The following is a 43,514-nucleotide window of genomic DNA, read 5'->3' on the forward strand; positions in this document are numbered from 1 at the left end:
CTCGTGGACCAAGAGGATGCGGTCGCGGGCGATGCGCACGGGTCCGCGCTTCGTGCCGATGACCACGGATGACTCGTCGGCGCTCTCGACGACGCCGAGGGCGTCGGAGGTCGAATGGTCGTCGCCGGGGGCCAGCGCGTAGCGCACGACCACCCGTCTGCCTGGTGCGAGCTCGTCCACTGTGCCCCTTCCGCGGCTCGGCCATCTCTTCCCAGACCACCCTAGGCCAGGTGCCGCCTCCCAGGCGTGAGGCGTGACGGAGGCCACGACAATGCAATGAGGATCACGTCACCCCGGGCGAGACTGGGGACACGTTCAAGGCGTATGGTTGAGGTCAGAGATCAGCGCAGCCTCCCGAGGAGCACAACCCGTGACGTACATCATCGCCCAGCCCTGCGTCGACGTGAAGGACAAGGCCTGCATCGACGAATGTCCGGTCGACTGCATCTACGAAGGCGAACGCAGCCTCTACATCCACCCCGACGAGTGCGTCGACTGCGGTGCCTGCGAACCGGTCTGCCCGGTCGAGGCGATCTACTACGAGGACGACGTTCCCGAGGAATGGTCGGAGTACTACAAGGCCAACGTCGAGTTCTTCGACGACATCGGCTCGCCCGGCGGTGCTGCGAAGCTCGGCAACACCGGCAAGGACCACCCGATCATCTCCGTCCTGCCGCCGCAGAACGGCTGAGCCGGTGGCGGCCGACCTCGGACTCCACCTGCCCGACTACCCGTGGGACAAGCTCGCCGAGTTCCGCGCCCGTGCCGCCGAGCACCCGGGCGGGGTCTGCGACCTCTCGATCGGCACTCCCGTCGATCCCACCCCGCAGGTCATCCAGGACGCCCTGGCCGCCGCCGGTGACGCCCACGGCTATCCGACGACGGCGGGCACCGATGAGCTCCGTGCCGCGATCGCCGGCTGGTACCGGACCTGGCATGCGGTGAGCGTCGACCCGTCCGCCGAGGTGCTGCCCACCATCGGGTCGAAGGAGTTCGTGGCCTGGCTGCCGACCCTGCTCGGTCTTCGGCAGGCCGGTCTGTCCGTCGCCTGCCCCCATGCGGCCTACCCGACGTATGAGATGGGCGCGACGATCGCCGGGGTCGAGTGCGTGCGCCTCGACGCCGAGGAGATCGTCGCCGGCGCCTCGCTCGAGGGCATCGGTCTGCTCTGGCTCAACACCCCCGGCAATCCGACCGGTGCGGTCCTCGATGCCGACACCCTCGCCGAGGTGGTCCGCCTCGCCCGGGCAGCCGGAGTCGTCGTCGCCTCCGACGAATGCTACGGACTGCTCAACTGGGTCTCCGACGACGCGGCACCGAGCATCCTCTCCGTCACCGAGGGCGATCATTCGGGTGTGCTCAGCGTCTACTCGATGTCGAAGCAGTCGAACCTCGCCGGCTATCGGGCCGCGTTCGTCGCCGGCGATGCCGCGCTCATCGACGACCTCACCCGCACGCGCAAGCACGCCGGCATGATCGTGCCCGCCCCGATCCAGGCGGCGATGATCGCGGGGCTCAACGACACCGCGCACGTGCTCGAGCAGAAGGAGCGCTACCGGCTGCGCCGGAACCGTCTGCGCCCGGCGCTCGAGAGCTGCGGATTCCGCATCGACCATTCGGATGCGGGACTCTACCTCTGGGCGACCGCGGGCGTCGACTGCTGGGAATCGATCGGCGCTCTCGCCGATCTCGGCATCATCGCCGGACCCGGAGCCTTCTACGGGGAGGCGGCCGCGCGGCATGTCCGCGTCGCGCTCACGGCGACCGATGAGCGGATCGCAACGGCAGCCGACCGACTGCTCGCCTGAGTCGCGGATTCCGTCGTCACGGCGGGCCGCCTCGGCGCGCAAACCTTGTTACTGACCGGTACGATCAGGGCGCAGTGATTTTTCGATTCCCCCACCAGTGGGTAGTCTTTGAGGGAACTGTGCAAGACGCCTCAAGAAGTTCTTGAGGTGGGTCGACGGTGAGGAGAACACATGCCGAACGAAGCGAATCTCAGGATCGCCGATACGGAGCTGGCACTGCCGGAAGTGCCGGCGACTGAGGGCAACGACGGATATCGCATCGGCTCCCTGCTCAAGGAGACCGGAGCCGTGACCTACGATCCGGGATTCGCCAACACCGCGTCCACCTCGTCGGCCATCACCTACATCGACGGTGACGCCGGGGTGCTGCAGTATCGGGGATACCCGATCGAGCAGCTGGCAGAGAAGTCGAACTTCGTCGAAGTCTGCTACCTCCTCATCCACGGTGAGCTGCCCACTCAGGAGCAGTACGATGCCTTCGATGCGCGTCTGCGCAAGCACACGATCGTCCACGAGGATCTGCGTCGGTTCTTCCGTGCGTTCCCCTACGATGCGCACCCGATGCCCATGGTGGCAGCTGCGGTCGCGGCTTTGTCGACTTTCTACCAAGATGACCTCGATGTCTTTGACGAGAATCAGATCGAGACCTCGTCGTTCCGACTGCTTGCGAAGATGCCGACGATCGCGGCGCTTGCGCACCGGAAGAACATGGGACTGCCCGTCATCCACCCGGACAACTCGCTCAGCCTCGTGGAGAACTTCCTCCGCGTGAACTTCGGCGTGCCGTCCGAGCCCTACGAGCCGGACCCGCTGGCGGTCAAGGCCATGGATCAGCTCTTCATCCTCCACGCCGACCATGAGCAGAACTGCTCGACGGCGACCGTGCGCCTCGTCGGATCCTCGCAGGCGAACCTCTTCCAGTCGATCTCCGCCGGCGTCAACGCCCTCGCCGGACCGCTGCACGGCGGAGCGAACTCGGCCGTCCTCGAGATGCTCCAGACGATCTCGGCGTCCGACGACGGGCCGAAGAAGTTCATGGAGCGGGTGAAGAACAAGGAAGAGGGCGTGCGCCTCATGGGCTTCGGCCACCGGGTGTACAAGAACTACGATCCGCGCGCGAAGATCATCAAGAAGACCGCCGATGAGGTCCTCGCCCGCTCCGGCGGCGACCCGCTGCTCGAACTCGCCGTCCAGCTCGAGGAGATCGCGCTGGCCGACGACTACTTCGTCGAGCGCAAGCTCTACCCGAACGTCGACTTCTACACGGGTCTCATCTACAAGGCCCTCGGATTCCCGACGAACATGTTCACGGTCCTCTTCTCCGTCGGCCGCCTCCCGGGCTGGATCGCCCAGTGGCGCGAGATGATCAAGGACCCCGAGACGAAGATCGGCCGCCCGCGCCAGGTCTACACCGGCGCTGTCACCCGCAACTACGAGGACATCAGCGAGCGCTGAGTCGCGCGTCGTCCTCTCTCAGCAACCCTCCGGTCGCTCAGCCACCCCGCGCCAGGTTGCCCAGCGTCCGGAAGGTAGCTCGAATCCGGTGCGCACGCTGCTCATCGACAACGCTGACTCGTTCANCCGTGCAAGGGTAGGACGAGCCGCTGCGAGTGTGATGACGGGGATGGCCTCGCCGAGGCGGTCGCCCGCGGAGCGCGCTCGGCACCCTCGCTGAGGCGGTCGCCCGCAGCCCGGTCGGCACCCTCACCGACGCGGTCGCCTGCAGCCCGGTCGGCACTCTCACCACCCTTGGCAGCACACACCACCCTTAGCCGCACAACCTCGGCGACGCTCGCCTCAACGCACCCTCAGCCGCATCTCCTACCCGTGGAAGGGTAGGAAGAGCCGCTACGGGTGTGATGACGGAGATGGCCTCGCCGAGGCGGTCGCTCGGAGCGCGCTCGTCCTCGTCTCGAGCGGGCCCGAGATGACGCAGATGTCGTGCGAACAGCCGATCCCAGTCGCAGAGGATGTTTCTCTTGGGCTCACGGCGCGAGGAGCTAACTATCATTTCAGTGGCGTGTATGTCCAACAAGTATTAACCGGCCTCATGGGAAGAAAGTTGTGAGGGGACTGCTGAAGGTTGAGTTGACTCCGGAGTTCATTCCGCCGGCGTGACGACGCTCTGGGGTCACGCGCCACCCTTAGCGGCACAACCTCGGTGACGCTCGCCTCAACGCACCCTCAGCCGCATCTCCTACCCGTGGAAGGGTAGGAAGAGCCGCGGGAGGTGTGATGACGGGGATGGCCTCGCCGAGGCGGTCGCCCGCAGCGAGCTCGGCACCCTCGCCGAGGTGGTCGCCCGTCGCGCGGTCGACACTCTCACCACCCTTAACCGCACACACCACCCGTAGCCGCACAACCTCGGTGACGCTCGCCTCAACGCCCCTTCAGCCGCATCTCCTACCCGTGGAAGGGTAGGAAGAGCCACTGCGGGTGTGATGACGGGGATGGTCTCGCCGAGGCGGTCGCCCGGGGTGCGCTCGAAACCTTCGGTGGGCGGTCGGCGTGTACCCGCACAGCGCGGTCGGAGCCGTTGCGGGCATGTGCACATCGTTCCGGCAACGCGAAGGGCGCATTCGCCGGTGGCGCCACCGGCGAATGCGCCCTTCGGGTTGCAGAGGGTGCTCGAGCCGCTTCGGCCGACCCGGCTCAACCGCAGCCGCAGCCGCGACCCCTCAGCCGAGTCGACTCGGCCGCGACCCCCTTAACGCGACCCTCAGTGCAGGTCGGGATTGAGCTCGATGCCCTTGGCCGAGCGGGCGAGGGCCTCGACGGCTCCCGTGACCGAATTGCGGCGGAAGAGGATGTTGTTCGCGCCGCTGAGCTCGGAGGCCTTGACGACCCGCTCGTCCTCGCCGAGCACGGTGACCCGGGTGCCCGCGGTGAGGTAGAGACCCGCCTCGACGATGCAGTCATCGCCGATCGAGATGCCCACACCTGAGTTCGCGCCGAGCAGGCTGCCCGAGCCGATCGAGATCCGGTGCGTGCCGCCGCCGGAGAGGGTGCCCATGATCGAGGCCCCGCCGCCGACGTCCGAGCCGTCGCCGACGACGACGCCCTGCGAGATCCGTCCCTCGACCATCGCCGAACCGAGGGTGCCGGCGTTGAAGTTGACGAAGCCCTCGTGCATGACCGTGGTGCCGGCGGCCAGGTGCGCGCCGAGGCGGACCCGGTCGGCATCGCCGATGCGCACGCCCGACGGGATGACGAAGTCGGTCATCCGCGGGAACTTGTCGAGGCCGAAGACCGCGACGGGTCCGCGGGCGAGCAGCTTCGCGCGGGTGGACTCGAAGTTCTCGGGCGAGCACGCGCCCGCCGAGGTCCACACGACGTTGGCGATGTGGCCGAAGATGCCGTCGAGGTTGACGTCGTTGGGGACGACGAGCCGGTGGGAGAGCGCATGGAGGCGGAGGTAGACATCGGCCGCCGAGGCGGGGGCCTCGTCGAGGTCGATCGTCGTCGTCACCACGGTCGTCGTCGTCCCGCGGGCGGGGTCGGAGCCGGTGAGCGCATCGAGTCCGTCGTCGGCGGCCAGAGCGGTCGCGGTCGCCTCGGCGTCAGCGGGGTCGTCTCCCATGCTCAGGGTCGGGTACCAGACGGAGAGGACGGTCTTCTCATGCAGCGTGGCGAGTCCACGCGCGGAAACGATGCGTTGTGTCATGCCTGCAAGCCTAGTCGGTGACCGCGGTACTAGGCTAAGCCGTATGACTGCCCATCCACCTGCTGAGACCGCTGCGGTCTTCACCCCCGACGACGACCTCGGCGCGTACCTGCTCGCCGCGATCGACGATCCCGCCGAGCTCACCGGTCGCCTCTGCGCGATCGAATCCGTCTCCGGCAACGAGGGGTCGATCGCTGACGCCGTCGTCACCGTCCTCGAGGCGATCAGCGCCGGTGAGGGACCCGAGCTCGAGATCCTCCGCGACGGGGACACGATCGTCGCGCGCACCCAGCTCGGTCGCGAGGAGCGCATCGTCATCGCCGGCCACCTCGACACCGTCCCCGTCGAAGGCAACCTGCCGCCGCGCCGGATGGTGCTCGACACCGGTGAGGCCGCCGGCGACGAGGTCGTCTGGGGTCGGGGCGCGTGCGATATGAAGGCGGGCGTGGCGATGGCGCTCACGGCCGCCTCGGCGCTGCGCGATCCCGTCCGCGATGTCAGCTGGGTCTTCTACGACCATGAGGAGGTCGACGCCGCACTCAACGGGCTCGGCCGGGTCTCCCGCAACCACCCCGACTGGCTTGCCGGTGACTTCGCGATCCTCGGGGAGCCCTCGAACGCCAGCGTCGAAGGCGGCTGCAACGGCACGATCCGCGTCGACGTGACGACCACGGGAACCCGCGCGCATTCGGCGCGCGCGTTCATGGGTGTCAATGCGATCCATGCCGCCGCCGAGGTGCTCACCCGCCTCTCGGACCATGTCGCCGAGACCGTCACCGTCGACGGCCTCGACTACCGGGAGTCGCTCTCGGCCGTGGGCATCAGTGGGGGAGTCGCCGGCAACGTCGTCCCCGACGAATGCCGCATCTCCGTCAACTACCGCTTCGCCCCGTCGAAGTCGGCCGCCGAGGCCGAAGGCTTCCTCCGCGAGCTCTTCACCGGCTACGACGTCGTCGTCACCGACTCCGCCGAAGGGGCCCGGCCGGGCCTCGACCGTCCCATCGCGCAGGACTTCCTCACCGCTCTCGGCGCCGAACCCGCGGCGAAGCTCGGGTGGACCGACGTCTCCCGATTCAGCGCCCTCGGCGTGCCGGCGGTGAATTTCGGCCCGGGCAACCCGCTGTACGCCCACAAGTCAGACGAACATGTCAGGGTCCGGGAAGTGGAATCGGCGACCCGGGCGCTGCTGAGCTACCTCGAGAAGGGGTGAGGGCGATGCCAGGCGAACGCACCGAGGCGACTGAACGCACGGAAGCGACTGAGCGAATCGAGGCGACCGTGAGCACCGAGGAGAGTGAGATCGACGTGGCCGCAGACCAGAGCACCCCGGACCGGAGCTCGACAGCCCCGCGTCCGGCCGCGCAGGCCGCTGCGGACCAGAGTGAGGACGCGCAGTTCTACAGCAAGGGCCCGCTGCGTCTGCGCGGCTCCCAGGTGCCGGCGACGACGACGGACCAGAACCTGCTCGAGTCCCGGGGTTCGTCGAACTGGGTGCACGAGGACCCGTGGCGGGTCATGCGCATCCAAGCGGAGTTCGTCGAGGGCTTCGGGTCCCTGGCCGAAGTGGGACCGGCGGTGTCGATCTTCGGCTCGGCCCGCCTCGGCGCCGGCACTCAGGCATTTGCGGATGCCAGGGAGATCGCCCGGAGGCTTGCGGAGAACGGCAACGCGATCATCACCGGCGGGGGACCGGGCATCATGGAAGCCGGCAACCTCGGCGCCACCGAGGCCGGAGGCGTCTCGATCGGACTCGGCATCGAACTGCCCTTCGAATCGGGGCTCAACGACCATGTCGAACTCGGCGTGAACTTCCGCTACTTCTTCGTCCGCAAGACGATGTTCCTCAAGTACTCGCGCGGCTTCGTCGTCATGCCCGGCGGCTTCGGCACCCTCGATGAGCTCTTCGAAGCCTTCACGATGGTCCAGACCGGCAAGGTCACCTCGTTCCCCATCGTCCTCTTCGGCACCGACTACTGGCAGGGCCTCGTCGACTGGATGGCGACCACCCTCATCGGGGCCGGCACGATCAGCCCCGGCGACCTCGACCTCTTCACCCTCACCGACGACATCGACGAGGTCGTCGCCACGATCGGGCCCGCAGGCTCCGTCGCCCAGGCTCCCGCAGGCGGCCAGGGACCCGAACAGTGACAGGGACCGCGCAGTGACCGACGGCGTCACTCCGTTCTCGCTCACCGAGGCGCGGGCGGGCTCGCCGGCGATCATGGCCGTGGTCAACCGCTCGACCGATTCGTTCTACGAATCCGCGGCGACCTGCGATGCGGCCCTGCGCGCCGTCGATGCCGCCGCCGAGGCGGGCGCCCGGATCGTCGACATCGGCGGAGTCCGTGCGGGGCGGGGCCGGGAGATCCCGGTGGCCGAGGAGATCGACCGCGTCGTGCCCGTCGTCGAAGCCGTCGCCCGCAGCCGACCCGAGCTTCTCATCAGCGTCGACACGTGGCGACACGAGGTCGCCGAGGCGGTGTGCGCGGCCGGTGCGGGCCTGCTCAACGACACGTGGGCAGGGGCGGATCCGCTCGTCGCGGAGGTCGCCGCGCGCTTCGACGTCGGCCTCGTCTGCTCGCACACCGGGGGACTGTCCCCGCGCACCGACGCCCACCGCAGCCGCTACGGACTCGTCAGCTCCGACGTCGTCGACGAGACGCTTGCCGGGGTCCTTGAGCTCGCCGAGGCGGCCCGGACGGCCGGTGTCGACCCCGGCCGCATCGTCATCGACCCCACCCCGGACTTCGGCAAGAACACGTACCACTCCCTGCGGCTGCTGCGCGACCTCGAACGCTTCCGCGACACGGGCTTCCCCGTCCTCCTCGCGATCTCCCGGAAGGACTTCGTCGGCGAGGCGATCGGCGAGGTGGGTCCCGCCGAACGGCTGCACGGGACGATCGCGGCGACCGCCCTGGCGGTGGCCAAGGGAGCGGCGATCATCCGCGCCCACGACGTCCGTGCGACCGCCGATGCTCTCGCGGTCACCCTCGCGATCACCGGGGAGGGGCCCGCCCGGCACACGGTCCGCGGCCTCCGCTGAGTCCCCAGACTCGTGTGACAGGATGGTCCCATGCCACTGTGGATAGTCCTCGGAGTCGCTGCGGCGATCTTCGTTCTCATCGTCGTCCTCGCTGCGTCCTTCGAACTCTTCTCCTCCGATGCCGCCGAGGAGACCGACACCGTCGCAGCGCCCCTGCCCGAGGGCTTCACGCTCGCCGACGTCGACTCGCTGAGCTTCCGTCCTGCCCTGCGCGGGTACCGCATGGATGAGGTCGACCACGCGATCGAGCGCCTGCGGGAGCGGATCAGCGAACTCGAAGCCGCCCAGCCGTAAGCGATGAGCAGAGTCCCAGACCTCCCCGGCATCACCGTCCTCCCCGAACTCTTCAACACCTCCCGCCTCCACCGCTTGGGCGTGCTCTTCCTCACCCTGCCGATGTGGGTGCAGGCACTCGCCGTCTACCTCGCCTCCCGGATCGTGAGCATCGCGATCTTCGCCGCAGTGCTGCGCCGGCAGGAGGTCGCCGTGTGGTCGTCGTCGCCCGTGGAGACGACGCTCGGGGACTTCCTCAACTTCTGGGACTCCGCGTGGTACGCCCGGGTCGCGAAGGAGGGCTATCCCACGGTGCTGCCCGTCGACGAGGCGGGTCGGGTCGCGGAGAACCAGTGGGCGTTCTATCCGCTGCATCCGGCGATCACCGGGGAGATCGCGCGCCTGACGGGGACGAGCTACGAGGTCGTCTCACCGCTCGTGTCCACCGTGGCCGCGGGTCTGGCCGCGATCGTCATCCTCGCCCTCTTCCGCAAGTTCGTGTCCCCGGGCCAGGCGGTGACGGCGCTGACCTTCGTCATGGTCTTCCCGCCGGCCGCCGTGTTCTCCACCGGCTACGCCGAATCGCTCACCCTGCTCCTCCAGGCGCTGGCCCTCTACCTCATCGTCGAGCGCCGCTACCTCACGGCGCTGCCCGTCGTCATCCTCATGGACCTCTCCCGGCCCATAGGGGTGGCGTTCTCGTTCTTCATGCTCTTCGTCCTCATCGACCGCTTCCTCCGCCGTCGCACGGATCCGTACCCGCCCGCCGAGGTGGTCCGGTCGTGGACGCTCGGCGTCCTCTCGTGCGCTGCCGCCCTGATCCATCCCGTCCATGCGTGGCTGACGACGGGGTCGATGACGGCCTACACCGACACCGAGGCGGCCTGGCACACGGGGAAGTCGACCTACGTGGTCCAGTGGCTGGCCCAGGCCAACAGCCTCGTCGGGCCCTTCGGACCGCTGCTGCTCATCGGCGTCGTCGCCGGCATGCTCGCCCTCATCTTCTCTCCGGCCGGCGCCAGGATGGGCCGGACGCTGCAGCTCTTCTGCCTCGCCTACGGCGTCTACCTGCTCATCTTCTTCACCCCGCAGACCTCGACGCTGCGGCTGCTCCTGCCGCTGTTCCCGCTCGCGCTCACCCTCTCCGTCATCCGCTCCCGGGGGTACCGGGTCGCAGTGATCACGGCGTTCGTCCTCCTCCAGATCGTCTGGGTCGGCTACCTGTGGCACTTCACCCCGCCGGCGGACCTCCCGCCGTGACGGGGGCGTTTTTGACGCCGGTGTCCCCGCTGACCACAGGTTCGTGGAATAATCGGATGAGTACAGTCGGTGCGTCCTGGATGAACCGGCCCTGTTCAATCGATGGAAGGAAGCGCCCACATGGCAGCTCAGAAACCCCGCACCGGCGACGGACCTCTGGAAGTGACCAAGGAAGGCCGAGGCATGGTGATGCGGCTTCCTGTCGAGGGTGGCGGGCGACTCGTGATCGAACTCAGCGCCGATGAGGCGACGGCTCTCCACGATACTCTGGCGGAGACCCTGGGCATCTGAGCACGACTCGGACAGACGGCAGCAGAGACGAAGTCTCTGCTGCTTCGTCATTCACGGACCGACCATGAGTTGAACGCGGTGGTCAGCTCCAGGTCTTCTGCAGGGTGAGCAGGCCCTCGCCGATGGGCAGGAGGACGCGTTCGAGCCTCTCCTGCTCGCCGAGGCGACTGAGCAGGGACCGTGCCGCCTGCGTGCGCGCGGACCGGTCGACGGGGTCGGCGACGGCACCGGAGAGCAGCGTCTGATGGATGACGAGGAGACCGTGCGTGTCGAGCAGGCGCAGCGCCGGTTCGAACATCCTCTCCAGTCCCGTCGGGTCGATGTCGAGGACGACGAGGTCGTAGGCCCCCGGGGCGAGACGTCCGAGCACCTCTTCGCCGCGTCCGCTCATCAGCCGCAGGCGTCCCGGGCGGATGCCGGCTAGGTCGATGAGGTCACGGGCAGCGCCCTGGACGGTCGAATTCGTGTCGATCGAGGTGAGTATCCCGGCGTTCGGCATGCCCCGCAGCAGGGCGAGGGTCGCAGTGCCCGTGCCCGTGCCGACTTCGACGGCGGCGACGGGGCGGAGCAGGCGGGCCATGAGCGTGAGCGCGGACGAGGTGGTCTGGGAGACGGGAGTGAGCCCGTAGTCGTGGGAGAGGGTGCGGGCGGCGTCGAGGAGCGCATCGGGTCCGTTGTACTGCTCCGAGAATGTGACATCTCCGGCGTGCTCGCGTGACAAACGCCCCTCGCTTTCCCTGCTGCTTCCGCTTCAGTCTAACCGCTCATCGGGGTCTGTTCCGTGCGCGGACCACAGCGCGTCGAGTGCCTCAGGGGTGAGGAACGCCGAGGTGAGCGCCTTGTCCCTGCTGTGTGCGGTGCCTTCGTCGGCCCACTTCTCCCGGGCGCGCCCCAACAGCTCCGCAGGCAGTCGGCCGGCGGCGTTGACGACCCTCCACCATGTCACATTCGACCCGAACTCCTTCATCACCCGGCCGACGTAGCGCGGAGTGCAGTCGGCGACGATGCCGACGGTGCCGTAGCTGACGACCCGGCCGGCGGGGACGAGTTCGACGATGCGCAGCACCCGTTCGACGACGATGTCGTCCATTCCTCTCCTTCCGTCGGTTAGTGTCCACTGAGAGTCCGCCTGGAGATGAGCCTACTGCGCAGACGTTAGAATGGAGACCATGTTCATGGGCATCAATGGGACCGAGATGGTCATCCTCGTGATCGTCGCACTCGTGGTGATCGGGCCCAAACGCCTCCCCGAATACGCGCAGAAGCTGCGGGATCTCGTCCGTCAGCTCCGCCGCATGGCCGAAGGCGCGAAGGACAACGTCAAACGCGATTTCGGCGACGACTTCAAGGACGTCGACTGGCAGAAGCTCGATCCCCGCCAGTACGATCCGCGTCGCATCGTGCGCGAAGCGCTCGTCGAAGAGGATTCGGCGATCCGCGAAGCCAAGCGCCGTGAGCAGGATTCGGCGTCGGGATCGACGACCGAGAACACGTCGGCGGGATCGAATCCCGCATCGACCGACACCGGCTCGTCGGGCACAGCCTCGGCGGGTGCCGCAACGGCGGGTGCCGCAACGGCGGGTGCGGGTGCCGGAGCGGTACAGCGCTCTCCGATCGAACGCTTCCAGGCCCAGCACGCCAAGCGCGACCGGTCCGCCCCGGCCCCGTTCGACCCCGACGCGACCTGATCTCAGGCGCAGCGAAGTCCCGACAACCCTGCGGTGCTTGACGCTCGGCCTGCGCCTTGATCTCAGATGCAGCGAATGCCGGACCAGCCCACGCGACTGGAAGCCCGACCCCGACGCGACCTGATCTTCAGCACCAGCTACGCAACAGCCCCGAGGCGACATTTCGGTCACCTCGGGGCTGTCGTGTGTCTCAGTGCGGTCAGTTCCGGCGCACGTCCGGGTGCTCGGGGTTCGAGCACAGCGTGTTCGAGTAGCCGCGGCAGAAGTACTCGGCGCTCTTCTCGAGCTTCTGGGGTGCGAACAGGTCGGTGACCGTCACCGGGTAAAAGCCCTTGTCGAGCACGGTGCTGAAGACCTCGGGGGCGGCGTCGACGGTGGAGGGATGGATCGAGTGCATGAGGACGACGGATCCCGGCTTCGTCGCGGTCTGCACCGACTGGACGACCATCGAGGCGCTCTTCGACCGCCAGTCCTCGGTGTCGACGTCCCACATGATCGAGGGGTGGCCGAGCGCCTTCGCGGTGGCCTTCGTCAGCGCGCCGTAGGGCGGGCGGACCAGGGTCGACTTCCCGCCGCCGGCGGCTTCGATCTCCTTGTCAGTGTCCTCGATCTGCTTCTTCACGGCGTCCGGGGACTTCCTCGACAGCTGCGGGTGGTTGAACGAGTGGTTGCCGATCTCGTGTCCGGCCTCGGCCATGCGCTTGACGACCCCGGGGTTGTGCTTGACGTTCTTGCCGAGCAGGAAGTAGGTGAGCCGCACGTTCGCGGTCTTCGCCGCGCTGAGCAGACGGTCCTCGACGTCGGTCTCACCGGGCCCGTCGTCGTAGGTCAGGGCCACGCACGGCAGCAGCGCGCACGAGAAGTCCGGATCCCGGTCATCGGCGTCGGCAGGCAGGGTCAGGGGAGTGTGCAGCGCCTTGGCGACCTTCTTGCCGAGTGCGCTCAGACCGTCCGCCGGCACGGCCTTGCCGCCCGTCGACAGGGTGCCGGTGTCGTCGGCGGAGAGCGCGGCGGGATCGACGTCGCCGGTGAAGAGCTCGCCGGCATCGACGGTGGTGTCGCTCGCGAGGTCGGTGACGAACGCGCGGGTCGAGCCCGCGGACTTCGCCGTCGGAGACTGCGAGGGAGTCTGGGTCGCGCCCGATCCGGCGTTCTCCTTCTGGCTCACGGCGCTGACGAGGTAGGAACCGCCGGCGGCGATGATCCGGTTGCTGATGTCGACGTCACCGTCGGCACCGTCCGCGGTGGGGTCGGAGGTCGGTGTCGGGCTCGCCGAGGCGGTCTGCGGGGTCGCGAAGGCCGCCGCCTCCCAGCGCTGGGAGGGATCGGTGAGCACGGGATCGAAGGCCTTGCGTCCCGCGAAGGCACCGGCGGCCTCGAAGCTGTCGAGGACGACCTTCTCGGTCTCCGCACCCAGCGACGTCGCGCCCGGCAGGCCGAAGAGGTGGGCGTTGAGCCCCGGCGTGGAGGTCTCGTCGACGACGGCGTAGCTGCGCAGCGCCTTCGTCAGGGTTGCGAGGTTGTCCGCGGAGGTCTTGCGGTAGGCCTCCACGGTGGCCTCGTCGGTCGCGTCGTCGTCGCGGTTCTGCCCGGCGACCGTACAGCCGGAGAGGAGGATGAGGGCGGTCGACGCAGCGGTGAGAGCCGCGGCGCGCCTCAAGGACGAAAACGGCCGCAGGGGGGTGTGGGTCAAGGCGAGGTCCTAGCGGGAGACTGCAGGGGATGTGCTCTCCAGTCTAGGGGCCGCCGCGGACGCAGGATTCGTCGACCGCCTCGGCGAGGGGACCGAGGATCACCGACCTGACCAGGGATGACAGTCGAACTGTGGGGTGGTCGACTACAGACGTCAGGGGCATAGATCACACGATCGATGCCCGATCGTTGCGCGGATGACGAAACCGTTACGCGAAACGGAGCCGGCACCCAGTCTGGACACCCGCCCTCCGGGGGCAGAGACCGGCTCAGACCGGGCTGAGACCCAAGGACCGTCCGGACAGCCCGCGGGAGCGCTGCGCGAGCCGAGTCGCGAGTGTCTCCAGCGCCTGCGCGGCAGGGGAGTCGGGGGCGGAGAGGACGACGGGGGTGCCCGAATCCGAGCCCTCCCGCACCGCGGTGTCGAGGGGGATCTGGGTGAGGAGTTCGACCTCGGTGCCCGTCGTCTCCGTGAGGTTGGCGGCGACGACCTGGCCGCCGCCGGAGCCGAAGACCTCCACGCGGGTGCCGTCGGGCATCTCCATCCACGACATGTTCTCCACGACCCCGGCGATCGGCTGGTGGGTCTGGGTGGCGATCGCACCGGCCCGCTCCGCGACCTGCGCGGAGGCCTGCTGGGGGGTGGTGATGACGAGGAGTTCGGAGTCGGGCAGCAGCTGGGCCACGGAGATCGCGATGTCCCCGGTGCCCGGGGGCAGATCGAGGAGGAGGATGTCGAGGTCGCCCCAGAAGACGTCGGTGAGGAACTGCTGGAGGGCACGGTGGAGCATGGGACCGCGCCACACGACGGCCTGGTTGCCGGGCACGAACATGCCGATGCTCATCACCTTCACCCCGTGGGCGACCTGGGGGATGATCATCTCGTCGACCCGGGTGGGCTGGCCGCTGAGGCCGAACATCGTGGGGATCGAGAAGCCGTGGATGTCGGCGTCGACGAGCCCGACCCGCAGCCCTTGCTTCGCGAGCGCCGCAGCGAGATTCGCGGTGACCGAGGACTTCCCGACCCCGCCCTTGCCGGAGGCGATCGCGTAGACCTTCGTCAGCGAACCAGACTTGGCGAACGGGATCTCACGCACCCCTGTGCCCTGGAGCTTCTCCCGCATCGCCGTGCGTTGTTCAGGGGTCATCGTGCCGAGTTCGACGGTGACCTCGGTGACGCCTGCGACCTTCTTCAGCGCCGCCTCGGTGTCGCGGGTGATCGTGTCCTTGAGCGGGCAGCCGGCGATCGTGAGTAGCACGGTCACGGTGACCCGGCCGCCGTCGATGCTGATGTCGGAGACCATGTCGAGCTCGACGATGTTCCGCCGGATCTCGGGGTCGATGACCGTCCTCAGCGCCTCGGTCACGGTCTCGGTCGTCGGACCCGCGGTCGTCGGGTTCTGTGTCGTCGGATCCTCTGTCTTCGGAGTCTCTGTCATCGGGTCATCCCTTTCCCTTCTCGCGGGCCTTCGACCCTGCCGGCTCGTCCCGGTTCTCCTCCTCGAGCTCCTTGAGCAGGTCCTTGAGCTCGGAGCGGATGAAGTCACGCGTGGCGACCTCGCGCATCGCGATCCGCAGGGCCGCGACCTCACGGGCGAGATACTCGGTGTCGGCGAGATTGCGTTCGGCCCGCTGCCGGTCGTGTTCGAACTCGACCCGGTCGCGGTCGGCGCTGCGGTTCTCCGCCAACAGGATCAGCGGTGCTGCGTAGGAGGCCTGGAGGGAGAGGATGAGGGTGAGCAGGGTGAAGTTGAGCGATCGCGGATCGAACTGGACCGCCTCGGGCAGCAGGGTGTTCCACAGCAGCCACACGGCGCAGAAGACCGTCATCCCGACAAGGAACGCCGGGGTGCCCATGAAGCGGGCGAACGCCTCGGCGCCGCGGCCGAAGGTCTCCGGGGAGATCGCGAACCGGGGCAGCTTGCGTTTGGAGGAGCGGGGGACGTCGAAATCGTCGGTCGGCATGGTTACCCCCTTCTGTGGTCATCGCGACCGGTCGTGCGCCAGTCCTCGGGCAACAGTTCGTCGAGGACGTCGTCGACCGTGACGACGCCGATGAGCCGGTCGTTGTCGTCGGTGATCGGCACCGACACAAGATTGTACGCCGCGAGGAACTTCGTCACCTCGGCCAGCGACGTGTCCGGCGGCATGGGGTCGACCTCGGTGTCGAGCATGATGCCCACCGCCTCGTGAGGGGGATGGCGCAGCATCTCCTGGATGTGGACGAGGCCCAGGTACTTGCCCGTGGGCGTCTCGATGGGCTGACGGCAGATGAAGACGGCGGCGGCGAGCGCGGGCGGCAGATCCTCCCGGCGGACGTGGGCGAGCGCCTCGGCGACGGTCGTCTCCGGGGTGAGGATGACCGGTTCGGTCGTCATCAGACCGCCCGCGGTGTGCTCGTCGTAGGAGAGCAGGGTGCGCACGTCCTCGGCGTCGTCGGGTTCCATGAGCGTGAGGAACTGCTCGGCCTGTTCATCGGTGAGCTCGCCGAGGAGGTCGGCGGCGTCGTCGGGCTCCATCTCCTCGAGCACGGTGACCGCGCGTTCGGTGTCGAGGGCGGAGAGGAGTTCGACCTGCGTGTCATCGGGCAGCTCCTCGATGACGTCGGCGAGGCGTTCGTCGTCGAGCGCCCGAGCCACCTGGAGACGGCGTTCGGGGGTCATCTCGAAGAGGACGTCGGCGAGGTCGGCGGGCTTCGTGTCCTGGTAGGCCGCGATGAGCTGCGTGGCCTCCTGGTCCTGTGCGGAGTCGGCCGGGTGGTCGGCGTCGGACCACGAGATCTGCATCGTCTCCCCGCGACGCCGGAAGGCGGAGAACGCGGTGCGCTCCTGGACGCGGCGGACGAATAGGCGGGTGACCTCCCAGTCGCGGTTGACCTGCTGTTCGATCCCGACGTCCTCGATCTGGACGGGGGAGTCGTCCTCGCGCAGCCGCAGTCGGCGGTCGAGGAGGTCGTTGACGACGAGCGTCTCCGAGCGCCGCTGTTCGAAGCGGCGCATGTTGACCAGGCCGGTCGTGATGACCTGACCGGCGTCGATCGAGGTCACCCTGCCCATCGGGACGAACACGCGGCGGCGTCCGGGGACTTCGACGACGAGTCCGATGACGCGCGGGAACTGGCGCATCGTCGTGCGGTAGACGATGACGACGTCGCGGACACGGCCCACCTGGTCCCCGAGCGGGTCGAAGACCGGGGCGGAGATGAGGCGGGCGACGAAGACGCGTTTCGAGGAGCCACTCATGGTCCCAAGCCTACTTCGTGACCCGGTGGGCTTCAGCGTCGTCCGCGTCACGTCCGAGTGTTCAAGTCAGCTTGTCGTGCAGATGTTCGGGCTCGTGCGCGGTGCCTGCTGCTAGGGGATGGCGGAGAACGCTGCGGCGAAGTCGGGGGCGATGTCGGCAAGCGTCGGCGGCTGACCCCAGGACTCATCGAGCGGGCTCGCGCTGACCACGGCGTCGACGATCGCCAGGGTGATCGCGTCCGCGGCCGCCGCGGTGAGCGCGATGAGGGCGGCGCCCGCCTCGGCGGGGTCATCCGGCAGGGGGAGGTCACCGGTGGCGAGGGCGAAGGCGGTGTCACCGTCGGCGAGCGTGTGCGAAGGGCGCACGGCTCGGGCGATGCCCGGATGCCCGCCGGCGGCCAGGCACGCGGTCTGCGCCGTGTCGAGGCAGGCGTCGGTGGCGACGATCGCAAGCGTCGTGTTCGTCGCCGAGGCGGTCGGTGCGGGGTCGGGGACCGGCAGCCCGGGCAGCGGCGGCAGGTCCAAGCCGAACTCGTCGAGCAGCGGTCCCGCCCACAGCGCCCCGGACTCGGTGCCGATCGTCCCGAACGGGTTGGCGACGACGAGGGCTGCGACCGTGTACCCGCCGGGCACGGACACCGACACGGAGCCGAGAGAGCTGCGCAGGGTCTGCCTTCCGGCCCGTGCCCCGCATCCGACGCCGAGGCTGCCCCGGACGTCCACGGGCGCCGCCGGTCCAGCGGCGCCGGCATCGCGGTCGGGCGTGCCGACTCCGCCCAGTCCGACTTCGGCCGGTCCGACTTCGGCCAGGGCGGCGCGGGCGGCGTCGGCACCGTCGGTGATCGTCGGGGGAGCGGGCTGCCCGCCGCGCCCGAGGTCGTAGATCGCCGCCCCCGGCACGATCGGCACGACCGCGTCGGTCAGCCCGGGGGCGGGGAAGCCGCGCCCCGCCTCGGCGAGCACCTGGGAGACTCCGGCGATCGAGCGCAGGCCGATTGCGGACCCGCCCGTGAGCACGAGCGCATCCGCGCCGTAGGCGTGGGCGAGCGGGGAGAGGACATCGGTCTCGTGGGTGGCCGGACCCCCGCCGCGGACGTCGACGCTCACACTCGAGCCCGCGGGCGGGAGGAGCACGGTGACGCCGGTGAGCCGCTCGGGGGTGAGCTGGCCGGCATGACCGAGCGAGATCCCCGGAACCTCGAGGATCCCCCGCCCGCGGGTCGCGGTCATCGTCCCTGGACCCAGGCTTCCACCTCGGCGCGGGTGCGCGGGAAGTCGGCGGAGAGGTTCTCCACACCCTCGGCGGTGACGAGGACGTCGTCCTCGATGCGCACGCCGATGCCGCGGAAGTCCTCCGGGATGAGGAGGTCGTCGGCCTTGAAGTACAGGCCGGGTTCGATCGTGAAGACCATGCCGGGTTCGATGACGGCGTCGAGGTACATCTCCGCCCGGGCCTGCGCACAGTCGTGGACGTCGAGGCCGAGGTGGTGGCTGGTGCCGTGGACCATCCACCGGCGGTGCTGCTGGCCTTCGGGGGAGAGCGCCTCGGCGGCGGTGACCGGGAGGATGCCGAACTCCTCGAGGCGGGCGGCGATGACCTCCATGGCCGCCTCGTGGACCTCACGGAACCTCACGGGGCGCTGGGCGTGCTCGGCGGCGACGGCGAACGCGGCGTCGGAGGCGGCGAGGACGGCGTCGTAGATCCGCCCCTGCACCTCGGTGAAGGTCCCGGACACGGGCAGGGTGCGGGTGATGTCGGCGGTGTAGAGGGAGTCGACTTCGGCTCCGGCGTCGACGAGGACGAGGTCGCCGTCTGCGACGACGCCGTCGTTGCGGATCCAGTGGAGGGTGCACGCATGGTTGCCCGAGGCTGCGATCGTGTCGTAGCCGATGCCGTTGCCGTCGCTGCGGGCCGCGGTCTCGAAGGCTGTTTCGATGACGCGCTCACCGCGGCGGTGGGCCACAGCCGTGGGCAGGGAGGCGACGACGTTGTTGAAGCCGGCGCGGGTGATCGCCACGGCCTGTCGCATCTGCTCGATCTCGTGGTCGTCCTTGATCAGGCGCAGTTCGGAGAGCATCTGCGCAAGCTCCGCGTCCCCGGCCTCCGAGGTCTCGAGGTCGGCCTGGACCTGGGTGCGGGCGAGGTCGATGACGGAGTCGATGCGGGTGTCGGCCGCGCGCAGCAGGCGCACGGAGATCGCCCCGAGGTCCTTCGTGATCGCATCGTCGACGGTCGCCGAGGAGGCCGTGGCGATGCCCGTCATCGTCGCCATCGCCTCTTCGTCGGCTCGCGGACCCACCCAGTACTCGCCGTAGCGGGCGTCGGAGAAGAACTCCTCGGTGTCGGCTCCCGCCCGGGGGCGGAAGTAGAGGGTGACGGTGTGCTCTTCGCCCTCGGGTTCGAAGACGAGGACGGCGTCGGGTTCGGAGTCGGTCTCGAGGCCCGTGAGGTGGATGAACGCCGAGTGGGCGCGGAAGCGGTAGTCGGTGTCGTTCGAGCGGACCTTGAGCGAGCCTGCGGGGATGACGAGGCGCTCACCGGGGAACGCGGCGGAGACCTTCGCGCGGCGCTCAGGCGTGAAGCCGGCGGCGTCCAGCGCCTGGGCATCGAGCGGGGTGCGGTCCCAGCCGGAGGCGACGAAGTCGCGGAACGCCTTCGAGTTCGGGCGGTGCGAGCGGTTGTTCACGCGGTCGGTCAGGGGCTGGTCGGTGTCCGTGCTGGCGGCGCTGTGCTCAGTCATGCCTCCATTCTAGGCACGGGGGCAGCACCGGCTTCGAGTCGCGGGGAAGCACCGCCTCGGCGAGTGGATAGACTGGGGCCCATGGTCATCGATCTCCATGCGCACACGGCGTTCTCGGACGGGACACAGAGCCCGTCCGAACTCGTTTCAGAAGCCTCGATGGAAGGCATCGACGTCGTCGGCATCACCGATCATGACACGACCGCAGGGTGGGCTCCCGCCGAGGAGGCTGCCCGGGTCTACGGGCTCGGGCTCGTCCGCGGTATGGAGATCTCCTGCCGTCACGAAGGGGTGAGCGTCCACCTCCTCTCCTATCTCCACGACCCGTACGCGACGGGCCTGGCCAGCGTCGTCGAGGAGACGAGGCGCTCGCGCCTCGACCGCACCCACCTCATCATCGACCGCCTCGCCGAGGACTATCCCATCGACATGGATGCCGTGCTCTCCGTCGCCGGGGAGGACGCGACGATCGGGCGACCCCACATCGCCGATGCGCTTGTGGCCGCCGGCATCGTCGAGACCCGTTCCGAGGCGTTCGCGTCGATCCTCTCCAGCCACGGCAAGTACCACGTGACCCTGCCGACGATCGACCCGATCACCGCGATCCGCCTCATCGCCGAGGCGGGGGGCGTCTCCGTCTTCGCCCATCCGCGGGCGGCCATGCGGGGTCTCGTCGTCTCGGATGCGGCGATGCGCGAGTTCATCGCCGCCGGCCTCGACGGTCTCGAGGTCGACCACCGGGACAACCCGCCGAACGAACGCGAGATCATGCGCCGGCTCGCCCACGACAACGACCTCATCGTCACCGGCTCCTCGGACTACCACGGCACAGGCAAGCCCAACCGCCTCGGCGAGCATTCGACGTCCGAGCACATGCTCGCCAAACTCCTCGACCGGGCCGCGAGCCGCCCCGGGGGAGTCGAGTTCATCCAGGGCTGAGGAGAGCCCGCTGCCAGCGGCTGTCGTCGCACATGAGCAGCGGGTACAGCGATCGGCACACACGCGAAGCGCCCCGCCTCGAAGGAATCGGGGCGGGGCGCTGTCGTGCTGTGGTGCGTCGGCTGGGCAGGGAAGCCCGCCGAGGCGGGACTACTCGGCGTTCGTGTCCGAGGACTCCGAGCGGCTGGCGCGGCCGACGGGCTTGCCGCCGCGGGTGCGGCGACGCTCACGGTTCCTCCGCGGCTTGCGCGGGGCATCCGCATCCCCATCGCCGCCTCGGCGGGGATCCGAGCCGCCGCCTCGGCGGGAATCGGACGACGACCCCTGGGAGTCCGACTTCGACGACGAACCGCGGCGGCGACGCGGCCGCTCCTCACCCGTGTTGTCGGTGCTCTCCCCATGCTTGTGGGGCAGGCGGCCCTTCGTGCCCTTGGGGATGCCGAGGTCGGTGAAGAAGTGCGGCGAGGTCGAATACGTCTCGGCGGGTTCGTCGTGGTCGAGGCCGAGCGCCTTGTTGATCAGCCGCCAGCGGGGCATGTCGTCCCAGTCGACGAGGGTGACCGCGACCCCGGAGTTGCCGGCGCGACCGGTGCGCCCGATCCGGTGGACGTAGGTCTTCTCGTCCTCAGGCGACTGGAAGTTCACGACATGGGTGACGTCGTCGATGTCGATGCCGCGGGCGGCGACATCGGTGGCGACGAGGACGTCGACGACGCCGTCGCGGAAGGACTTCAGTGCCTTCTCCCGCTGCGCCTGGCCGAGGTCGCCGTGCAGCGCGCGCACCGCGAATCCGCGGTCGGTGAGTTCGGCGGCGAGCTTGTCGGCGGTGCGCTTCGTGCGCGTGAAGATGATCGTCCGACCCCGGCCCTCGGCCTGGAGCATGCGGGCGACGAGTTCGCTCTTGTCCATCGCGTGCGCGCGGTAGACGTACTGGGTGGTGTTCTTGCCCGTGAGCGAGAGGTCCTCGTTGTCGTGCGCCCGGATGTGGGTGGGACGGTTCATGTACCGGCGGGCGAGGGTGATGACGGCGCCGGGCATGGTCGCGGAGAAGAGCATCGTCTGCCGGTTCGCGGGCAGGGCCGCGATGATGCGTTCGACGTCGGGGAGGAAGCCCAAGTCGAGCATCTCGTCGGCTTCGTCGAGGACGACGGTGCGGACCTTGCTCAGCTTGAGCACCTTGCGGCCGTAGAGGTCGAGGAGGCGACCGGGGGTGCCGACGACGACGTCGACGCCTGCGGTCAGCGCATTGATCTGCGGTTCGAACTCCTTGCCGCCGTAGATCGTCACGATGTCGATGTTGCGCTGGCTCGATGCGGTGACGAGGTCCTGGGCGACCTGCTTGGCGAGTTCGCGGGTGGGGACGACGACGAGGGCCTGCGGCAGACGCGTGGCGCCGTCGGCGGGCTGGCCGCCGGGCTCGTCCTTGCCGGTGACCCGCTGGAGCAGCGGGATGCCGAAGCCGAGCGTCTTGCCCGTTCCGGTCTTCGCCTGCCCGATGATGTCGGCGCCCGAGAGCGCCACGGGCAGGGTCATCGCCTGGATGGGGAAGGGATGGGTGATGCCCGCGGCGGCCAGCGAGGCCACGATCGGTCCGGAGACCCCCAACTCAGCGAAATCGGCGTCTGTCTCCGCCATGTCTCAAACTCCTTTTGGCGCCTTCGCGCTCGTGATGGTGGCGAACCGGTACTCTTGACCTATGCCCGATTCGCACCTCTTGGCCAGTGCTGATGCTGCAACGCTCGCGCTGGTCGCCTACGGTGAGCTCACCGCCTTCGAGAGAATGGCGACGAATGCCTCCACAGCCCTCGATCTCGACGACACAGTCACTCTGTCACGACTGGCATCGCACTCATTCTCGCACTTCGAAGAGCTCTCGGCGCGCATCAGTGACTCGGGCCAGGATGTGATCGAGCTCTGCCGGCTCTTCGAACCGACGTTCTCGGTGCTCGCGGAGAGGACTCGTCCCCGTGACTGGCACGAGAGCCTCATGAAGGGCTTCGTCTTCGACGGGATCATGAACGACTTCTATCGCATGGCGGCCGACAAGCTCGAAGAGCCCGCGCACAGCCTGGCAATTGCTGTTCTCGATGATACACGGGCCTCTGACTACGTCCGCAATCGTCTGACCGCCGATGTCGCCGAGGACACGCAGCTGGCGTCCCGTCTGGCACTGTGGGGGCGCAAGCTCGTCGCCGAGACCCTCGGCCGGGCCCGCCAGATGCTCACCGGCCCCGTCCTCGGCATCGAGGAGGATCTCGTCGTCGAGGCGATCCCCGCGGTGACGGCGAACCATTCGCGGCGGATGTCCGCCCTCGGCCTCGTCGCCTAGGCGAGCTGCTCCGTGTAGAAACAGAGGAGCCCGGTCGCAATGACCGGGCTCCTCTGTTTTCATGTACGACGTGTGCGAGCGCGTCCGCATCCGGCGCGTCCGCATCCGGCGCAACTCGCGCGGCGCGTCCGCAGGTGGCGCGGCTCAGGCCGTATGACTCAGGCGGCGCCGAATCCGACGCGGCGCACAGCCTCGGTGCCGAGTTCGATGTAGCCGAGAGCGGTCGAGGGAACGAAGACCTGACGGCCCTTCGTGTCGGTGAACGTGAGCAGGGCCTCGGCCTTGACGGCGTCCTCGATGCGTGCGGCCAGCTCGGTGGCGGACTCGTCGGTCTCGAGGACGATCTCGCGCTGGGACTGGCGGACGCCGATCTTGATTTCCATGGTTCTCCTTGTGGCGTTGGTGGTCGTGTTCAGCTTAACGTCCGCACAGCGTCGGGAACTTCCCGCCATCGCTCGGCTGTGAGCGAACGCGAGGTGCAGGCACCCGCGGACTCTACCGGACGACGGTGGCGAAGGAGCTCAGCCCGCCCCAGCTCATCTGCGTGAGGAGGTCGACGGTCGCGTCGATGTCGATCTCGTGGGTGGCCTCGATCTGCTTGATGACGACCTCGGCGGTGCCGATGAGCGTCCGGCACAGCAGGTCCGCCTCGGCGTCGTCGAGATCGGTGAAGCTCTGCAGGGCGGAGACGATGCTCGCCACCGTGCCCTCGCGCATCGCCCGCACCCTGGCCTGGGCGGCGGGTTCGTAGACGTCGGAGTTGAAGAGGATGACGAACTCCTCACGATGGGAGATCGCGAAGTCGAAGTACGCCCGGTAGGTCGCGCGGATCCGTCCGCGCGGGTCATCGGTCGAGTTGAGCGCGTGCTCGACCTGACCGGCCAGGTGCCTGGCCGAGTCGTCGATGAGAGCGAGGTAGAGGTCCTGCTTCGACGCGAAGTGCTGGTAGAGCACGGGCTTCGACACGCCCGCCTCCTCGGCGATCGTGTCCATCGACGTCGTCCGGTAGCCGCGGCCGGCGAAGACCGCACGCGCGACCCCGACCAACTGGTCTCGTCGCTGTTCACGGGGCATTCTCTGCTGCGGGCCCGGCATCCTCCAATGTTACGCGAAGTCGGGGCGTGAGCCGGGCGGATCGGCCGTGTCAGCGGTCCGTGATGGAATGAGTCCATGGACGATCTGACCTCCGAGCTCACCGCCGCACTGCTGGCCCGCACCTCATGTGCGATCGTCGGGCGTCCGGGCACCGGCAAGACGAGTCTGCTCACCGAGGTCTACGGCCGACTCGTGACCTCAACCGATCCGTCCTCCGTCCTCGTCCTCACCCCCGACCGCGACCACGCCGACGTCCTCCGCAACACCCTGCCCGTGCCCGCCGAGGCGGTGCTGCGGTCCGCCCCCGCCCGGAGCCTGTCCTCGTTCGCCTACGGTGTGGTCCGGGCCGCGCACGCGACGGCGACGGGGGAGGACCTCGAGTTCGTCTCGGGTGCCGACCAGGACGTCTTCCTCGCCGACCTCCTCGCCGGGCACGAAGCCGGGCACGGTCGCCGACCGGACTGGCCTGCCGACATCACCGCCGAGGTGCGCGCCACCTCGGCGTTCCGCACCGAGGTCCGCGATGCCCTCAACCGGGTCATGGAGTTCGACTTCGGCGTCCGCATGCCCGCCCCCACCGAGGCGGGGGAGCTCGTCTTCGACTCCGGTCTGTCCGCACTCGACCGGGTGCTCACGGTCGCCCCCGACCCCAGGTGGGCGGCGCTGCACACCGTGCTCGAGGAGTACCTCGGGATCATGAGCATGCCCGGCTACGGCGGCATCGACGCGGCCACCGTGCTCGCTCGGGCGGCGTTCGAGATCGTCCGCGAACCCGCCGAGGTGACCGCGGGCCGGCCGTGGTCGTTCGCTCCCGACCGGGTGCCCACCGTCGTCCTCGCCGATGGAGTCCAGGACTTCCCCGCCGCGAGCTGGGGACTGCTCGAGGCGCTGCGGGAGCGGGGATGCGCGATCGCGCTCTTCGGCACCCCCGAGACCGTCACGGGCCGCTTCCACGGAGCCGACGCCTCCGTGCTCGACCGCGCTGCGGCCTCCCGGGCGCACAGGACGATCGTCCTCACCGAGGTCCACGGGACCGATGCCGGGCTGCGGGAGGTCTGCGATGACTTCGGGGCGCGCATCACCACCCGGTGGTCCCTCGGGCACATGCCCAGACCGCAGGTGGCCGGCAGCGTCGGAGAACCGGAGATTGTCCGAGAGCCGGAGGGTGCTGGAGAAGCGGAGGGTGCCGGAGAGCCGGAGGCCTCCTCAGCGCCGGAGGCGACCGGGGCCGACGACGGGGTGAGCGCACCTCCGATCGAAGCGCACGTCTTCTCCAGCGCCGCCTCGCAGCATCGCTACCTCTCACGCCGCATCGCCGAGTACGTCGCCGACGGGCACGCGCACTCCGACGTCGCCGTCATCTGCCGCAACGCCTCGACCGCCCGGGTCATGGCGGGCGAACTCCAGGCGGCGGGCACGGCGACGGCGACGATCGTCCAACCCCTCAACGTCGACCCGGCCACCGCGCCGCTGCTCGAACTGCTGTCCCACGCCCCGGGACTCGACCGCGACGAGACGCTCACGGCGATCGCCCTCGAACTGGCCGGCAGCGTCTACATCCGCCTCGACCCGGTCGCACAGCGTCGCTTCCGCCGTCTCGTGCGCACGCGCTTCCCCGCCGCCGACAGCACCGCCGCCCTCGCGCTCGCGCTGCGCAGCACCGAGGACGTCACCGACATCCCCGGCCTCACCACACTCTCCCGCATGCTGCGGGCAGCCGGCGAGAACGCCGAGGCCGATCCGCACTCCGCGCTGTGGGCGATCTGGGACGCCTCCGGTGTCGCCGACCGCTGGCAGGCCGAGGCGCTGCGCGATCCCGACGGGCAGGCCGGGGCCCGCCTCGACTCCGTGCTGCGGCTGTTCACTCTCGCGGAGAAGATCGCCGACCGCGGCGGCTTCACCGCACGGTCGTTCGCCGGGATCGTCGCCGAGCAGGACATCGCGCAGGACTCGCTGGCCCGCACGGCCGGCTTCGCCGACCATGTGCGCGTGGGCACCCCGGCCTCGCTCGCGCACGTCCGGGTCCCGTGCGTCATCATCGCCGAGGTCGACGAGGGAGTGTGGCCAAACCCGAAGCTGCGCGGCGGGATGCTCGGCCTCGGCGACCTCGTCGCCCTGCTCGACGGCAGTGAGCCGATCACCGCCGCGCCCGGCTACCACGCCCACGCGAAGCGGACGAACCTCCGTGAGGAGGCCGAGCTGTTCTACACCGCGCTCACCCGCGCCTCGGAGCACGTCATCGTCACCGCGCTCTCCGACGCCGAACGCTCACCGTCGGCGTTCTTCGACGTCATCGCCGCCGGCACCCAGCGGGGTGCGTCGGGAGCCGACGGGTATGCGATCACCGACGAGGGCGAACTGCCGCCGCTCGACCTCACCGAGATCGCCTCGCTCGCCCGCGCCCATCTGCTCACCGCCGCCAAGGACGCGGGCACCCTCTCGGCCGGGGAGGGGCAGACCGGGAACGATCTGGCCGGTACCGGGCCGGCCGAAGACGGGTCGACCGCACCGGACGAGCAGACACGGCAGTGGGCGCAACTGAGCGCCGCCCTGACCGCTGCCGGTGCCGAGACGGGCTCACCCGAGGACTGGCGGGAGGCCGAGGACATCAGCTCCACCGCCCCGCTCTTCGACGCCGACGACGTCGTGACGATCTCACCCTCCCAGGTCGAGACGTTCTCCGACTGCTCCCTGCGCTGGTTCCTCACCCGCCACGGCGGCGACCGCGGAGCGACGACCGCGCAGAACCTCGGCACGATCCTCCACGCCGTAGCCGAACACCATCCCGACGGACCCACCTCGGCGATCCGCGCCTACGTCGACCGCGAGTTCGCGAGCCTCGACTTCGCCACCGAGTGGGAGCGCGACCGCGAGCACACGACGGCGATGGCCATGGTCGACCGCCTCGGCGAGTACATCGACAATGCCCCGGGCACTGTCCTCGGGGTCGAAGCCCGCGTCTACGCGACTGGGGTCGACGATCTCGGTCAGGAGTGGAAGGTCACCGGCCGTCTCGACCGGGTCGAGGACGTCGGGGACGGCGTGCGCATCGTCGACTTCAAGACGGGCAGACTCGTGCCGGCAGGAGCCGAGATGGCCCGGCACGCGCAACTCGGCGTCTATCAGGAGGCCGTCGACGAAGGCATCCTCGAACTCCCCGACGGCCGGACGGTCGACGCGGTCTCGGCCGGAGCCGAACTCGTCTTCCTCCGGCGCACGGGCGCGACGACGAGGCTCCAGGGAGCCGTGAGCGCCGACGAGGACCCCGCTTGGGCGAGGCACCTCATCGGGGAGGTCTCGGCAGGCATGCGCGCCGCCCACTTCCCGGCCCGCGTCGAGCAGACGACGTGCCGGACCTGCCCGGTCCGCTCCTCGTGCCCGGCGATCGGACCCCACATGCTGGAGGACCCCTCATGAGATTCAGCGCCGACGATCTCGCCCGCCTCACCGCGGCCGACCCCGCCCGCGCGTTCGGACCCAGCGACGAACAGCGCAGGATCATCGAAGCCGATCCCGCCGCCTCGATGAAGGTGACCGCGGGCGCCGGTTCGGGCAAGACGACCGTGATCTCCCAACGCGTCGTCTGGCTCGTCGCCAACGGCCACGTCGCCGCCGAGGAGATCCTGGGACTGACATTCACACGCAAGGCCGTGGGCGAACTCGGCAGTCGGATCCGGGTGCTGCTGTCCCGGCTGCGGCACAACCTCGGCGAGGACTCCGCCCTCAGCCTGCCCGGCCTCGACTACCCGACGGTCTCGACGTACAACTCGTATGCCGCGGCCATCGTCGGCGAGCACGGGGCGAGCATCGGGATCGAACCCGAGACCGTCCTCCTCGATGAGGCGGCCGCGCACACGATCGCCGCCGAGGTCCTCGATGCGGCCGGGCCCGAGGACATTCCCGGCGGCTACGCCCGGGACACGATGATCGCCGACATCATCGACTTCGCGGGGGCGATGAACGATCACGGCCGCGACGTCCCCGAGGTCACCGGGTACCTCGAGGAATGCCTGGCGGCCCTCGTGTCCTCGAAGGGCAAGCCCGTCGACCCGAACGGTCGCCGCCGCAAGCTCGAGGAGAAGAAACGACTGGCCGTCCTCGCCGGGGAGTACATGACCGCGAAGCGACGACACCTGGCCATGGACTTCTCCGACCAGGTCCGCTTCGCCCAGCGCATCGTCGACGAGGTGCCGCAGGCCTTGGCCGCCGAACGGGCCCGCTGGCGGATCGTCCTCCTCGACGAGTTCCAGGACACCTCGGTCGCCCAGCTCACCCTGCTCTCCACCCTCTTCGGACGCAGCGCGGTCACCGCCGTCGGCGACCCCCGGCAGGCGATCTACGGCTGGCGGGGAGCGAGCGCGGACAACATGATCCGGTTCGAGTCCGACTTCACCGATGTCCTCCCGCTCACCCTGAGCACGAGCTGGCGCAACGACGCCTCGATCCTCACCGTGGCCAACCGGATCGCCGACGGACTCGGCGGCCGACAGGAGACCCCGCTGACCACGCGCCCGGATGCGGGAGTGGGCGAGGTCGTCGTCGACGTCTCCTCCGGAGCCCACGACGAAACCTACCTCACGGCGGGTCTGCGCAGCCTCACCGAGTGGGCCGCCGCCCTGCCCGCCGGGTCGTCGACGGCGGTGCTCTGCCGCAAACGCGCCCATTTCGCTCCGGTGAGTGCGGCGCTCGAAGCCGCCGGGTTCGCCGTCCACGTCCACGGGTCCTCGGGGTTGCTCACCGACCCGTACGTCGCCGACCTGCGTGCCGTGCTCTCCGCCGCCGTCGACCCCATGGCCGGCGACGAGGTGATGCGTCTGCTCAGCGGCCGACTCCTCGGCCTCGGCGCGACCGACATCGCCGCGCTCTCGCGCTTCACCCGCCGTGAGGCGGAGCGGCGCAGCGTCGCCGACGACGTCGTGCCCGAATCCATCGACGTCCCGACGATCATCGAGGGCCTCGACGAGCTCATCGACACCCCCGCGAACCGGGAGACGGGTCTGAGCCCGGCTGCCCGGGCCCGCCTCGTCCGCTTCGCCCGGGCCCTGCGCGCGGTGCGCTCGGGATCGGGCACGGTCACCTCCGTCGTGCGCGCGGCCCTCGACGAGACCGGCATCGACTCCGACATCTGGGGGCTCAGCGAGGCGCTGCGCCGACTCCACCGGCAGGCGATCGACGGCTTCCTCTCCGCCGCCGCGCAGTACTCCGCGTCCGTGGACCGCCCGAGCGTGCCGGGATTCCTCGAGTGGCTCTCCCTCATGGAGGCCAAGGACGCCCTCAGCGTCGCCGAGCCCACCGTCGCCCCCGGAGCGATCAACGTCATGACCGTCCACGCCTCGAAGGGCCTCGAGTTCGACGCCGTCGCCGTTCCCTCGCTCGTCGTCAAGGACTTCCCGACCGAACCCCGGGACAAGGAGGGGTGGATGGGGCGGACCTCGCTGCCGTATCCGCTGCGCGGGGATCGGGAGCACCTCGTGAAGTTCGACCTGCGGGAGGCGCAGTTCGAGACGAAGAAGGCCCTCGACGAGTGGGTGAACGAGTTCATCCGGCCCGAGATCGACGCCGCCCACGAACAGGAGGAACGCCGCCTGGCCTACGTCGCGTTCACGCGGGCCAAGCATCATCTGTGGCTGGGCGCTGAGCTCATGGGCTCCCGCTCCACCCCGGACGAGCTCTCCCCGTTCCTCACCGAGGCCGTCGCCGCCGCCGGCCTGTCCCCGGAGATCCCGGAACCGGCGGAGGAATCCGCGGCCGATCGGATCGAGACGAGCATCTGGCCGGTGCCGCGGGAGAACCGGGTCGCCTGGGCACGACTTGCCGGGTCCTGGGTGGAGAGCGCCGGCAGTCCCGAACTCGATGCGCTGGCACGCGGTGACTCGGATGTCGCGGTCCTCGCCCGGCGAGCCCAGCGCATCCTCACCCAGCCGCGACCGAGTGCCGCGGGCAGGCTTCCCGATCGGCTCTCGGCGACCGACCTCGTCTCATGGCGCAGGGACCCCGACGCGTTCCGCACTCGGACCCTGCGGCCGGTCCCGGAACCCCCGAGCCGGGCGGCCGAGATCGGCACGAGCTTCCATGCGTGGGTCGAACGTCACTTCGGGCAGGCGAGCATCGACGTCGACGACGACGAGGTCGCACGCCGCGGGGACACGGCCCTGCTCGAACGCCTCCAGGAGACGTTCCTCGCCTCGGAGTTCGCGACCCGTCAGGCGGCGGAGATCGAGATGTCCTTCGAACTCGTCCTCGGCCGCTTCCGCGTCCCGGGCAAGATCGACGCCGTCTTCATCGCAGGGGATCACGCCGAGGTCGTCGACTGGAAGACCTCGAAGACCCCGGATGCGCAGACGCTCGAGGTGATGAAGTGGCAGCTCGCGCTCTACCGGTTCGCCGTCCAGCGCGTCCACCCCGAGGTCTCAGAGGTGACCGGGACGTTCTACTTCGTCGGCAGCGACGAGGTGGTCAGCGTCACCGACCTCCCCGACGAGGAGGAGGTCATCGCCTGGCTTGAGGCCCACGACTGACAGGTCAGCGGGCGGTCTCGGCCGAGGGGTCGTCGGCGGGATCCTGCGACGAGGATCCGTCGGCCCTGTCCTGGGAGGTCGATCCTTCGGCGACGTCCTCGGCGGACACGGGGGCCGTGGGCACATCCGAGCCGTCGGGGCGCAGCAGCACCTGATCGAACGAGGTGAGGAGGTCCGCAGCATCGGCGATGGCCTCCTCGTCGCCGGACTCGACGGCCTCGAGCAGCCAGTCGAGCACGGCGAACTCCGCAAGCAGCTCGGCGCGGGTGACGATGTGGTCATCGGCCCTGGGCCGGGAGTTTCGGTACTCGGTGAAGAACGTCGGGACGGCGGCGGGATCGATGAGCGCCGAGGCGGCGGCGAGATCGATCGCCGGATCGGACACGCGCATCCGGCCGATGTCGGCGAGAGCGAGGACGCGCTCCTCATCGGTGTAGACGCTCGCCTCGTCGAGGGCTCCGTGGATCGGGGTGGCGAGGAAATGCCAGAGCGCGACCTTCTCGAACTCCTCCTCCCAGTGCTGGAGCAGGGTCGCCGGCACCCGACCCGTGGCCGCGGCCTGATCGAGACGGTCGAGGATCTGGAACTGGAAGCGGGAGGGCTCCTCGACGGGGAACCCGGCGTCGGAGATCGGTTCGGGGGCAGCGGAGTGGATCGTCGCGAGCGTCTGGGCGAGCGAACTGGCCCGGGCCACATCGGCGATCGGCTCATCGCCGACCGGGGCGCCCGGCAACGGGTCGGACAGCGTCACGGTCACCGGGGACGGGGTCGCGAAGACGCTCTCCTCGACCTCGGTGATCGCTCGCAGGTGGGGCCAGGTGAAGTCGGCGTGCGGGTATGCGGATTCGTAGATGCGGGCCGCCTCGGCGGTCGAACCGGCGTCGGCGGAACGGTCGATCCGCGTATGCGCGGTGGCGACGTACTCGGTCTGCCCGTCGGTGATGAGGATCCTCACACCGGCATCGAGTGCCGGCAGGGAGGTCCATGTCGTCGGGGAGAAATCGTCGAGCATCGTCGCTGCGACTGCTGCCAACTTGAGCGCCTTCGTATCCACCTTCCCCAATGTACCGTCTGCCGTCTCCGTTGCCCGGGGATTCGGGCGCTGAGCGTGTCCGGCGCGTCAGGGGGCTGAGCTATCGTGGAGGCCATGGAACCGCTGCCCTTCGTCACGCCCGTCAGTCTGGCCCGGCAGGGCATCGACCGCGATCATCTCGGACGCGGCGGCGGTGACTTGGGGCAGGCGTGGGCGGCCGGGGCATTGGCGGTCTTCGAACACCGCGGTTCGCTGCTCGTCGCCCGTGGCGGTCTCTTCCGTGCCGAACGCGGGCTCGTCCCAGCCGACCAGACCGAGGTCTACCTCGGCCGCGACGGCACCCAGCGCTTCATCGGGATCGGCCTCGACGATGCCGGACGCAGCACCCTGGACACGGCCCTGGCCGCCTCGCGGGCCCGCGACGCCACCGACCTGCTCACCGCCCCCGGCTCCGGCATCGACAGCGCCGAACCCGTGTGGCTGCCGCTGCGGGAGCTCGCCGAGGCGCTCGACGACGTCGACGTATCCCCGGCCTGCGAACTCGTCGCCGTGAGCAACTGGCACCGCGCCCACCCGTTCTCCCCGCTCACCGGAACCCCGACCGAACCCGTGGCCGGCGGCTGGGTGCGCCGGGATCCGGAGACCGGCAGCGAGCACTTCCCGCGCACCGATCCGGCCGTCATCGTCGTCATCGTCCACACCGACGAGGACGGCGTCGAACGCGTGCTGCTGGGCAACAACGCCGCGTGGCCGGCCGACCGGTTCTCCCTCCTCGCCGGGTTCGTCGAACCAGGGGAGACTCTGGAGAACGCGGTGATCCGGGAGATCTGGGAGGAGGCGCACCTGCCGGTGGTCAATCCGCGCTACCTCGGCTCGCAGCCGTGGCCGTTCCCGTGCTCGCTCATGCTCGGATTCTCCGCCGAGGCGACGACGAGGGACTTCGCGGCCGATGAGACGGAGATCGCCTCACTGCGCTGGTTCACCAGGGAGGAGCTGACCGCGGACATCGCCGCCGGGCGGGTGAGCGCACCGGGCACCGTGTCGATCGCCGGGCAGCTTCTGCACGCCTGGCTGGAGAACGCGTGAACGCTCGCGCAGCCGGCCTCCTCGCCGCCCTCGACGACGAGCAGCGTGAGGTCGCCACCCACTTCTCCTCCCCGGTCATCGTCCTCGCCGGGGCCGGCACCGGCAAGACCCGGGCGATGACGCACCGTATCGCCTACGGCATCGCAACCGAGGTCTTCCCCGCCACCCAGGTCCTCGCCCTCACCTTCACCGCGGAGGCGGCCGGGGAGATGCGGGCCCGGCTGCGCTCCCTCGGGGTGCCCGCCGTGCAGGCGCGCACCTTCCACTCCGCCGCCCTGCGCCAGCTGCGGTTCTTCTGGGACCGCTTCGCCACCGGGGACTTCCCGCGCATCATCGAGAACAAGACGGGCGTGCTCGCCTCGGTGATGCAGGAGCTCGGGATCGAGGTCAGCCGGGAGCTGACCCGCGATGTCGCCGCGGAGATCGAGTACGCCGCGGCCTCCCTGCTCGGCATCGCCGACTATGCGACGAAGGCGCAGGCCAGGGACCTTCCCGGCGACCTCGGGGTCGAGGACATGGTCCGCATCGCCGAAGCCTACTCGGAGGCGAAGACCCGCGGACGCCTCCTCGACTTCGAAGACGTCCTCCTCGTCCTCGACGGTGTGCTCTCCGAATACCCGGCCATCGCCGCGGAGATCAGGCAGCAGTACCGGCACTTCGTCGTCGACGAGTTCCAGGACGTCTCACCCCTCCAGTTCGACCTGCTCTCCCGGTGGCTGGGACCCCGGGAGAACCTCTGCGTCGTCGGCGACCCCGCACAGACGATCTACTCCTTCGCCGGCGCCGACGCCTCCCTCCTCGAGGCGCTGCCCTCGACCCTTCCGTCGTCGACGACGATCCGCCTCGTGCGCAACTACCGGTCGACGCAGTCGATCGTGACAACGGCCAACAGCCTGCTGCGCCACACCTCGCGCACCGCCCTGAGCCTGCGCACCGACAATCCCGAGGGCAGGCCTCCGCGGATGACCGAGTACCCCACCGACGAGGCGGAGGCCCTCGGCGTCGTCCAGGCGATCACCGCCGAGGTGCGGGCGGGTCGCCGCCCCCGCGACATCGCGGTCCTCTTCCGCACCAACGGGCAGAGCCCCGCCTACGAGCAGGCGCTCACGGGCGCCGGGATCCCGTATGTGCTGCGCGGCGGGGAGCGATTCTTCGCCCGCAAGGAGGTCAAGGAGGCCGTCCTCATGCTCCGGGCGGCCCGTGCCGCCGCCGGGGCCAGACCCCTGCCGGAGATCGTCGCCGAGGTGCTCGTGAGCGCCGGCTTCACCCGCACTCCACCGCCGCCCGGCGCGAGCCGACAGAGATGGGAGTCGCTCAAAGCCCTCGTCGATCTCGCCGAGACCCATCAGACGGCCTCGGAGCTGCCCGTGCCGCTCGAGGACTTCCTCGCCGACCTCGCCGACCGTGCCGAACACCAGTTCGCCCCCGACATCGAAGGGGTGACGCTCGCATCGTTCCACGCGGCCAAAGGCCTCGAATGGGACAGCGTCCACCTCGTCGGACTCAGCGAAGGACTGCTGCCGATCAGCTACGCCCAGACCCCGCGGGCCATCGCCGAGGAGCGTCGGCTCTTCTACGTCGCCCTCACCCGCGCCGGCACCGACCTGTCGCTGAGCTGGTCGCTGGCGCGGCACGAGTCGAAGCAGAAGCCCCGCGCCGCCTCACGGTTCCTCGCCGAACTCGGCCGCGTGGAGTCCGGCACCGGCAGCGGGCGCAGACCCAGCGCCACGGTGACGACGAACCGCTGTCGGGTCTGCGGACGCGTCCTCGTCTCCCAGGTCGACCGGTCCCTGGGCCGGTGCGCGAACTGTCCCGCCGAGGTCGACCTCGCCCTCCTCGACCAGCTGCGTCGGTGGCGGGCACGGGTCGGACTCGAACAGGGACTGCCGCCCTACCTCGTGCTCACCGACACCTCCCTCTCGGCGATCGCCGAGATGCGCCCGAGCGACCTCGGCGCCCTGGCACGGGTGCCCGGGGTCGGGGCGACGAAGCTCGAACTCTACGGCGCGAGCCTACTGCGCCTGCTCGCCGGCTAGGTCGAGGCCCGGCACCGGCACCCGGCAGTGACAGCGCGGGTGGAACTCAAGCGGTTCGTCCGCGGCGAGGCCGGTGCGCAGATCCACCCTCCTGCACACCGCATCCTCGGTGTCCGTGAGAAGGGCGCGACGCAGCACGAGGGCGAGGTGGACGGCCCCGACACCGGGAGAGAGTGGGTCTCCGAGTTCGTCCCGGTCGCTGAGCGCCCTGATCCGCGGGTACTGGTCGAACCAGTCCGCATCGGCGTCCTTGAACCCGAGGCACGCGCAGATCGTGCACGGTGTGCGCCCGGGTCGGACCAGTCCGGTGATCGTCACGGTGAACTCCCCGCACACGATCTGGCAGTGGTCGATCTCCCGGTCGACGAGCCACGTGGCGGAGTGGAGATCGGGTACGAGATGCGCGGTGGAGACGACGACGGGCCGGCCGAGCACCTCGACGTCCTCGACCCTCGTCGCCTGCGAGACCGCGAATCCGGCCAGCGAGAGCTGGTGGGCGACGGGAGCGCGGAGGGGACCGAGGACGCTGACCGGCCGGGCGGCGAAGACGCCTGAGACCTCGCCGGGCGGGCGGCGGAACAGTCGCGCGGTCGACAGCGACCTCGAACCCTTGGCGACCGCCGAGGCATCGGCATCCATGAGGACGTCGGCCTCGGCGAGCAGGGAGATCAGCGAGGTGGCTCGCGCGAGATCGATGCCGAGCTCCTGCGCGCGGGCATGGAACTGGGCTGAGCCCAACCCCATGCGCAGGTCGTCGATGAGTGAGGCCTCGGCGGGGAGGAGTCCGTCGATGAGGACGGGATCCTCGACGCCGAACTGCAGGCAGGTGTGGCTGCGCCATGTGATCGGCACGCTCGGACAGATCCTCAGCATCGGGCACCTCATCGTGGGTTCGGGCCATCAACGCTAGTGACTGCGCGTCCCGAGCGCCAGAGCGAGATCAAGTCTGTGGAAAAGCCTGTGGAAAAACGGAAGAGGACAGGCCGGAAAGTGCTTCCGACATGCCCTCAACCGCATAGTGCCCCAGGCGCTCGCGGTGACTCGTGCGGCTTCCCCTTCCGCACGCATCTCCGGGTTTTCCGGGGTCAAACATAGAACCTATGCCCCATTCCCGGCCCCGTCAATGGCGCTTCGGGCCGCCGCGACGTCACTGACTGTGGATAAGGTGTGGACAAGCCGCGACGGGCTGTGGAGGACCACCGTGGGGCGAGCGGACCGGGAATCGATCCACTCCGGATGAATGCGTAGGTCACTTCCGATGACGGGCGATCCCGACCGGTGCGGAGGTCTGTGGACACACGCCCGTGGACACCGCACACGGATACTCAGGAAACTCACAAGTAACACCGTGCTGGTCTCTCGTGTCAGTGCGCCTCCCTATCATGGGGGAATGGCAGCAGCAGACCGGTGGACGGAAGAGCGAGTGCTGCGGGCGATCGCCCGCGGCGAGATCGTGGTGCGGCGTTCGGCGCGGCGGAAGAAGACGATCGCGGTGTCGAAGGAGGTCGACACGTTCGTCCTCAGCGCACCGATCCGCTACAGCGTCGAGTCGAACATCCGCGCGCTCACCGATCTGTTCAACCGCCTCGCCGCGAGAGACCACTCCTCGGCCGCCGACCTTGTCGAGCTCGCCGCGGAGCTCAGTCAGCGGTACTTCTCCGGGCGACTGAGACCGGCCTCGATCAGGTGGGTGACGAATCAGAACCTCAGCCGGTGGGCGTCGACGACGACCTCGACCGGCGACATCAGGATCTCGCATCGGCTGCAGGCGGTGCCCAGGTGGGTGCTCGAGACCGTCATCGTCCATGAGCTCGCGCACCTGCAGATCGGTCCGCACACGAAGGAGTTCCACGCTCTCGCCGACCGGCATCCCAGGCAGGCCGAGGCGAAACTCTTCCTCGACGGCTTCAGCGCGGGGGAGCGGTTCAGCCGCGGGGCGTGAGCGGTTCAGCGGCGGGGCTGAGGCCCTCGGGTGCGGCGCGATCGAACTGCTCGACCGCGCTGCGGTAGAGCTGCGGAAGCCTGACGACGAGATCGGGCATGAGTGCCTCCGGCAGCTGCGAAAGGGGGAACCACGCGACGTCGAGGGACTCCTCGGAGACAGCGGGCAGCTGTGAGACGGGCGCGACGGCGGCGAAGACGACGTCGAAGTGGCGACGGCACGTGCCGAAGTCTCCGGCCAGATCATGGACGTGGAGGTCGATGGGGGCGGGAGAGACCCAGGTGAACGAGTCGAGTCCGCTCTCCTCGACCGCCTCGCGGGAGGCCGCGGCGTGCAGGCTCGCATCCGCGGACTCGAGGTGCCCGCCGAACTGCATCCACCGTCGGGCCCGACGGTGGTGGGTGAGCAGCACCGCCTCGGCGGCGGGATCGACGACGAGGCAACTCGCGGTCACATGCTCAGCGGTTCCCTGGCGGACGAGTGCCGCGGGGCCCGCTGCGGCGAAGAGCTGCGCGAACGCCTCGGCGAACCCGCCGGTGCGCACGGCACCGGCGACCTCAGCGCGCGCGGTGTCGAGGGTGATCATTCACTTCTCGTCGCGCTCAGGCGGTGTGCCACCCTCACCGGCATCGTCCGTGCCGGAATCCGAATCGTCGGAGCCAGCGACGTCGGTGCGGGAGTCCGAGGCGTCTGTGCCTGTCTCAGCGCCTTGGGTGCCGGTATTCGTATCACCCGCGCCTTCGGTCTTGGAGCTTGCATCGCTCGTGCCCTCGGTGCCCTCGGTGCCGGCGGCTCCCTCGGCGAGGATGCGGCTGAGCGCCTCGTCGAGCGTCGACTCACCCTCCCATTCGGCGCGCCGGCGTTCGCTGTAGCCGAGCGGATCGTCGAGATCCTCCGTCGTCGGCAGCAGGTCGGGGTGCGAGAAGACCTTGTCGCGGGCCTCGGCACCGCCCTGCGTCTCGAGGTAGGCGAAGAGAGCCGCGGCGTCGCGGAGGCGACGCGGATTGAGCTGGAGTCCCACGAGGGTGGAGAACGTCTTCTCCGCCGGTCCTGCGGTCGCCCGGCGACGGCGCAGGGCCTCGCGGATCTGCTCGCGGGCCGGCAGCTTCTCACACGCGGCGTAGACGACGACATCGACCCAGCCGGCGATGACGGCCAGGAGGTTCTCCAGGGTCGTCAGGGCCCGCTTCTGCTCATCGGTGGTCGGCGGGTTGAACAGTCCCTGCCGGATGTTGTCGGACAGGTCCGAGATATTCGACGGATCGATCGACGACGCCATCTCCTCGATCTGCGAGGTGTCGACCTTGAGTCCCTGCGCATACCGGGTCAGTGCGGTCTCGACCTGCGCACTCAGCCACGGTGCGCGTTCGAACAGGGCAAGATGCGCAAGCTCCTGAGCGGCGAGGTAGATGCGGACCTGGGAGACCTCGACGCCGATCTCCTCGGCGAAGGCGTCGAGGTTGGCCTCGACGAGCACGGCCTGGTCGTGGGGGAGCAGCGGCAGACCCACCTCGGTGCCGGTGAGCACGCTCTCCGACAGGGCACCGACGGCCTGACCGATCTGCATGGAGAACATCGAATCGCTCATCGTGGAGAACATCGACGAGGCTCCAGCGAGGATGCCCTTCATCTCCTCGGGCATCTGCGTCTGCAGCGTGTCCGTGAGTGCCGTCGACATGTTCTCCTTGATCGGGAGGACGAACCGCTGCCAGCCCGGCATCGTGCGCGTGACCCACTCGGCCCGGGTCAGTGCCGCCGAAGTCCGGTTGGTCACGGGGAGGTCGGTCGCCTCGGCGAGCCAGAGCTCGGAGAGACGGAAGGCGTCGGTGGCGGCATGGCCGGCGTCATCGCTGACGGCCGGATCAGGGGAGGGGACGCTGCGCAGCGCCACCTGGGTCGCCTGCGCCGACGGGTCCGCGCCCTGGCCGAAGAGGCCCTGCATCTGATTCATGATCGTCGCCATCATCGCGGGATCGATCGAGAAGCCCTGCGCACCGCCGGCACCCTGCGTCCCATCGGCGCCGCCCTGGCCGCCGGGGCCGCCCTGGCCGAAGAGCATGCCGAAGATCTGCTCGAACGGGTTCTGCTCGTTGCCGTTGCCGTTGCCGTTGTCATTGGTGTTGTCGTTGCTCATGATCTCACGCGCCTTCACTCGTAGTCATCACCACGTTAACGGTCCTCCCTGTCAGAAGCTTCCCAATCCGGTGCGATGTTCGCACCGGGCGAAAGGAGTCTGAGAAATCGGTGACCGGGATTCAACTAGACTGGTCACGCGGTGCAGCGAAAGGAATACATGTCAGAGAATGCCCCCCGGGCCGTGCCGGTGACGGCACCGTCCCAGCGGAGCCGACCACGTCGACGTTCACCCCGTTTTGCCACAGTGTCCGGCGTCATGACCTATCTCCTCATCGCGCTTGCCGTGCTGCTGCCGGTGCCCTACATGCTCCAGCTGCCGGGGCCGGTGTTCAACACCCTCGGCGACTACCAGGGCAAGCCGATGATCTCGGTCTCCGGTGCCCAGACCTATCCCACCTCCGGTGAGATCGACATGCTCACCGTCGCTGTGAGCGGGGGACCTGGCCGTGACACGTACGCCTCGCAGGCCCTCGGCGCGCTGCTGCACGGCAAAGAGACGGTCGTGCCCACCGAGGCCTACTACCCGCTCGAGACCACCCGCGAACAGGTCGCGGAGTCGAACTCGGTCGAGATGACCTCGAGCCAGGACGTCGCCGTCGCCGCGGCGATGGAGCAGCTGGACAAGCCGTACTCCGTCTCCCTCCTCGTCGACGAGGTGACCCCGGGGGCTCCTGCGGACGGTCAGCTGCGATCGGGTGACCGGATCCTCTCCGTCAACGGCACCTCGCTGAAGTCCGATCCCGAAGCGGCGACGAAGATGAGCCGGACCGTCCGGGACTCGGCCTCCGTCGACCTCGTCGTCAGCCGCGACGGCAAGGACGTGAACCTCACACTCACACCCGGCACCGTCGACGGGCGCAAGGCCATCGGCATCACGATGAAGCAGGACTTCGAGTTCCCCGTCGACGTCACGTTCAACGTCGACGGCATCGGCGGACCCTCTGCCGGAACGATGTTCGCCCTCGCGATCGTCGACGAACTCACCCCGGGAGCGATGACCGGCGGCAAGCACGTCGCCGGCACCGGCGAGATCACCCCGTCCGGCCAGGTCGGACCCATCGGCGGTGCCCGTCAGAAGGTGGCCGCCGCGACCGCGAAGGGCGCGAAGCTCTTCCTCTCTCCGGCCGGCAACTGCGCCGAGGTCATCGCCGCGGCCGACCAGTCGAAGATCACCGTTGCACGCATCGACACCCTCGACGACGCACAGAACGCCGTCGAGGGCTTCGCCGCCGGCGACACGTCATCACTGAAGACGTGCCCGGCAGGCGAGACCACCAATGAGAAAGGGAAGCAGTGAGCACTTCGTCCTCACCCACCTCCGCGAAACTGCCCGGATCGGGTTCCAAGCGTTCCCCGCTGCTGCTCACCCTCGTGTCGGTGGCGATCCTGCTCGTCGCGTTCATCGCCTTCACCCAGGTCTACACCGAGGTGCTGTGGTTCGGTCAGCTCGGAGCCTCCGATGTCTTCCGCACCATGTGGTTCACCCGCGGTCTGACCTTCCTCGGCGGCTTCGTCGTCATGGCCGTGCCGGTGTGGCTGAGCCTGCACCTGGCCTACCGCAACCGCCCCGTCTACGCGCCCACGACGCCGCGGCAGGAGAACCTCGACCGCTACCGTGAGGCCATCGAGCCTCTGCGCCGCGTCGCGACCCTGGCGATCCCCGCCGTCGTCGGCATCCTCGCCGGCATCACCGCCTCGTCCCAGTGGAGCACGGTGCTCCAGTGGATGAATGCGAGCTCGTTCGGGGAGTCCGACCCGCAGTTCGGCATCGACAAGTCCTTCTTCGTCTTCGTCCTGCCGGGCCTGCGCCTCATCGGCGATCAGCTCGGCATGGCCCTCGTCCTCTCGCTCATCGCCGCCCTCGTCGCGCACTACCTCTTCGGCGGCATCCGCCCCGGCGACCAGCGGGGCATCGTGCTGACGAAGACCGCCCAGTGGCAGATCGGCATCACCGTCGCCGTCCTCGTCCTCGTCCAGGCCGGTCGCCTGTGGCTGGCCCGCTACGACCGGCTCACCGCGACCGGCGGCATCGTGCCCGGCGCGACCTACGTCGACGACCGCGCCGCCCTGCCGGCGATGGCGATCGTCGCGATCGCGGCGGTGCTCGTCGCCCTCCTCTTCGTCTACACGGCGTGGAAGGGCAACTGGCGGATCTCGATCATCGCGACCCTCACCCTCCTCGTCCTCGGCGGCGTCTCGATCATCGCCTACCCGGCGCTCGTCCAGCAGTTCCAGGTCAACCCCTCGCAGCAGAGCCTCGAGTCGGAGTACATCCAGCGCAACATCGACGCCACCCGGGAGGCCTTCGACTTCCAGGACATCGAGGTCACCCCGTACGAACCGAGCACGAGCGGTGAGAAGGGGGCGCTGCGCTCGGATGCGGAGACCGCGGCATCCATCCGCCTGCTCGATCCCAATCTCGTCTCCGACACCTTCCGCCAGCTGCAGCAGGTGCGTCCCTACTACTCGTTCCCCGCTCAGCTCGACGTCGACCGCTACAACATCGACGGACAGATGCGCGACACCGTCATCGCGGTGCGTGAGCTCAGCCCCGCCTCGGTGAACAACCAGAGCTGGTACAACCGGGCGATCGTCTACACGCACGGATTCGGCGTCGTCGCCGCCAACGGCAACCAGCGCAATCCGGACGGCGAACCGACGTTCATGGAGTCCGACATCCCGCCGAAGGGCGAGTTCCCCGACTACGAGCCGCGCGTGTACTTCGGCGAGAGCTCACCCGAGTACTCGATCGTCGGCGCGCCGGAAGGCGCGACCCCGCGCGAGCTCGACTACCCCTCCGACGAAGAGGGCGGTTCGGGCCAGGTCAACAACACCTTCCAGGGCAGCGGCGGACCGTCGGTGGGCAATCTGTTCAACCGTCTGGCGTATGCGCTGAAGTACCAGGACGAGCAGATCCTGCTCTCCGACGCGGTCAACTCGAAATCGCAGATCCTCTACGAACGCAATCCGCGTCAGCGCGTGCAGAAGCTCGCGCCGTTCCTCAAGATCGACGGCGACCCGTACCCGGCCGTCGTCGACGGGAAGATCAAGTGGATCCTCGACGGCTACACCACCGCGAAGGACTACCCGTACTCGACTCCGCAGCCGCTGCAGGAGGCGACCGAGGATTCGACGACGGCTTCGGCTCCGGGCACGGTGGCGACACTGCCGGACGAAGAGGTCAACTACATCCGCAACTCCGTGAAGATCACCGTCGATGCCTACGACGGCTCGGTCGACATGTACCAGTGGGACAAGAACGACCCGGTGCTCAAGACGTGGATGAAGATCTTCCCCGGCCTCATCCAGTCCTCGGACCAGATGTCCGGTGACCTCATGAGCCACGTCCGGTACCCGGAGGACCTGTTCAAGGTCCAGCGCGAGTTGCTCACCCGCTACCACGTGACGACGGCGAGCGAGTTCTACACCGGTCAGGACTTCTGGGCGCTGCCCACGGATCCGACGAAGAACGCCAACAGCGGGCTCACCCAGCCGCCGTTCTACATGACCCTGCAGATGCCGGGCCAACAGGCACCGTCGTTCTCGCTCACGAGCTCCTACATCCCGGCCCGCTCCTCGGAAGGCCAGTCGCGGAACAACCTCACCGGGTTCCTCTCCGCTGACGCCGATGCGGGATCGACGAAGGGGCAGATCTCGGAGAACTACGGCAAGCTGCGGCTCCTCCAGCTGCCGCGCAACACGACGGTGCCCGGTCCCGGTCAGGCGCAGAACAACTTCAACACCGCGCCCGAGGTGCAGCGCAGCCTCAACCTGCTGCGTCAGGGCGAGTCGCAGGTGCAGAACGGCAACCTGCTCACGCTGCCGCTCGGCGGAGGACTGCTCTACGTGCAGCCCGTCTACGTCCGCTCGGCCGGTGAGACGTCGTATCCGCTGCTCCAGCATGTGCTCGTCGCCTTCGGTGAGAACATCGGCTTCGCACCGACGCTCGACGAAGCGCTCGATCAGGTGTTCGGCGGCGACTCCGGCGCCCAGGCCGGCGATGCCGGAACCGAATCCGGCGGCGGAGGGACCTCGGGGACCTCCGGCGGTGAAGGCGGTTCGGGAGCCTCGGACAATAAGAGCCTCAACGACGCGCTCCAGGAGGCGCGCAAGGCCATGGAGGACTCGGACGCCGCGCTCAAGGACGGCAACTTCGAGGAGTACGGCAAGGCGCAGGACCGTCTGCGCAAGGCCATCGAGGATGCGGTGGCCGCCGACCCCTCGATCGCCGAGAACGGCGGAGCATCGCCGGCTCCGACGACGCCGGCCCCCGAGCAGGGCGGCAACTGAGCCGGTACTGAACTGAGACAGCGCTGAGCTGAGAGAGGCCGCGGCTCCCGGAGGATACCTTCGGGAGCCGCGGCCGTCTGCGTTCCTGGCAGCGGGTGGTACTCGATCCACACGTGCTTCTGCCGGTGGCCGGTACTCGATCCATGCGCACTCCGAAATCCGCGTCGCGGGCGACGCGGATTTCCAGCCCCGCGTGGATCGAGAGCACGCGAAGTCGGCGGAGCAGCGATTTTCCGCCTTGGCGTGGATCGAGGGTGACCAGGCAGGGGAGGGTGGGGTGGAGCCCGGATCGAGAGCAGGTGGCTTTCGACGAAGCAGCGATATTCGGGCTATAGGACAGAAAGTGTGTCTCGGATCAGGCTCGTGCCCAGCAATCCCAACGGCAATACCCGGTTTGCTTAGCTGATC

At 69.1% G+C, this 43,514-nt stretch carries 36 protein-coding genes (1 of these 36 cut by a window edge); 19 read left to right on the forward strand and 17 right to left on the reverse strand.

What is annotated here, in order from left to right:
- On the reverse strand, positions 1-180 hold the start of the coding sequence (locus tag AAHA49_RS01840; RefSeq protein WP_342036995.1) for a GNAT family N-acetyltransferase. 891 nt of this gene lie to the left of the window's left edge; 180 of the gene's 1,071 nt are visible here — the first part of the coding sequence; its start codon is at positions 178-180; its stop codon lies off the left edge, out of view.
- A gap of 190 nt (positions 181-370) precedes the next feature.
- Between AAHA49_RS01840 and fdxA the strand changes: the two genes are divergently transcribed.
- The 3 genes from fdxA to AAHA49_RS01855 all read left to right on the forward strand — a co-directional run bounded on the left by fdxA (position 371) and on the right by AAHA49_RS01855 (position 3,263).
- A complete protein-coding gene (gene fdxA, locus AAHA49_RS01845; protein WP_339391925.1) occupies positions 371-691 on the forward strand; it encodes a ferredoxin in 321 nt (106 codons plus the stop codon).
- Positions 692-695: 4 nt separating this feature from the next.
- Entirely contained in the window at positions 696-1,808 is a 1,113-nt protein-coding gene (dapC, locus tag AAHA49_RS01850) for a succinyldiaminopimelate transaminase (RefSeq protein WP_342036996.1), read from the forward strand.
- A gap of 171 nt (positions 1,809-1,979) precedes the next feature.
- On the forward strand, positions 1,980-3,263 hold the full coding sequence (locus tag AAHA49_RS01855) for a citrate synthase (RefSeq protein ID WP_342036997.1): 1,284 nt from the start codon (positions 1,980-1,982) through the stop codon (positions 3,261-3,263).
- Positions 3,264-4,527: 1,264 nt separating this feature from the next.
- Here AAHA49_RS01855 and dapD read toward each other — a convergent pair.
- Positions 4,528-5,472 (reverse strand): 2,3,4,5-tetrahydropyridine-2,6-dicarboxylate N-succinyltransferase, encoded by a 945-nt coding sequence (gene dapD, locus AAHA49_RS01860; protein WP_342036998.1) that lies wholly within the window; start codon positions 5,470-5,472, stop codon positions 4,528-4,530.
- A 43-nt stretch (positions 5,473-5,515) separates the two neighbouring features.
- Here dapD and dapE point away from each other — a divergent pair, with 43 nt between their 5' ends.
- The 6 genes from dapE (at position 5,516) to AAHA49_RS01890 (ending at position 10,339) form a co-directional block, all read left to right on the forward strand.
- On the forward strand, positions 5,516-6,682 hold the full coding sequence (gene dapE, locus AAHA49_RS01865; protein WP_342036999.1) for a succinyl-diaminopimelate desuccinylase: 1,167 nt from the start codon (positions 5,516-5,518) through the stop codon (positions 6,680-6,682).
- A 68-nt stretch (positions 6,683-6,750) separates the two neighbouring features.
- Positions 6,751-7,620, forward strand: a complete 870-nt coding sequence (locus tag AAHA49_RS01870) for an LOG family protein (protein WP_342037000.1) — start codon at positions 6,751-6,753, stop codon at positions 7,618-7,620.
- A 13-nt stretch (positions 7,621-7,633) separates the two neighbouring features.
- The gene (gene folP / locus AAHA49_RS01875; protein ID WP_342037001.1) at positions 7,634-8,515 is read left to right on the forward strand and encodes a dihydropteroate synthase; all 882 of its coding nucleotides are present in this window, start codon (positions 7,634-7,636) and stop codon (positions 8,513-8,515) included.
- A gap of 30 nt (positions 8,516-8,545) precedes the next feature.
- On the forward strand, positions 8,546-8,809 hold the full coding sequence (locus AAHA49_RS01880; protein WP_342037002.1) for a DivIVA domain-containing protein: 264 nt from the start codon (positions 8,546-8,548) through the stop codon (positions 8,807-8,809).
- A gap of 3 nt (positions 8,810-8,812) precedes the next feature.
- Positions 8,813-10,048, forward strand: a complete 1,236-nt coding sequence (locus AAHA49_RS01885; protein ID WP_342037003.1) for a hypothetical protein — start codon at positions 8,813-8,815, stop codon at positions 10,046-10,048.
- Positions 10,049-10,168: 120 nt separating this feature from the next.
- Complete coding sequence (locus AAHA49_RS01890) at positions 10,169-10,339, forward strand: DUF3117 domain-containing protein (protein WP_009375197.1); 171 nt, start codon at positions 10,169-10,171, stop codon at positions 10,337-10,339.
- Positions 10,340-10,421: 82 nt separating this feature from the next.
- On the opposite strand, the gene AAHA49_RS01895 is transcribed toward AAHA49_RS01890, so the two are convergent.
- Positions 10,422-11,060 carry an O-methyltransferase gene (locus tag AAHA49_RS01895; protein WP_342037004.1) on the reverse strand — a complete coding sequence of 213 codons (639 nt, stop codon included), beginning with the start codon at positions 11,058-11,060 and terminating at the stop codon, positions 10,422-10,424.
- A gap of 30 nt (positions 11,061-11,090) precedes the next feature.
- Positions 11,091-11,429 (reverse strand): MGMT family protein, encoded by a 339-nt coding sequence (locus AAHA49_RS01900; protein WP_342037005.1) that lies wholly within the window; start codon positions 11,427-11,429, stop codon positions 11,091-11,093.
- A gap of 70 nt (positions 11,430-11,499) precedes the next feature.
- On the opposite strand from AAHA49_RS01900, the gene AAHA49_RS01905 reads away from it, so the two are divergent.
- Positions 11,500-12,027 carry a twin-arginine translocase TatA/TatE family subunit gene (locus tag AAHA49_RS01905; RefSeq protein ID WP_425286491.1) on the forward strand — a complete coding sequence of 176 codons (528 nt, stop codon included), beginning with the start codon at positions 11,500-11,502 and terminating at the stop codon, positions 12,025-12,027.
- A gap of 199 nt (positions 12,028-12,226) precedes the next feature.
- Here the strand turns inward: AAHA49_RS01905 and AAHA49_RS01910 are convergent, their stop codons facing one another.
- The 6 genes from AAHA49_RS01910 to AAHA49_RS01935 all read right to left on the reverse strand — a co-directional run bounded on the left by AAHA49_RS01910 (position 12,227) and on the right by AAHA49_RS01935 (position 19,702).
- Positions 12,227-13,720, reverse strand: a complete 1,494-nt coding sequence (locus AAHA49_RS01910) for a polysaccharide deacetylase family protein (protein WP_342037007.1) — start codon at positions 13,718-13,720, stop codon at positions 12,227-12,229.
- A gap of 268 nt (positions 13,721-13,988) precedes the next feature.
- Positions 13,989-15,158 carry an Mrp/NBP35 family ATP-binding protein gene (locus AAHA49_RS01915; protein WP_342037008.1) on the reverse strand — a complete coding sequence of 390 codons (1,170 nt, stop codon included), beginning with the start codon at positions 15,156-15,158 and terminating at the stop codon, positions 13,989-13,991.
- 4 nt (positions 15,159-15,162) lie between these two features.
- Positions 15,163-15,684, reverse strand: coding sequence for a DUF1003 domain-containing protein (locus AAHA49_RS01920; protein ID WP_342037009.1), 522 nt, complete (start codon positions 15,682-15,684; stop codon positions 15,163-15,165).
- Positions 15,685-15,686: 2 nt separating this feature from the next.
- Positions 15,687-16,961: a magnesium transporter MgtE N-terminal domain-containing protein gene (locus tag AAHA49_RS01925; protein WP_339391909.1), complete on the reverse strand. Its 1,275-nt coding sequence runs from the start codon at positions 16,959-16,961 to the stop codon at positions 15,687-15,689.
- Between the two features lie 111 nt (positions 16,962-17,072).
- Positions 17,073-18,191 carry a P1 family peptidase gene (locus AAHA49_RS01930; protein WP_342037010.1) on the reverse strand — a complete coding sequence of 373 codons (1,119 nt, stop codon included), beginning with the start codon at positions 18,189-18,191 and terminating at the stop codon, positions 17,073-17,075.
- The gene (locus AAHA49_RS01935; protein ID WP_342037011.1) at positions 18,188-19,702 is read right to left on the reverse strand and encodes an aminopeptidase P family protein; all 1,515 of its coding nucleotides are present in this window, start codon (positions 19,700-19,702) and stop codon (positions 18,188-18,190) included. Before AAHA49_RS01935 ends, AAHA49_RS01930 begins: the two co-directional genes overlap by 4 nt.
- 81 nt (positions 19,703-19,783) lie before the next feature.
- On the opposite strand from AAHA49_RS01935, the gene AAHA49_RS01940 reads away from it, so the two are divergent.
- Positions 19,784-20,641, forward strand: coding sequence for a PHP domain-containing protein (locus tag AAHA49_RS01940; protein WP_339391906.1), 858 nt, complete (start codon positions 19,784-19,786; stop codon positions 20,639-20,641).
- Between the two features lie 150 nt (positions 20,642-20,791).
- Here AAHA49_RS01940 and AAHA49_RS01945 read toward each other — a convergent pair whose 3' ends face one another.
- Complete coding sequence (locus AAHA49_RS01945; RefSeq protein ID WP_342037012.1) at positions 20,792-22,276, reverse strand: DEAD/DEAH box helicase; 1,485 nt, start codon at positions 22,274-22,276, stop codon at positions 20,792-20,794.
- A 61-nt stretch (positions 22,277-22,337) separates the two neighbouring features.
- On the opposite strand from AAHA49_RS01945, the gene AAHA49_RS01950 reads away from it, so the two are divergent.
- Positions 22,338-22,970, forward strand: coding sequence for a ferritin-like fold-containing protein (locus AAHA49_RS01950; RefSeq protein WP_342037013.1), 633 nt, complete (start codon positions 22,338-22,340; stop codon positions 22,968-22,970).
- 158 nt (positions 22,971-23,128) lie between these two features.
- On the opposite strand, the gene AAHA49_RS01955 is transcribed toward AAHA49_RS01950, so the two are convergent.
- Both AAHA49_RS01955 and AAHA49_RS01960 read right to left on the reverse strand, forming a co-directional pair.
- Complete coding sequence (locus tag AAHA49_RS01955; RefSeq protein WP_342037014.1) at positions 23,129-23,353, reverse strand: DUF3107 domain-containing protein; 225 nt, start codon at positions 23,351-23,353, stop codon at positions 23,129-23,131.
- A 112-nt stretch (positions 23,354-23,465) separates the two neighbouring features.
- Positions 23,466-24,065, reverse strand: a complete 600-nt coding sequence (locus AAHA49_RS01960) for a TetR/AcrR family transcriptional regulator (RefSeq protein ID WP_342037015.1) — start codon at positions 24,063-24,065, stop codon at positions 23,466-23,468.
- A gap of 75 nt (positions 24,066-24,140) precedes the next feature.
- On the opposite strand from AAHA49_RS01960, the gene AAHA49_RS01965 reads away from it, so the two are divergent.
- Both AAHA49_RS01965 and AAHA49_RS01970 read left to right on the forward strand, forming a co-directional pair.
- A complete protein-coding gene (locus tag AAHA49_RS01965) occupies positions 24,141-27,482 on the forward strand; it encodes a PD-(D/E)XK nuclease family protein (RefSeq protein ID WP_342037016.1) in 3,342 nt (1,113 codons plus the stop codon).
- Positions 27,479-30,583: an ATP-dependent helicase gene (locus tag AAHA49_RS01970; protein WP_342037017.1), complete on the forward strand. Its 3,105-nt coding sequence runs from the start codon at positions 27,479-27,481 to the stop codon at positions 30,581-30,583. Before AAHA49_RS01965 ends, AAHA49_RS01970 begins: the two co-directional genes overlap by 4 nt.
- 4 nt (positions 30,584-30,587) lie before the next feature.
- Here the strand turns inward: AAHA49_RS01970 and AAHA49_RS01975 are convergent, their stop codons facing one another.
- Positions 30,588-31,616, reverse strand: coding sequence for a phosphotransferase (locus AAHA49_RS01975; RefSeq protein WP_342037018.1), 1,029 nt, complete (start codon positions 31,614-31,616; stop codon positions 30,588-30,590).
- 114 nt (positions 31,617-31,730) lie between these two features.
- Between AAHA49_RS01975 and nudC the strand changes: the two genes are divergently transcribed.
- Positions 31,731-32,702: an NAD(+) diphosphatase gene (nudC, locus tag AAHA49_RS01980; protein WP_342037019.1), complete on the forward strand. Its 972-nt coding sequence runs from the start codon at positions 31,731-31,733 to the stop codon at positions 32,700-32,702.
- On the forward strand, positions 32,699-34,738 hold the full coding sequence (locus AAHA49_RS01985; RefSeq protein ID WP_342037020.1) for an ATP-dependent DNA helicase UvrD2: 2,040 nt from the start codon (positions 32,699-32,701) through the stop codon (positions 34,736-34,738). The genes nudC and AAHA49_RS01985 overlap by 4 nt, the downstream gene beginning before the upstream one ends.
- Here AAHA49_RS01985 and AAHA49_RS01990 read toward each other — a convergent pair.
- Positions 34,715-35,590: a hypothetical protein gene (locus AAHA49_RS01990; protein ID WP_342037021.1), complete on the reverse strand. Its 876-nt coding sequence runs from the start codon at positions 35,588-35,590 to the stop codon at positions 34,715-34,717. The two genes, AAHA49_RS01985 and AAHA49_RS01990, sit on opposite strands and share 24 nt — an antisense overlap.
- Before the next feature lie 538 nt (positions 35,591-36,128).
- Here AAHA49_RS01990 and AAHA49_RS01995 point away from each other — a divergent pair.
- The gene (locus AAHA49_RS01995; RefSeq protein WP_342037022.1) at positions 36,129-36,680 is read left to right on the forward strand and encodes a M48 metallopeptidase family protein; all 552 of its coding nucleotides are present in this window, start codon (positions 36,129-36,131) and stop codon (positions 36,678-36,680) included.
- Here AAHA49_RS01995 and AAHA49_RS02000 read toward each other — a convergent pair.
- On the reverse strand, positions 36,664-37,266 hold the full coding sequence (locus AAHA49_RS02000; protein WP_342037023.1) for an NUDIX hydrolase: 603 nt from the start codon (positions 37,264-37,266) through the stop codon (positions 36,664-36,666). The genes AAHA49_RS01995 and AAHA49_RS02000 overlap by 17 nt on opposite strands.
- Positions 37,267-38,814 (reverse strand): zinc-dependent metalloprotease, encoded by a 1,548-nt coding sequence (locus AAHA49_RS02005; protein ID WP_342037024.1) that lies wholly within the window; start codon positions 38,812-38,814, stop codon positions 37,267-37,269.
- A gap of 258 nt (positions 38,815-39,072) precedes the next feature.
- On the opposite strand from AAHA49_RS02005, the gene AAHA49_RS02010 reads away from it, so the two are divergent.
- The gene (locus AAHA49_RS02010) at positions 39,073-40,113 is read left to right on the forward strand and encodes a YlbL family protein (protein ID WP_342037025.1); all 1,041 of its coding nucleotides are present in this window, start codon (positions 39,073-39,075) and stop codon (positions 40,111-40,113) included.
- Entirely contained in the window at positions 40,110-43,106 is a 2,997-nt protein-coding gene (locus AAHA49_RS02015; RefSeq protein ID WP_342037026.1) for a UPF0182 family membrane protein, read from the forward strand. Before AAHA49_RS02010 ends, AAHA49_RS02015 begins: the two co-directional genes overlap by 4 nt.
- Positions 43,107-43,514 lie beyond the last annotated feature (408 nt).

It is taken from the genome of Brevibacterium ammoniilyticum (genome assembly GCF_038429965.1).
In the GTDB taxonomy this organism is placed as follows: Bacteria; Actinomycetota; Actinomycetes; order Actinomycetales; family Brevibacteriaceae; genus Brevibacterium; species Brevibacterium ammoniilyticum.

What these genes read in the sequence shown, in the direction of transcription:
- AAHA49_RS01855 (WP_342036997.1), top strand. Translation starts at nt 1,980, where the DNA reads ATGCCGAACGAAGCGAATCTCAGGATCGCCGATACGGAGCTGGCACTG.
- dapD (WP_342036998.1), bottom strand. Translation starts at nt 5,472, where the DNA reads ATGACACAACGCATCGTTTCCGCGCGTGGACTCGCCACGCTGCATGAG.
- dapE (WP_342036999.1), top strand. Translation starts at nt 5,516, where the DNA reads ATGACTGCCCATCCACCTGCTGAGACCGCTGCGGTCTTCACCCCCGAC.
- AAHA49_RS01880 (WP_342037002.1), top strand. Translation starts at nt 8,546, where the DNA reads ATGCCACTGTGGATAGTCCTCGGAGTCGCTGCGGCGATCTTCGTTCTC.
- AAHA49_RS01885 (WP_342037003.1), top strand. Translation starts at nt 8,813, where the DNA reads ATGAGCAGAGTCCCAGACCTCCCCGGCATCACCGTCCTCCCCGAACTC.
- AAHA49_RS01890 (WP_009375197.1), top strand. Translation starts at nt 10,169, where the DNA reads ATGGCAGCTCAGAAACCCCGCACCGGCGACGGACCTCTGGAAGTGACC.
- AAHA49_RS01900 (WP_342037005.1), bottom strand. Translation starts at nt 11,429, where the DNA reads ATGGACGACATCGTCGTCGAACGGGTGCTGCGCATCGTCGAACTCGTC.
- AAHA49_RS01905 (WP_425286491.1), top strand. Translation starts at nt 11,500, where the DNA reads ATGGAGACCATGTTCATGGGCATCAATGGGACCGAGATGGTCATCCTC.
- AAHA49_RS01915 (WP_342037008.1), bottom strand. Translation starts at nt 15,158, where the DNA reads ATGACAGAGACTCCGAAGACAGAGGATCCGACGACACAGAACCCGACG.
- AAHA49_RS01920 (WP_342037009.1), bottom strand. Translation starts at nt 15,684, where the DNA reads ATGCCGACCGACGATTTCGACGTCCCCCGCTCCTCCAAACGCAAGCTG.
- AAHA49_RS01925 (WP_339391909.1), bottom strand. Translation starts at nt 16,961, where the DNA reads ATGAGTGGCTCCTCGAAACGCGTCTTCGTCGCCCGCCTCATCTCCGCC.
- AAHA49_RS01930 (WP_342037010.1), bottom strand. Translation starts at nt 18,191, where the DNA reads ATGACCGCGACCCGCGGGCGGGGGATCCTCGAGGTTCCGGGGATCTCG.
- AAHA49_RS01935 (WP_342037011.1), bottom strand. Translation starts at nt 19,702, where the DNA reads ATGACTGAGCACAGCGCCGCCAGCACGGACACCGACCAGCCCCTGACC.
- AAHA49_RS01940 (WP_339391906.1), top strand. Translation starts at nt 19,784, where the DNA reads ATGGTCATCGATCTCCATGCGCACACGGCGTTCTCGGACGGGACACAG.
- AAHA49_RS01945 (WP_342037012.1), bottom strand. Translation starts at nt 22,276, where the DNA reads ATGGCGGAGACAGACGCCGATTTCGCTGAGTTGGGGGTCTCCGGACCG.
- AAHA49_RS01950 (WP_342037013.1), top strand. Translation starts at nt 22,338, where the DNA reads ATGCCCGATTCGCACCTCTTGGCCAGTGCTGATGCTGCAACGCTCGCG.
- AAHA49_RS01955 (WP_342037014.1), bottom strand. Translation starts at nt 23,353, where the DNA reads ATGGAAATCAAGATCGGCGTCCGCCAGTCCCAGCGCGAGATCGTCCTC.
- AAHA49_RS01960 (WP_342037015.1), bottom strand. Translation starts at nt 24,065, where the DNA reads ATGCCGGGCCCGCAGCAGAGAATGCCCCGTGAACAGCGACGAGACCAG.
- AAHA49_RS01965 (WP_342037016.1), top strand. Translation starts at nt 24,141, where the DNA reads ATGGACGATCTGACCTCCGAGCTCACCGCCGCACTGCTGGCCCGCACC.
- AAHA49_RS01970 (WP_342037017.1), top strand. Translation starts at nt 27,479, where the DNA reads ATGAGATTCAGCGCCGACGATCTCGCCCGCCTCACCGCGGCCGACCCC.
- nudC (WP_342037019.1), top strand. Translation starts at nt 31,731, where the DNA reads ATGGAACCGCTGCCCTTCGTCACGCCCGTCAGTCTGGCCCGGCAGGGC.
- AAHA49_RS01995 (WP_342037022.1), top strand. Translation starts at nt 36,129, where the DNA reads ATGGCAGCAGCAGACCGGTGGACGGAAGAGCGAGTGCTGCGGGCGATC.
- AAHA49_RS02000 (WP_342037023.1), bottom strand. Translation starts at nt 37,266, where the DNA reads ATGATCACCCTCGACACCGCGCGCGCTGAGGTCGCCGGTGCCGTGCGC.
- AAHA49_RS02005 (WP_342037024.1), bottom strand. Translation starts at nt 38,814, where the DNA reads ATGAGCAACGACAACACCAATGACAACGGCAACGGCAACGGCAACGAG.
- AAHA49_RS02010 (WP_342037025.1), top strand. Translation starts at nt 39,073, where the DNA reads ATGACCTATCTCCTCATCGCGCTTGCCGTGCTGCTGCCGGTGCCCTAC.